This is a genomic window from Lentilactobacillus hilgardii, from assembly GCF_009832765.1.
GTDB classification, from domain to species: Bacteria; Bacillota; Bacilli; order Lactobacillales; family Lactobacillaceae; genus Lentilactobacillus; species Lentilactobacillus hilgardii.
In genome coordinates, this window is record NZ_CP047121.1 from 1,326,445 (window position 1) to 1,384,115 (window position 57,671).

The 57,671-nt window shown below is 40.1% G+C and carries 47 protein-coding genes and 1 pseudogene (2 of these 48 only partly in view); 24 read left to right on the forward strand and 24 right to left on the reverse strand.

Annotation, left to right across the window (positions count from 1 at the left end):
* Window positions 1–780: the 3' end of a beta-glucosidase gene (locus GQR93_RS06180; RefSeq protein ID WP_187117451.1), read on the forward strand. 1,611 nt of this gene lie to the left of the window's left edge; the window shows 780 of its 2,391 coding nt (coding positions 1,612–2,391); the start codon falls outside the window, past its left edge; its stop codon occupies window positions 778–780.
* 126 nt (window positions 781–906) lie between these two features.
* Here GQR93_RS06180 and GQR93_RS06185 read toward each other — a convergent pair whose 3' ends face one another.
* A complete protein-coding gene (locus GQR93_RS06185) occupies window positions 907–1,335 on the reverse strand; it encodes a GNAT family N-acetyltransferase (RefSeq protein WP_003553399.1) in 429 nt (142 codons plus the stop codon).
* Window positions 1,336–1,560: 225 nt separating this feature from the next.
* On the opposite strand from GQR93_RS06185, the gene GQR93_RS06190 reads away from it, so the two are divergent.
* Window positions 1,561–2,955: a L,D-transpeptidase family protein gene (locus GQR93_RS06190; RefSeq protein WP_003553402.1), complete on the forward strand. Its 1,395-nt coding sequence runs from the start codon at window positions 1,561–1,563 to the stop codon at window positions 2,953–2,955.
* 146 nt (window positions 2,956–3,101) lie between these two features.
* Here GQR93_RS06190 and GQR93_RS06195 read toward each other — a convergent pair whose 3' ends face one another.
* The 3 genes from GQR93_RS06195 to GQR93_RS06205 all read right to left on the reverse strand — a co-directional run bounded on the left by GQR93_RS06195 (window position 3,102) and on the right by GQR93_RS06205 (window position 7,086).
* Window positions 3,102–3,425, reverse strand: coding sequence for a DUF4870 domain-containing protein (locus tag GQR93_RS06195; protein ID WP_003553404.1), 324 nt, complete (start codon window positions 3,423–3,425; stop codon window positions 3,102–3,104).
* 36 nt (window positions 3,426–3,461) lie between these two features.
* Window positions 3,462–3,935, reverse strand: a complete 474-nt coding sequence (locus GQR93_RS06200) for a hypothetical protein (protein WP_003553406.1) — start codon at window positions 3,933–3,935, stop codon at window positions 3,462–3,464.
* Window positions 3,936–4,131: 196 nt separating this feature from the next.
* Window positions 4,132–7,086, reverse strand: a complete 2,955-nt coding sequence (locus GQR93_RS06205) for an MMPL family transporter (protein ID WP_003553408.1) — start codon at window positions 7,084–7,086, stop codon at window positions 4,132–4,134.
* Between the two features lie 179 nt (window positions 7,087–7,265).
* Here GQR93_RS06205 and GQR93_RS06210 point away from each other — a divergent pair, with 179 nt between their 5' ends.
* A complete protein-coding gene (locus tag GQR93_RS06210) occupies window positions 7,266–7,829 on the forward strand; it encodes a TetR/AcrR family transcriptional regulator (protein ID WP_003553412.1) in 564 nt (187 codons plus the stop codon).
* Between the two features lie 229 nt (window positions 7,830–8,058).
* Window positions 8,059–8,361 carry a DUF2316 family protein gene (locus tag GQR93_RS06215; RefSeq protein ID WP_003553414.1) on the forward strand — a complete coding sequence of 101 codons (303 nt, stop codon included), beginning with the start codon at window positions 8,059–8,061 and terminating at the stop codon, window positions 8,359–8,361.
* 129 nt (window positions 8,362–8,490) lie between these two features.
* Here GQR93_RS06215 and GQR93_RS06220 read toward each other — a convergent pair whose 3' ends face one another.
* The gene (locus GQR93_RS06220) at window positions 8,491–9,117 is read right to left on the reverse strand and encodes a DUF3862 domain-containing protein (protein WP_223800727.1); all 627 of its coding nucleotides are present in this window, start codon (window positions 9,115–9,117) and stop codon (window positions 8,491–8,493) included.
* Between the two features lie 448 nt (window positions 9,118–9,565).
* On the opposite strand from GQR93_RS06220, the gene GQR93_RS06225 reads away from it, so the two are divergent.
* The 5 genes from GQR93_RS06225 to GQR93_RS06245 all read left to right on the forward strand — a co-directional run bounded on the left by GQR93_RS06225 (window position 9,566) and on the right by GQR93_RS06245 (window position 15,862).
* On the forward strand, window positions 9,566–10,990 hold the full coding sequence (locus GQR93_RS06225; RefSeq protein WP_003553419.1) for an aspartate ammonia-lyase: 1,425 nt from the start codon (window positions 9,566–9,568) through the stop codon (window positions 10,988–10,990).
* A 194-nt stretch (window positions 10,991–11,184) separates the two neighbouring features.
* Window positions 11,185–13,965, forward strand: a complete 2,781-nt coding sequence (locus GQR93_RS06230) for a cation-translocating P-type ATPase (RefSeq protein ID WP_003553421.1) — start codon at window positions 11,185–11,187, stop codon at window positions 13,963–13,965.
* A gap of 173 nt (window positions 13,966–14,138) precedes the next feature.
* A complete protein-coding gene (locus tag GQR93_RS06235; RefSeq protein WP_003553423.1) occupies window positions 14,139–14,591 on the forward strand; it encodes a MarR family winged helix-turn-helix transcriptional regulator in 453 nt (150 codons plus the stop codon).
* Between the two features lie 23 nt (window positions 14,592–14,614).
* Entirely contained in the window at window positions 14,615–15,130 is a 516-nt protein-coding gene (locus GQR93_RS06240) for a GNAT family N-acetyltransferase (protein WP_035444725.1), read from the forward strand.
* A gap of 15 nt (window positions 15,131–15,145) precedes the next feature.
* Window positions 15,146–15,862, forward strand: coding sequence for a B3/B4 domain-containing protein (locus GQR93_RS06245; RefSeq protein WP_035444726.1), 717 nt, complete (start codon window positions 15,146–15,148; stop codon window positions 15,860–15,862).
* A 291-nt stretch (window positions 15,863–16,153) separates the two neighbouring features.
* Here the strand turns inward: GQR93_RS06245 and GQR93_RS06250 are convergent, their stop codons facing one another.
* Together GQR93_RS06250 and GQR93_RS06255 are read right to left on the reverse strand one after the other, a co-directional pair.
* Entirely contained in the window at window positions 16,154–16,735 is a 582-nt protein-coding gene (locus GQR93_RS06250) for a zinc ribbon domain-containing protein (RefSeq protein WP_003553430.1), read from the reverse strand.
* 194 nt (window positions 16,736–16,929) lie between these two features.
* Entirely contained in the window at window positions 16,930–17,559 is a 630-nt protein-coding gene (locus tag GQR93_RS06255) for a DapH/DapD/GlmU-related protein (RefSeq protein WP_003553432.1), read from the reverse strand.
* Between the two features lie 83 nt (window positions 17,560–17,642).
* Here GQR93_RS06255 and GQR93_RS06260 point away from each other — a divergent pair, with 83 nt between their 5' ends.
* The 4 genes from GQR93_RS06260 (at window position 17,643) to GQR93_RS06275 (ending at window position 22,733) form a co-directional block, all read left to right on the forward strand.
* On the forward strand, window positions 17,643–18,830 hold the full coding sequence (locus GQR93_RS06260; protein WP_003553434.1) for an NAD(P)-dependent oxidoreductase: 1,188 nt from the start codon (window positions 17,643–17,645) through the stop codon (window positions 18,828–18,830).
* A 405-nt stretch (window positions 18,831–19,235) separates the two neighbouring features.
* Window positions 19,236–20,357: an NAD(P)-dependent alcohol dehydrogenase gene (locus GQR93_RS06265; RefSeq protein WP_003553436.1), complete on the forward strand. Its 1,122-nt coding sequence runs from the start codon at window positions 19,236–19,238 to the stop codon at window positions 20,355–20,357.
* 107 nt (window positions 20,358–20,464) lie between these two features.
* The gene (gene aldA, locus GQR93_RS06270) at window positions 20,465–21,940 is read left to right on the forward strand and encodes an aldehyde dehydrogenase (RefSeq protein WP_035444728.1); all 1,476 of its coding nucleotides are present in this window, start codon (window positions 20,465–20,467) and stop codon (window positions 21,938–21,940) included.
* A 157-nt stretch (window positions 21,941–22,097) separates the two neighbouring features.
* Complete coding sequence (locus GQR93_RS06275) at window positions 22,098–22,733, forward strand: HAD family hydrolase (protein ID WP_225442052.1); 636 nt, start codon at window positions 22,098–22,100, stop codon at window positions 22,731–22,733.
* 48 nt (window positions 22,734–22,781) lie between these two features.
* Here GQR93_RS06275 and GQR93_RS06280 read toward each other — a convergent pair whose 3' ends face one another.
* The 5 genes from GQR93_RS06280 to GQR93_RS06300 all read right to left on the reverse strand — a co-directional run bounded on the left by GQR93_RS06280 (window position 22,782) and on the right by GQR93_RS06300 (window position 27,224).
* Window positions 22,782–23,120 (reverse strand): hypothetical protein, encoded by a 339-nt coding sequence (locus GQR93_RS06280; RefSeq protein WP_003553441.1) that lies wholly within the window; start codon window positions 23,118–23,120, stop codon window positions 22,782–22,784.
* A 147-nt stretch (window positions 23,121–23,267) separates the two neighbouring features.
* Complete coding sequence (locus GQR93_RS06285) at window positions 23,268–23,774, reverse strand: GNAT family N-acetyltransferase (protein ID WP_003553443.1); 507 nt, start codon at window positions 23,772–23,774, stop codon at window positions 23,268–23,270.
* A gap of 25 nt (window positions 23,775–23,799) precedes the next feature.
* A complete protein-coding gene (locus GQR93_RS06290) occupies window positions 23,800–24,942 on the reverse strand; it encodes an NADH-dependent flavin oxidoreductase (protein ID WP_003553444.1) in 1,143 nt (380 codons plus the stop codon).
* A gap of 246 nt (window positions 24,943–25,188) precedes the next feature.
* The gene (gene nadC / locus GQR93_RS06295; RefSeq protein ID WP_003553446.1) at window positions 25,189–26,043 is read right to left on the reverse strand and encodes a carboxylating nicotinate-nucleotide diphosphorylase; all 855 of its coding nucleotides are present in this window, start codon (window positions 26,041–26,043) and stop codon (window positions 25,189–25,191) included.
* Window positions 26,040–27,224 (reverse strand): MFS transporter, encoded by a 1,185-nt coding sequence (locus tag GQR93_RS06300; RefSeq protein ID WP_003553447.1) that lies wholly within the window; start codon window positions 27,222–27,224, stop codon window positions 26,040–26,042. The genes nadC and GQR93_RS06300 overlap by 4 nt, the downstream gene beginning before the upstream one ends.
* A gap of 258 nt (window positions 27,225–27,482) precedes the next feature.
* On the opposite strand from GQR93_RS06300, the gene GQR93_RS06305 reads away from it, so the two are divergent.
* The gene (locus tag GQR93_RS06305) at window positions 27,483–29,843 is read left to right on the forward strand and encodes a UvrD-helicase domain-containing protein (RefSeq protein WP_003553448.1); all 2,361 of its coding nucleotides are present in this window, start codon (window positions 27,483–27,485) and stop codon (window positions 29,841–29,843) included.
* A 93-nt stretch (window positions 29,844–29,936) separates the two neighbouring features.
* Here GQR93_RS06305 and GQR93_RS06310 read toward each other — a convergent pair whose 3' ends face one another.
* The 6 genes and pseudogenes from GQR93_RS06310 to GQR93_RS06335 all read right to left on the reverse strand — a co-directional run bounded on the left by GQR93_RS06310 (window position 29,937) and on the right by GQR93_RS06335 (window position 36,116).
* Complete coding sequence (locus tag GQR93_RS06310; RefSeq protein ID WP_159298725.1) at window positions 29,937–31,376, reverse strand: C69 family dipeptidase; 1,440 nt, start codon at window positions 31,374–31,376, stop codon at window positions 29,937–29,939.
* A gap of 181 nt (window positions 31,377–31,557) precedes the next feature.
* Entirely contained in the window at window positions 31,558–32,016 is a 459-nt protein-coding gene (locus GQR93_RS06315) for a hypothetical protein (RefSeq protein ID WP_225442053.1), read from the reverse strand.
* Between the two features lie 159 nt (window positions 32,017–32,175).
* Window positions 32,176–33,114: pseudogene (locus GQR93_RS06320) on the reverse strand (IS3 family transposase); the annotation flags it as partial.
* A 17-nt stretch (window positions 33,115–33,131) separates the two neighbouring features.
* Window positions 33,132–33,827, reverse strand: coding sequence for a helix-turn-helix domain-containing protein (locus tag GQR93_RS06325; protein WP_050757972.1), 696 nt, complete (start codon window positions 33,825–33,827; stop codon window positions 33,132–33,134).
* A gap of 93 nt (window positions 33,828–33,920) precedes the next feature.
* Complete coding sequence (gene ppcA / locus GQR93_RS06330; protein ID WP_035444731.1) at window positions 33,921–35,429, reverse strand: phosphoenolpyruvate carboxylase; 1,509 nt, start codon at window positions 35,427–35,429, stop codon at window positions 33,921–33,923.
* Between the two features lie 252 nt (window positions 35,430–35,681).
* The gene (locus tag GQR93_RS06335; RefSeq protein WP_375711563.1) at window positions 35,682–36,116 is read right to left on the reverse strand and encodes an OsmC family protein; all 435 of its coding nucleotides are present in this window, start codon (window positions 36,114–36,116) and stop codon (window positions 35,682–35,684) included.
* A gap of 195 nt (window positions 36,117–36,311) precedes the next feature.
* On the opposite strand from GQR93_RS06335, the gene GQR93_RS06340 reads away from it, so the two are divergent.
* Together GQR93_RS06340 and GQR93_RS15435 are read left to right on the forward strand one after the other, a co-directional pair.
* Window positions 36,312–38,168, forward strand: a complete 1,857-nt coding sequence (locus GQR93_RS06340; RefSeq protein WP_187117452.1) for a cation:proton antiporter family protein — start codon at window positions 36,312–36,314, stop codon at window positions 38,166–38,168.
* Window positions 38,169–38,240: 72 nt separating this feature from the next.
* On the forward strand, window positions 38,241–41,864 hold the full coding sequence (locus tag GQR93_RS15435; protein WP_225430275.1) for a S8 family serine peptidase: 3,624 nt from the start codon (window positions 38,241–38,243) through the stop codon (window positions 41,862–41,864).
* Between the two features lie 152 nt (window positions 41,865–42,016).
* Here GQR93_RS15435 and GQR93_RS06350 read toward each other — a convergent pair whose 3' ends face one another.
* A complete protein-coding gene (locus GQR93_RS06350) occupies window positions 42,017–42,934 on the reverse strand; it encodes an NADP-dependent oxidoreductase (RefSeq protein ID WP_003553476.1) in 918 nt (305 codons plus the stop codon).
* 220 nt (window positions 42,935–43,154) lie between these two features.
* Between GQR93_RS06350 and GQR93_RS06355 the strand changes: the two genes are divergently transcribed.
* The gene (locus GQR93_RS06355) at window positions 43,155–44,360 is read left to right on the forward strand and encodes a PTS transporter subunit EIIC (protein WP_003553480.1); all 1,206 of its coding nucleotides are present in this window, start codon (window positions 43,155–43,157) and stop codon (window positions 44,358–44,360) included.
* An 80-nt stretch (window positions 44,361–44,440) separates the two neighbouring features.
* Here the strand turns inward: GQR93_RS06355 and GQR93_RS06360 are convergent, their stop codons facing one another.
* The gene (locus GQR93_RS06360) at window positions 44,441–46,189 is read right to left on the reverse strand and encodes a thiamine pyrophosphate-dependent enzyme (RefSeq protein ID WP_003553481.1); all 1,749 of its coding nucleotides are present in this window, start codon (window positions 46,187–46,189) and stop codon (window positions 44,441–44,443) included.
* A 567-nt stretch (window positions 46,190–46,756) separates the two neighbouring features.
* Between GQR93_RS06360 and GQR93_RS06365 the strand changes: the two genes are divergently transcribed.
* Both GQR93_RS06365 and GQR93_RS06370 read left to right on the forward strand, forming a co-directional pair.
* Window positions 46,757–47,527 (forward strand): DUF4931 domain-containing protein, encoded by a 771-nt coding sequence (locus GQR93_RS06365; RefSeq protein WP_003553483.1) that lies wholly within the window; start codon window positions 46,757–46,759, stop codon window positions 47,525–47,527.
* 99 nt (window positions 47,528–47,626) lie between these two features.
* Complete coding sequence (locus GQR93_RS06370) at window positions 47,627–48,349, forward strand: SDR family NAD(P)-dependent oxidoreductase (RefSeq protein WP_159298726.1); 723 nt, start codon at window positions 47,627–47,629, stop codon at window positions 48,347–48,349.
* Window positions 48,350–48,434: 85 nt separating this feature from the next.
* On the opposite strand, the gene GQR93_RS06375 is transcribed toward GQR93_RS06370, so the two are convergent.
* Window positions 48,435–49,475 (reverse strand): baeRF6 domain-containing protein, encoded by a 1,041-nt coding sequence (locus tag GQR93_RS06375; protein ID WP_003553488.1) that lies wholly within the window; start codon window positions 49,473–49,475, stop codon window positions 48,435–48,437.
* 320 nt (window positions 49,476–49,795) lie between these two features.
* Between GQR93_RS06375 and GQR93_RS06380 the strand changes: the two genes are divergently transcribed.
* On the forward strand, window positions 49,796–51,193 hold the full coding sequence (locus GQR93_RS06380) for an FAD-binding oxidoreductase (protein WP_003553490.1): 1,398 nt from the start codon (window positions 49,796–49,798) through the stop codon (window positions 51,191–51,193).
* 76 nt (window positions 51,194–51,269) lie between these two features.
* On the opposite strand, the gene GQR93_RS06385 is transcribed toward GQR93_RS06380, so the two are convergent.
* The 3 genes from GQR93_RS06385 to GQR93_RS15580 all read right to left on the reverse strand — a co-directional run bounded on the left by GQR93_RS06385 (window position 51,270) and on the right by GQR93_RS15580 (window position 54,617).
* Window positions 51,270–51,560 (reverse strand): putative quinol monooxygenase, encoded by a 291-nt coding sequence (locus GQR93_RS06385; RefSeq protein ID WP_003553491.1) that lies wholly within the window; start codon window positions 51,558–51,560, stop codon window positions 51,270–51,272.
* A 200-nt stretch (window positions 51,561–51,760) separates the two neighbouring features.
* A complete protein-coding gene (locus tag GQR93_RS06390; RefSeq protein WP_003553492.1) occupies window positions 51,761–54,172 on the reverse strand; it encodes a phosphoketolase family protein in 2,412 nt (803 codons plus the stop codon).
* Between the two features lie 313 nt (window positions 54,173–54,485).
* Window positions 54,486–54,617: a hypothetical protein gene (locus GQR93_RS15580; protein WP_003553493.1), complete on the reverse strand. Its 132-nt coding sequence runs from the start codon at window positions 54,615–54,617 to the stop codon at window positions 54,486–54,488.
* Between the two features lie 230 nt (window positions 54,618–54,847).
* Here GQR93_RS15580 and GQR93_RS06395 point away from each other — a divergent pair, with 230 nt between their 5' ends.
* From GQR93_RS06395 to spxB, 4 genes are all read left to right on the forward strand, one after another.
* Window positions 54,848–56,116: a hypothetical protein gene (locus tag GQR93_RS06395; RefSeq protein WP_003553494.1), complete on the forward strand. Its 1,269-nt coding sequence runs from the start codon at window positions 54,848–54,850 to the stop codon at window positions 56,114–56,116.
* Between the two features lie 83 nt (window positions 56,117–56,199).
* The gene (locus GQR93_RS06400; protein WP_003553495.1) at window positions 56,200–56,943 is read left to right on the forward strand and encodes a tyrosine-protein phosphatase; all 744 of its coding nucleotides are present in this window, start codon (window positions 56,200–56,202) and stop codon (window positions 56,941–56,943) included.
* A gap of 66 nt (window positions 56,944–57,009) precedes the next feature.
* Complete coding sequence (locus GQR93_RS06405; protein ID WP_003553496.1) at window positions 57,010–57,411, forward strand: pyridoxamine 5'-phosphate oxidase family protein; 402 nt, start codon at window positions 57,010–57,012, stop codon at window positions 57,409–57,411.
* A 145-nt stretch (window positions 57,412–57,556) separates the two neighbouring features.
* On the forward strand, window positions 57,557–57,671 hold the start of the coding sequence (gene spxB / locus GQR93_RS06410) for a pyruvate oxidase (protein ID WP_187117453.1). It continues 1,643 nt past the right edge of the window; 115 of the gene's 1,758 nt are visible here — the first part of the coding sequence; the start codon lies at window positions 57,557–57,559; the stop codon falls past the right edge of the window.

The following is a 57,671-nucleotide window of genomic DNA, read 5'->3' on the forward strand; positions in this document are numbered from 1 at the left end:
CCGGTTGCTTTCCCGTTTGGCTATGGGTTGAGCTATACAACGTTTAAAATTAGCCGGATTGAAATAGATACCGATATGATTCGAGAGAGTCAATCAATCCACGTGAAAGCGGATATCACAAACACGGGCAATGTCGATGGTGCTGAGGTTATCCAGGTTTATGTAGGAAATGAGAAAGATCGGCCTTTAAAACCGCTAAAAGAATTAAAGGGATTTAAAAAGGTCGTGATAAGAGCCGGTCAGACCAAATCAGTGACAGTTGAATTGCCGGCACAGGCCTTTTCTGAGTGGTGTGATGCCTCCCAAAAATGGCAATTACCTTTGGGGCACAAGTTTATTATAATTGGTGATAGTTCGAATAATGTCGTATTTTCAACGAGAATTCAATCAAAAGGGATTTCTTTTCCTGATAAGAAAAATTTACCGATTTGGTATTCAAAACCACAGGATAAACCAACGCTTGCGGATTTTTCTAAAATGAGTGGACTGGAAATTAAAAAGCAAGTGGTTCCAAAGCCTGGTCAATATACAAAGTTAAATACACCCAGGGAATTATCAATGCATTCTTTTATTATTCGAAAAATGATTAAGAGAATGAAAGAAGCTCGGCTAAAAGGTATTTCCGATCCAAACAGCGCAGCAGTTAAATTTGAGGAAACGATCATAATGGATTCACCATTAATTAGGTTGGCTCAACAATCAGAAGGAAAGCTGTCATTGAAAACGGTCGATAAGTTGGTTGAAATTGCGAACCGCAGATATATTAAGGCGCTTTTGTAATTAAAAAGATTAGTTGCTGGCAGTTTCCTGCTTTTTAAGATCATTGCAAAAAATGAAACGATAAAACAATAAACAGCTTAATGTCATCTGTTTGCGTAGAGAAGCAAATGACATTAGGCTGCTGTTTTATAGATCTTTTTTTACAATGACACAGGGCACACCATCTTCGAAAAATGGCTTAGAGGCAACTGAATAACCCATTTTTTCATAAAAACCTTCGGCGGTGACTTCACTATGGATTAACGATTTTGTTAAACCAAGTTGTTTGGCATATTTTTCCATTGCGGTCAGAACCCTTTTGCCCAAACCCTTTCCGCGATATGCTTTTAGAGTTGCAACCCGACCGATCTTTAAAGTGTTTTCGTCGGTTTGTTCGAAACGACAAGTTGAAACGGGGGTCTTTTCATCAAACAAAACGGCATAAACTTCTTGATCAGTATCTTTATCATCAAATTCGTCTCTTAAATCAATTCCTCGTTCGATGACAAAAACGGATAGGCGAACATAGGTAGCTGCTGCGCGAATAGGCTTAGAACTTTCTACAATCAATCGCATCAAATTTCTCCTGTTCTGTAATTTGTTATTAATCTTTTTGTAACAAATTTGTCGAAATATAAAAAATGTGGTTAAATCATGATATGATAGATTAATGTAATTACGAAATTAGAAAAGCTTGAAGATTTTATTAAGGATATAAAATCGTAAAGCTTATAAGTAGATTGTACGTTCTAATCCTCGTAAAATGAAGTAAAATATCTGCCAAGGGGGCTGGCTAGATCCATGTCACGAAAAGAAAAGTTCAGCCAACAAAAGAAAATAAAACGCAATCGCAAGCTAAGACGGTTTTCAGCGGTTGTTGTTTTGCTGTTGGCTGGTGGATTCATTGGGTCGCACGTTTATTTTCAGAATCATTTTAAATGGACAAAAATTAATGATGTTAACGTGTCGGGCTTGACTGTTGCACAAGCAACAAAAAAATTGAATAAATCAAGAATCGATGAAAGTGGCAATTATTTAGTTGTAAAGGATTCACGTATTAAATTGAATTCAGACGACGTTAAGCAATTATTCAAGCACCGTAGTTCTATGAGTATGTTGACTTCAAAGCAGATGAATGCGCAAGCTGAAGTCTCTAATAAGGCGTATCATTATCGAATAAAGACACTGTTACCTAAATTTGAAAATCGAGTTGATCAAATGAATATGACCAGAAAACCAACGATTGATTCGACTATTAACCTTTCTAATGGGAAGGTGACTGTTAAAAAGGGCACTCAAGGTACTGAACTTGATAAGGCATCAATGGTTAAGGACTTTAAGAAGCAAGCTAAAGATAATTTGTTGATCTCCGTCAAGATGAAGAAGCAGGTTGCTGCTGCTCCTAATAGTGCGACAATCAAGAATCGACAGCAAGCACTACAAAAACGGCTTGATAACAAAGTTACCTTAAAAACATATAATAAGTCGTTTACGTTTGCTGCTAAGAAATGGTTGACTAACGGTGAAGTTACTGCAAACGGCCATTATAAATTTGACACAAGCAAGGTCACACATTGGGTTGCCAAATTTGCTAATAAAGTTGATACACTTGGAAAATCACTAACTATTTCAAAATCGGGTAAAAAAATTACAATTCCAAGTGGTGGTACCTATGGCTGGAAAGTTAATCGGCAGTCTTTATCAAATGCTATTGCAAAAAATCTAACCCAAAAGAATCCCCAAAATGTTAATTTAAAAAATTATGTTTCTGGAACCGGCTACGGTATCAACGGAGTTGGCAAGACATATGTTGCAGTGGATCTAACGAATCTGCAGGAATATATTTATAAGAATGGTCATTTGAAAGCAAAAATTCCGGTGATGTCTGGTACTTTGACGGGTGGTAATGCAACGCCAACCGGGACTTACTTTATTATGTACAAGCAGCGCCATGCCACACTTCGTGGTAAAAATAGTGATGGTTCCAAATATGCGTCACCAGTTGGTTATTGGGAGCCGGTGACACTTTCTGGGGTTGGGCTGCACGATTCGCCTTGGCAACCCGCATCAGTGTATGGGAATCCTAGTGCTCGAGCCCAATATCATTCTCATGGATGTTTAAATAATCCACCATCTCAGATGCCAAAAGTATGGAAGTATACGCATACGAACGAACCTGTTGTGATTTATAAGTAACATGTGGATAAATGCTAAAAAACGATTAGTATATGATGACGAAAATAAAAATATTTGATTGACCAAAATAAAGAGGCTGTTTCATAAAAGCAAAAATGCTTTTTATGAAGCAGCCTCTTTTAAATATAATGGTTGGCATGTCGTCTTTAGTCAGCAATTAAAATTTTAATGCCCAAGTATAAATTATAAATGAACATGGCCACGTCCACTAAAACAACTAAGACAAGTAGAATAATAAGCATGATCCCGGTTATCTGTGAATTCTTTGTGGTTAGCCCTGTAATACCAACAATCATCATGGTAAGGATTGTGAGGACCAAAGGGATTAGGTGGAGTAGAAAGGCATTTCTGGCGGTCTCATGCATGTCTTGATGATCAGTTGTGACCAACCATACAATAAACGGGAAAATAAAGGGTGCGAAGATAATCGATAAATAGGATAACGCGTTAACTATTTTGTTTTGAGACATGGTAATTTCCTCCGGGAATAATCAGTCGTCTAGTTTCTATTTGGCATATGATTTGTAAATTGGCGCTCTAAACAAGTCGACATAGCCGCCAGAACCGTGATAATCTCTTAAAACTTTAACTTTCTGTTTATTAATAGTTCGGTAAGTCGTTTTCCACCCACCGTCACTTTGATAGGCTTTATCTGCTAGGGCATTAAACGTATATTTTTCAGAACTGACAATTTTTGCAACCGCCAATTTTTTATAACCTTTCCAATTACTCCGGAATAGGCCGTGGGTTTTTCCTTTATATGTCTGGGTTACCGAGAACTTATTAATATGGGTGACACACATATGACCATTCACGTATGAGTACCAGTTTCCACGCAAAGTTTGTGGCGTGGAGTTATAAATTTTTTCAGTTTTAAAATAGGAAGCACTTACGGAAAATGAATGTGCTAGTTCTCCAAAAGTTCCTAATGTTAATCCGATAATGGGTAATGCAATTAATTTAAAAAGAGTTTTTGTCATTTTGGTTAGTATATCCTTTCATATGATAAGCTCAGCTTAATAGCAAAATTGATAACAGTTAAACAACTATATAAGCAATATATCGTTTTTTGAAGGTTGTTGTCAAATTGTTAACATTTGTAATGAAAAAAGAGCTGTCGGTTATAAAACCGGACAACTCTTTTTATGAAGACGGTATGGTCAAAATTGACCTTAATTATGATTCTGAATGTTTACTTCGACGGGTAGGGTGATTTTTTTCGTCTTCTTCCAATTTCTTTTGGTACATCTTATCAGTCACATAGGGATAAGTCCATTTAATCATTGCGGACATAATGATTGGTAACGCGATGACCAAGATGATTAACCCCACAATAACAGCAGTAGCAACTTGAATCAATGTTAAGACATTTGATGGAATTAAAGCTGCAAACGTACCGCCCAAAATAATGGCAGCTGAGATAACAACGGTTCCAATAATTGTAGCCGAATGTAGAATTCGGCGACGAACATCTGGAATAGCACTCGCGTCATCTCTATAGCGCATCATTAAGAAGATACTGTAATCAACACCCAACGCGATTAACATAATAAAGCTAAAAAATGGTGTGTTCCAGGTTAACATATCTCTTGCCATCAGGTAGCCGGAAATCCAACGAGTAATCTGTAAGGATCCAAAGTAAGTGACAATTAATGTGCCAATGATTGTCAGTGCTTGAACCAGCGAACGTGTCACGATCATTAGAGCTAATCCAATTCCGATTAACATAATCGCAACTGTACGTAGGAAGTCACCATTGGCTGTTTTTTGAAGATCAGCTGTTTGTGAACTCTGACCACCGATTGCAACAGTCGCATTTTTAAGATCGGTGTTCTTCAGCCTGGCTTTTACGTCGGATGAAATCGTCCGAATACGTTTAGCAGACTGGGTCGTACTTGGATCAGAAGTCAGAACAATTGTCATATTAGTGATTTTACGATTCTTCGACATAAAAGTATCAAGAGATGGTGTAAATGAAGAACTTTTTACCGTATCGGCTGGCATGTAGAAGGTATTGCCAAGATAGGATTTCTGCATTTGTTTTAAATAGTTGTTAACAGTATTGGTACCATTATCAATTTGTCCAAGAGCGTTATTAGCTGAAGTTAAGCCCTGTTGCAATTTTTGAGTCTGGGCCTCGAGCTGCTTCATCTTGGTATTCAACTCTTGAACGCCACTATTGACCTGTGCGCTTCCACTGGCAACACTTCTTGCTCCGGAAGTAAGTGTGGTACTCTTCTGCTGGAGCTGAGAACTACCCTGATTCAATCGATTTAAGCCACTTGCAAAAGGTGTTGATTGCGAACGCAATCTACCGAGGCCTGAAGTAACTGAGCTTGATCCAGCTGCTAATCGACCGGCACTTTGGCGAACAGATGGAATTCGGCTGGTTCGTCTTTGTAATTGACGAATGCCTGAAGTGACTTGTTGACTTCCAGCTTGTAGTTGACCAACACCGGAGGTAAGGGAGGAAGCACCTCGGCTAAGCTGCTGAGAACCGCTGGAAAGTTGTCCAACACCAGCGGTATAGGTTGAAACGCCCTGACTTAGTTGTTGGGCGCCGGCTTGCAGGCTTTTTGCACCATTGGCAAGCTTTTGAACTTGGGCGGCATTTTGGGAAGCGTTCGAACTGGCGAGTTGTTTGTTAGCACTCGTTAACCCCTTTTGGACTTTCTTCAAACCATAATTTGCCTGATTTAAGCCATTTACTAACTTTCCTAATTGGCTTTTAAGATAAAGCTGTTGAATTTTGTCACCACTTGGTCTTGTAACTGAAGCAACTGTCTTAACGCCTGGCTCGGAATTTAAATACCCGGTCAAATCATCAAGCTCAGCCAGGTCCTTTTGATTGTCAAGAGACTTTTTACTTTCGATATATAACGTTGATGGTCCGGACATACCAGCAGGATAGTGAGCTTGGATGACTTCATAACCAGCCTTTGATTGGACAGTATCAGGAAGCTCATCGGCATTGTTAAAATTGAGTTGTTGTGTTCCAAAGAACAATAATGGAATAGCCGCGATAACTAATATTCCGACCATCACAAAGGTATGAGAAAGTGTGATTTTAGATAAAAGATTCCAAAGAAAGCTTCGATCGTGGGCTGAAAGGTCTTTGCTTGGCCAGAACAGTTTTTCACCCAACGTCGACATAAAGAACATATTGAAAGTCAGAAGAACGGCCAGTAAAATGGCGACCCCGACAGCAACAGCCACGCCTGAACGATAAAATTCAAATTTAGCAAGCGCCAAGGCGGTGAATCCAATTAGGACGGAAGATCCGCTGTACAAAATGGTTCGACCGGCATGTTTGCGGGCGGTTCTCGCGGCAGCTGTTGCATCCAAACCGTTTTTTATTTCTTCCTTAAAACGATCATAAAGCAGAATATTATAATCTGTTCCAATTCCGAAAAGGACAACGACAAGGAAGACTTGCGTAAAGTTGGAAATCGGGAAATTATATTTATCTGCCAAGTTCATGACCACGTTTAGGGACATTAAGTATGAAAGACCGACCGTTAGTAATGAAATAATCGGGATAAATAAAGACCTGAAAACAATGATAAGAACAATAAAGATAAAAATTGCAGCAATTATTTCGGTTTTTTGCAATCCTTTTTCGGTAACAGTTGAAAAGTCTTCATTTAAAATATCATTCCCTGTTACATAGGTCCGTAACCCCGGTGTTTTAATTTTGGTTAAAAGCTTATCCGTTTGAGAACGCACCTTGTACTTACTAGGTAAAGTGACCATAACCATTTGAGTTGTTTTATCGTCGGATGTTAGCTGTTTCTTAGCAGCAGAGTTATCCCCGGGACTGGTAACGCTGTTGGTATGTAAACTGGCATCACTTTTTACAGCATTAGCTGCATCGGTAATTTGTTGTGACTGTTCAGAAGTAATCTTACCGTTCTTATTATTGAAAACCAATATAAGGCTTCGAACAGATTTTCCGCCAGCAGCCTTCTTTTGAATTTTGTTGGCAACTTCGCTTTCAACGTTTGATGGTAAAGAAATTGCCCCTTTATCACGAACTAGTTGCGAGATATTCGGCAGGGTAAAGATAGCAATTAGAGCTAGTCCAAGCCAAATAATCAACGCCAAGACATGTTTTTCACGAAATCTTTGCATTATTTTTCTCCCCTTCTCCTAATAATTAATTATAAGCGACCGTTTAAATTTAGACACTTGTATAAGCTATTTGAAAATGATAAACTCAGCATGAAAATGTTGCAAGTCACAATCGGCAACATTTGTTTAGATTTAGACAAAAATCAAAAAGTGCAAAAAATGAATGAAGCGAGGCCATTATGAAATACGATCTATCCAAAAAGCCCACAAGAGGGGCACAGCGAACACTTGATGCTTTTTTTAATACAATGCTGTCTCTATTGTCTCAAAAGACTTTTGATAACATTAGTGTTAATGAAATATGCAACGTCAGTAATTTTCCCAGGGCAACATTTTATAATTACTTTGACGATAAATATGATTTAGTGGATTATTGTTGGCATGTTTTGGCGGCTGAGATTCAAGTTGACAAAGTCACGAAAGTACAGTCTGATAAAGCTTTGATGGTTTATTTTGATCGGTTATACGATATATTCGAAAAAAATCAAAACGTACTCAATCATATTTTAAAAAATAATGATTTTTCAGGAACGCTGGTGACCAGCTTTGTGAACTATCTTAAAAATATGATGCAGCAAATTTTCTATGAATCATTAAACTATTCAAAGCCTGAAATACCAACTCAGTTGATGGCAGATCATTGTAGTGAAACGGTGCTGCTTATTTTGGAATGGATCTTTTTAAAACAAAAGTCAACGACAAAACAACAAGCGCACAAATATTTAGAAACGCTATTGGATTAGACTTTCTGTCAAATGATCAAGGGATGACATTGTGGTTGTTGTCGCCACCGGCTTCTTGCATACCTGTTATTATAAACGTTACGCAGAGCCATCTCAATGACTATCATGAATCAAAACGGGGATTGGGTTTTCAATGTATTTGTTAACGGATACATAATGTGCTAGTATCTTACCTAACGTGAATCAACTCACGAGTATTTTTGATATATCTAATAGTTAAGGAAGTGACATGATGTCCCTGACGGCAGATGAAGCTGCTGCAACAATCGAAGAGTTCCAGCAGAATTTTGAACTGGCCGGTGTTTCTTTAGACACGGCAGCCAAAGATTTACATACCAGCCCGCTGCATTTAAAGCAGGTCATGAATTTAAATGTTACCAGAATCGAAGAGCCATGGATTTTGAGAAATTATTTGGTTAAAATTATTTTAAATCATGAAAGGGAACCCGTTCCCTTTTCAAAGTTAACCGGTAATCCAAAGCGTTACAGATTTTTGAATCATCAATATATTGAAGAAGGAAAGCTTGCGTAGTAGAGAAGAAGCTTAAGTGAACTTCTTTAATAGTTGGAAATGAGGTATCAACTTAAAACGAGATATTTTTGATCAGTCTTTTTGACTGAGCTGAAAATATCTCGTTTTTTTAATACTTTCAATGATTGATTATTTAACAACGGTTTGCATTTTTGATGTCAATTTATCACCTGCAAACATTAAGCTTAACGCTCGTCCATTCTTACCAGTGGCGTATGTAACATTTCTGGCGGACACATTACCATGACCGGTTAATGATTCTGCGTCGGGGACACCTAATGTTTTGACAACCTGGGTATATGTTTCCCCCTTTTGAACGTTATTAAGGCGATTTTTGGAAATATAACGGCGATTCTTAATGCTTGCCTCAATATAGCCCTTACCGATTGCGTGACCATTTAGAAATTCAACGGTAAGCGCCGAAGCCTTAAAACTTGTTTTTAAATTTGTCCAAGAATATTGAATGGCGGCCTTTTTTCCGGAGTTGTTAACTGTAACTCGACTTTTAGAATTTGGTTTTCCAAATGATGTTAAAATGACATTTTTTGAAGTACCATTCTTTGGCGAGGTAACATTACCGGTTTCAATTCTATTGTAATCTGCTCGACCGATTGCCGATCCGTTACTTGAAACTCTGAAAGATTGGGCTGTTTTTTGACTCTCGGATTTATTAGGAGTCTTTTCACTGGAATGACCGCATGCAGCAAGTGACATAGTTGTTAAAAGAATCATTGATATTGCTATTATTTTTTTCAATTAAATATCCCCCGATTAATCTATTTTTAAAGTCGGTACCTAGAGATAAGCATACCAAAAATATTGATTATAGTTACGGAACTTCAGGAAATTTTAGTAATTGGATCAGGGGATGTTTTAATTTTTGGTGGGATACATCATAAAGCTGAATGGCGACGTAAAGTCTGAAGAAAAAAAGGGGCCTGGGTTGCAGAATAATCGTTAATGCAATCTGTAAACAGTAGTACATTAAATAAGCAACTATTTTTTTGTTATAAAAGATGACATATATTTAATAAATTAGAAAATACCAGACAAAAAAACGATATTTGTTTCATCACAATGTTATTTATTGGTATGTATAATAACGTGCTGATTTTTAAGAAGGATATTGACAAAAATTGAAATAGGTATATATTTGTATTCGTAAATCAATGTTATATGATATTACATGAAATGAGGACTGATTATGAGATTAGAAAAAGATTGTATTGGTGAAATGTTTGTACCTGATGATGCATTGTATGGCATTCATTCGTTAAGAGCAAAACAAAACTTTCCCATCACAAGAGAACACGTTAATTCACTTATTATTGAAAGTTATCTTCAAATTAAAAAAGCTGCAGCACTTGCTAATCAACAAGCCGGCACATTGAATAAAGAAAAAGCGACATTTATTATTTCGGCATGTAATCAGCTGCTACTTTCAAAGGATTTTCGAGCGATGATTGTTCCTGCCATTCAAGGCGGTGCAGGGACCTCGACTAATATGAACATAAACGAAGTTGTCGCAAATTTAGCCATGAAGATTAGTGGAGAGGGAAGCCAAGACCCCGTTTCAATTCATCCCAATGATGATGTGAATCAATCACAGTCAACCAATGATACTTATCCAACTGCCGGGAAGATGGCAATGTTAAAGGCTTTGGACCCATTAGAAGATATGTTAAAAGACCTAACACATGCACTTGAACAAAAAGCGGAAGCCTATCGAAATGCGATTAAGGTTGGCCGCACACAACTTCAAGATGCAGTACCGACAACTTTTGGTCGAAGTTTTCAAGCGTATTCCTCAATGTTTAAACGGGATTTGCAGAAAATGAAATCGTTTGAAGCATCTCTTGAACAGGTCAATCTCGGTGGTACTGCTATTGGTACGGGGCTTAACGCAAGCGTGTCCTATCGCCAAGCAGTTACTCCGATTTTAAGCCAAGTTTCGCACTTATCATTGACTCAATCGGATGATTTGGTTGACGCCACTCAGAATAGCGATGTTTTTGCAGGATTTTCAGCTATTCTGAAAGGACTGGCGATCAACCTATCAAAATTTTGTAATGATCTCCGCCTGCTGGCAAGCGGTCCTCAAGCTGGATTAGCTGAGCTTTCATTACCAAAGGTTCAGGCAGGATCGTCAATTATGCCTGGGAAAGTTAACCCGGTCATTCCTGAGGTTGTTAATCAGGTTGCTTTTGAAATTATTGGTAAAGACTTGACGGTGACAATGGCAGCCGAAAGTGGTCAACTAGAATTGAACGCGTTTGAGCCGATGATATTTAGAGAACTATTAATCAGTGAAGACCATTTAACAAAGGCCATTCAAACATTAATTGAGAATTGTGTGACCGGTATCAAGGTAAATTTGACACATTGTCAACAGGAGGTTGATCATTCATCGATTACTGCAACAATCCTTTCACCATATTTGGGTTATGAGCAAACGACGGCTCTGATTAAAAAATCTGAAGTGACTCATACGTCAGTTAAACAAGTAGTTAAAATGGCCCACCTACTACCTGATTCATTAATTGACAGCCTATTCTCTCCTGAAGTATTAACCAATGCCAAACCAATTGAACCTAGCGAATCGGGCTCTTTTGTGAACAGTAATCGATAATTGATAAATATCAATCAATATAACTTTCGGCGAAGAATGAAAAGCTGCCGGAAGTTTTTTTGCGAATAAATGGTGAGTTAACGAATTTTTAAATATGCCTAAGGCCTTTATTTCTGCACACAATTATAAAAAAGCTCTATACTTAACTTGTTTATCATTTCAGCAAGTTAAATAACTTATTACGGGGGTGAATTATGGCAAATAATGAATCTACTAAAGTGGACGACGTGGCAAAGAAAAGTCTTGAGGGTTTAATGACTGATTACCAAACCACTTCTCAGGGATTAGCGCAAGAAGAGGCTGATAATCGACTCAAAAAGTATGGGGAAAATACGATCCAAGCTGCAAAAAAGCGTTCAGAGATATTGATTTTTGTTGAAAACTTTACGTCAATGATGGCGATTCTTCTTTGGGCTTCGGGCATTATTGCAATGTTTGCCGGAATGCTAGAGCTGGGTGTTGCTATTTGGACTGTTAACGTTATTAATGGCTGTTTTTCATATTGGCAACAACATGCCGCTCAAAAAGCAACTGATTCTTTAAAAAAGATGTTGCCTTCTTACGTTAAAGTTACTCGAAATGGAAGCGTCAAACAGATTCGGGAAGAAGAGTTGGTCCCTGGAGACCTGTTCGCGCTTCAAGCTGGTGATTCTATTCCGGCAGATGCCAGGATATTTAATTGCTCAAACCTGCAGGTAGATGAATCCTCACTAACTGGGGAATCGGTTCCTGTGGATAAGGGAGACCAGTATCAGCACGGTGATGGTGAATTTGCCCAAAATAACATTGTTTTTGCCGGAACAACTGTGACGAGCGGCACTGCCAGTGGCATTGTTTTTGCGACAGGGATGACGACTGAGTTTGGGAGAATTGCCCAACTAACTCAAAATCAGAAAAAGGTGATGTATCCACTTCAACGGGAATTAAATCAGTTAACCAGGCAACTGACACTAATCGCCGTTTTAATTGGTGTTGCTTTCTTTCTATTGGCAATCTTTTTTGTTCATTCTCCAATAGCCTCTTCGTTTATTTTTGCATTGGGCATGATTGTGGCTTTCATTCCGGAAGGGCTTTTACCAACGGTTACACTTTCTCTTGCTCAAGGCACACAGAGAATGGCAAAGCGCCATGCATTATTGAAGAACCTGAATAGTGTTGAGACACTTGGTGAAACAACGGTTATCTGTTCAGATAAAACAGGGACACTCACTCAAAACCAAATGACTGTTAATCATATCTGGTTGATATCCAAGCAATACGAGGTGAGTGGAACCGGTTATTTTACAAATGGAACTGTGACATCAGCGGGGCAATCGGTCGATATTGGGGAAGAAGCTGATTTAAAAATTCTTCTTCAAATTGCAACGCTTGATAATGATACGGAAGTAACGGAAGGGAAAAAAGACGAAAAATCAAAGATTTTAGGAACACCAACGGAAGCGGCACTAGTGATTTTGTCCAGGAAGGCCGGTATTAATAGTCGTCATGAGAATCAGAAATTTCCTCGCATAAAGGAATTGCCTTTCGATTCAAAGCGAAAATTAATGTCGACGATTTCAAAAACCCAAACAGGAAAGCCAATAATCTATACCAAGGGAGCTCTAAGCAGTGAGCTTCAAATATGTGATCGCATTCTAGATGCTGGACAAATTAGAACAATCACGGATGCTGATCGACAAAAAGTACTTGACGTTAATGAAAAATATTCTAGAGAAGGATTACGGTCACTTGCTTTTTCTTTCCGGGAGGTGGCTGGTCAGGATCCGCTTGTGGGGCAGAAAATTGATGACTATACCATTAAAACAGCCGAAACACATATGGTTTTCGTTGGTTTGGTAACGATGTCCGACCCACCGCGACCGGAAATCTTTGATGCAGTTAAAAAGTGTCATCGTGCCAGCATTCGAATCATTATGGTCACTGGTGACAGTCCTATCACAGCGAAAAGCATTGCGACAAAGATCGGTATTACAACAGACAAAGCTCAAGTTATTACCGGTAATGAATTGGATCAGTTATCGGATGATGACCTTCAAAAGGCAGTTAAAGGTGAGGTTATATTTGCCAGGGTGGCGCCAGAACATAAATTCAGGATTGTCTCAATGTGTCAAAAAAATGGCGAAGTTGTCGCTTCAACGGGTGACGGTGTCAACGATGCTCCAGCTTTAAAACGGGCTGACATCGGAATTGCAATGGGCGTGACAGGAACAGATGTCGCAAAAGATGCAGCGGATATGATTTTAACGGATGACAACTTTGCTTCAATTGTGAGTGCAATTGAAGAGGGCCGAACGGTCTACAGTAATCTGCAAAAATTTCTATTATATATTCTCAATAGTAATGTTCCCGAAGCGGCACCTTCGGTTGTGTTTTTGCTAACGAGAGGATTGGTGCCTTTACCATTAACCGTTATGCAGATTTTAACGGTTGATTTGGGCACTGACCTTTTACCTGCATTGGGCCTGGGAATTGAAAAAAGCGAACCGGGGATTATGGATCTTCCACCCCGCCCACAGGACAGTCATTTACTTAATAGATCAATCGTCATAAAGGCGTTTGGATTATACGGGTTGGTTGCTTCAATTATTTCTACCTGTGCCTACTTCTTTGTCAATGGCGTTCATGGATGGCCATCGGTTTCTCTCATGTCTTCCGGAACAGGATATGCCGAGGCAACCACGATGACATTGGGAGCCATTATTTTCTGCCAAATTGCAGCAGCAATGAACTGCAGGACACAGATTTCGTCTGTTTTTTCCGTTGGCCTTTTTAGTAACCGGCGGATATGGCTGGGAATTATTGTTGAAATTGTGTTGCTTGCAGTGTTGATGTATACACCATTTTTGCAGGCAGTATTTAACACGGGGCCGTTGGATCGTGTAGAATGGTTCTTCTTGTTCTGTATTCCAATTCCATTATTTTTACTCGAGGAGTTACGAAAATGGATTGTTCGAAAGGTTGATAGTCGTCATTGATACTGAAAAAAATTCGGCCATTAAATTTTGGGCTTGAAAATGGTGAGTATTGAAAAAGAGTCTGGGTCTAAATTGCCTAAGCTCTTTTTATTTTCTTTATTTTTGTTGCATATGCAACAAAAATAGAGTAATATAAATTTGTCAAAAAAATGATATAGGAAGAGGGATGTATTTTGGTTGATATTTTAAGGTCGATCGGTGTGATTGCAAGAGCGCTGGATTCGATTGCAAATGTTGAGTTCAAGCAATTTGATCTGTCTAAAGGGCAATATCTGTATCTGGTTCGAATCTACGAACATCCCGGGATAATTCAAGAGCGTTTGGCAGAAATGATTAAGGTTGACCGAACGACCGCTGCACGGGCAATTCAAAAGCTTGAAAAAAACGGTTTTATCAGAAAACAGTCAGATAACGTCAACAAGAAAATTCGCCGGTTGTTTGTTTCACCAAAGGGAAAAGAGATTGCACCGATGATTCAGAAAGAAAACCAATATTCTAATCAAGTAGCGGTGCAGGGGCTGTCTGAACTAGAGAATAAGCAATTGGCTGAGCTACTTAAAAAAGTAAGCTATAATGTTAATGCTGATTGGGATAAAGTCAAAAAGGGCCAACAGAGAATTTATTAGTATGGCTAAAGGGGGGAAGTTAATTGGCAGTATTATTAAGAGAGTGTACGTTGGAAGATGTTCAAGCTCTTCAAAAAATTAGTTGTGAAACGTTTACGGATACGTTCGGAGATGTCAATACCCAAGAAAATTTAGAGAAGTACTTAGCCAATGCATATAGCATTCGGCAATTAAAGAGCGAATTGTCTGATCCTGAATCGGCTTTTTTCTTTATTTATCAAGAGGATCAGTTAGCGGGTTATCTTAAAGTAAATTTTGGCGATAATCAAACCGAAGAATATGGAACAGATAAACTCGAAATTCAACGAATTTATATTCGAAAAGCATTTAAACATTTAGGTCTCGGGACGCATCTAATGCACAAAGCTTTTGAAGTTGCCAATCAGCTGCATAAACATCATATTTGGTTGGGCGTTTGGGAAAATAATGTAACAGCCCAAAAATTTTACCGGAAGTTAGGATTTAACCAAATTGGTGACCATGTTTTTACGCTTGGTGACAATCGTCAACGAGACATTATTATGTCGATCGATATCTAATTGGAGGATCAAAAAATGAAAAAATTAATTGTTGATGACCAATTTTGGCGTTTATTTCCAGAAGCTCAAATAGATACTCTAACGCTTCGTGGAATCGATAATCATGACAAGGCAAGGGATCACGCTTATTTTCAGCAGCTTTTGGATGAAGCAGCAAGGGAATCTGAACAATTTATGACAGAAGGCATTTTTCGGAAGAACCCGGTTGTTGACCAATGGCGGCAGGCCTATCGACAATTCAAGACGAAAAAAGGGGCCCGCTCATCAATTGAAGCGCTCTTAAAGCGGGTTGACCAAGGCAGAAGTTTCTCACCAATTTTTCCGTTAGTGGACATCTATAATAGTATTTCGCTTAGATATGGTGTTCCGGCGGGAGGAGAAGATTTGAACGCCATTCAGGGAAACCTTCACTTAGGGGAAGCAAAGGGCGGCGAAGACTTTTTCCCACATGGTGCGGAAGAAAATTCACCGGCCTTACCAGGTGAGGTTATTTATTATGACGATCAAGGGGCGGTCTGCCGTTGCTTTAACTGGCGTGAAGCTCAGAGAACGGAACTTACCGAGTCGACGACTGATTCCGTATTGGTCATTGAATCAATCAATGCTGAGCAGGCAAAACGTGCAGATGAGGCAATTGAAGCGTTACATCAACTTTGTAAAGAGAGGTTTAAAGTGCCTGGTCACATCCAGAAAGTAACACGTGACAATCGGGAAATACAATTAATAAAATAAAAACAATCTAAGATTAGATCCAGAGTGGGACAAAAAAGGTTAACTTCCAGAATGCAATTGGATTATCCTGAGATTCGGGGCTTGAATAGTGGGATGCGATTGCACGGCAGGAAGTTACCTTTTTCTACACGTCTTTGCTCGGTCATAATCGTGATGAAATTAAAAAGGGGCTGGACAAAATGACTTTTGTCTCGGCCCCTATAATTGTTATAGTTATCATGATTGAACTAAATACCTGAAAGAAAACAGATGATTATATTGGTAACGCTATATAGATAGCTCGGAATCAGCTTATTTATACTTATTTGCGATATTATAGGTGACTTTTCCCTGATCTACTTTCAATAAAGTCTGCTTTTTACCGTCCCTGGCAGTCACTTTAAACTTTGAGTAAAGTTGATTGGAATAAACGTGTTTAAATGAATTTGAACGGCGCTGTACACGTGTAACAAACGTATTCCAAGTTGTGGGTTTACCCGCTTTTAAATCTTTGACGGCCTTACCAGAGTTTGAGACTTTAATAGAAACGCCCTTATTTTTATCAACTTTAATTTTTGGTTTCTTACCAAACGGGGTTTTATCCTGTGTGTTAAATAAGTATTGATTTAACTCACGTCCGACCGTTTTATGCCCTGGACCATCTTGTAAACGGCATGAAGTGGCAAAGACAATAATAATCAAAAAAGCGCCGATTAACATTGCGATCCGACCAAGTGGCGTATCGTTCCACTGAACGATTCTTTCAACTCGTGAGTTACCGAGCTCGCTTTCACTCAGCCAAGGCTGTTTGGCGCCACAATATGGGCAAAAGTTTGCGTAAGCGGGAATTGTTTTCCCACACATGACGCAAACTTTAGTTTTCTCCTGCGACATTCTAACTTCCTCCAATATGTACCTAAATACCTTCAATCATTCATTATAGCAAATCTGGCTTAATACGACTATAATGCATCCCTAAAACTCGGCCCAACAATTATTATACATCCGGTTATTCTTAAATGTGTCTTTTCAACAAAAAAGACTGCAACCTGTAATATTCAGGAAGAAGCCCATTTTTTGGATAAAATTTAACTTTTAGGTAAATGTTTGTCAATAAATTCCTTGACGGGAAGCCGAAAATCGAGGTAGTATTTTTCAATGTCTTCACGTGACCAATTCCACCAGGCGATTTTTTCCATATCAGTCTTTACTTCGTCTGGAAAACGGTCCTTAATTGGTTTTGCAGGGACACCACCCACAATTGTGTACGGTTCGACATCTTTAGTGACAACAGCGCCTGAACCAATGACGGCACCATCACCAATGGTCAAGCCGGCTTGGACAATTGCACCATGACCGATCCAAACGTCATTGCCAATGGTCGTTCTGACGTGGGATCTTTTTTCCAGAAAGTCTTTGTCCGGGTTGTCGAATCCGTATGCGCCGCCATTATATAATGAAATGTGTTGGGCAGGTCGATCATAGGGATGGTTAGTTGGTCCGATTCGAATCATTGCAGCCATACTGATAAATTTTTTTAAATCGCTATTTTGAATAAAACAGTATTGACCTGTATACGTATAATCACCTATTGTACTATTGTCGATGAGATTACTTGCACCGATTTCAACCCATTGACCGAAAGTTGTGTTTTTTGTTTGGCTATTTTTTCCAATCGTTGGCTTATCCTGTGATAATCTGACAAAATCAATATGCATAAAGCTCAACTTCTTTCTCTCAAAATTTACTACTGGTATATTATAATATTCTTCAACAAAAAGGAAGCTAAAAGGAGCTTAAAATGATGTATCAAGTTAAAAAAATCGATCCCTTCAATGTCACTGACTTTGCCGGCGATGTTTTTCAAACATCCGATACAGAAACACCCGATGCAGTACTTGTGAGAAGCTCTCAAGTTGATGATTCTTTAATTACGAAGCGTTTATTGCTGGTCGCACGTTCAGGAACCGGTACCAACACCATCAATATTGACGCCTGTACCGAAAACGGCACTGCAGTTTTTAATACTCCTGGGGTGAACGCCAATGCAGTTAAGGAATTGATCATTCAAAATTTATTTCGTTGTGTGCGTCCTTTAAACGAGGCGATCTCAATGGTTGATCAACTTCATGTGGGAAATGAAGAAAGTCTTCAAGAAGCTGCTGAGTCGCAAAGAAAAGACTACATTGGTCAGGAGCTTTACGGTAAAACACTTGGCATTCTTGGGCTTGGAACTATTGGTCAGCGATTGGCGGATGCCTGTTATCATATGGGAATGCAAATTATTGGTTATAATCGCAGTTTCAAAAATTTACGCCATGTTCAACAACTGGAAACAATTGAAGAAGTGATGGCACTTTCGGATTTTGTCGTTTTACTATTGCCATTGACACCGCAAACAGAGCACTTGATAACGGATGAACAGTTTAAACTGATGAAGAAATCGGCCTTTTTGTTGAACTTTGGTCGTGGCGAGCTTGTTGATAATCCGGCAGTGGTTGATGCCTTAGATCATGACGAATTTGCCGGCTATGTGAGCGATTTTCCCAAGGCAGAACTTCAACATCATTCAAAAATCACATTATTACCACATTTGGGCGGCAATACAACCGAGGCTTTAACGCACAGTGCTAATTTAATTTTACAAAATTTATTGGACTTCCTTGAAAATGGGACTGTTCGCTCATCAGTTAATTTCCCACGTGTTGACTTACCGTTTATCAGCCCGCATCGATTAACCTTCTTTTTTAAAACACAGGAAAACGTGATGGCTAAAATTTCGTCATTACTAAATAAACGCGCATTGCCGGTTATGGAAATGATGAATAATAACCAAAATGGGTTTGGCTACACGATTGTGAATACGGATTTTTCAGATTTTTCAGACGAACAGGTTACAAATTTAGTCGCAGAGTTTGCATCAATGAAGGGCATGCTTCGGGTCCGCAAACTAGACCATTCAAATATAGAAAATTGGCAAACGGATTAGATTAATCCAATTGCTAATTTGAGGCTGAGCGTGTTGAAAAGGCATCTCGGCTTTTTGTATACTTTTTTCATGAATCCTCGATTTTTGCCGGATTATTGTTTCACGATCCAGAAATTTGTTTAAGATTGTGAAATGGTTACGGAGAGTAAAAGTTTGTAAATATCAATCTCTGGTTTACGGGGGAAATGATGAAAATAACCTTGCAAAAATACGCTAGGTGCGGTACAAATAGAGATGTAAGCGGTTGTTATAAAAACATTGAATGGAAGATTCAAAGATGACCAAGTAGTCAGAACAAGTGCAAAGATAATCATTTAAGTAACGACTTTGTGAATAAGCTTCCATTTTTTATTTGTTAATGATTGCTCATTTAATAACAAATTTAACGATTATGGAGATGTGATTATGCGAATTAAAGCAGCGGTTGTAAACAAGAAGGACGGCAAGTTCGAAATGAAGGACGATGTCGAATTAGCTGACATGCAGGCTGATGACCTTCAAGTTCATATGGTTGCCTCGGGTATCTGTCATTCAGACGAGGCTTTGCGTAAAGGAACGGCTGAAATTGGTTACCCAATTGTTCTTGGACATGAAGGGTCAGGAATCGTTGAAAAGGTTGGTCCGGAAGTTAAGGACTTTAAACCCGGTGACCATGTTGTTTTGTCGTTCTATGGCTGTGGAAATTGTATTAATTGCTTAAAGGGTATTCCAACTCAATGCTTGAATTATGCTGCAAATAATTTGTCAGGTGTTCGTCCTGACGGAAGTGCTCATTTTACTGAAAATGGCCATGACGTTGCCGACATGTTTGATCAATCATCATTCACGACAACAACGGTCGTTCGTGAACGTAACGCCGTTAAAGTTTCAAAAGATTTGGATTTGCGTCAACTGGGACCTTTGGGGTGCGGATATGTCACAGGCAGTGGGACTGTTTTCAATACGCTGAAACCGGAACCAGGTTCAACAATTGCTGTATTCGGTACTGGTGCTGTTGGCTTGGCAGCAATGATGGCCGGCCGTATCTCAGGATGCACAAAAGTGATTGCCATTGACATTGTGCCTTCACGCCTTAAGTTGGCAAAAGAACTTGGCGCAACCGATGCTATTAATAGTAAAGATGAAGATGCTGTTGAAGCCATCAAGAAATTAACGGATGGTCATGGTGTCGATTATGCCGTTGACACAACGGGTGTTAAGAAGGTCATGGAAGATTCCATTCAAGCATTGGCTCAAGGTGGTACAACAGCAACTATCGCGGTTACTGATCAACACATTGATTTGGATACTTGGAACGACCTTTGCACAAGTGATCGTAAGATTGTCGGTGTTAACATGGGCGATTCAATTCCTCAAGTTGATATTCCACGTTTGATTCGTTTCTACAAGTTGGGCATGTTTGATTTTGATAAGACTGAGAAATTCTACAAGTTCGATGACATTAATCAAGCCAACGCTGATTCTGTCAGTGGCAAGACAATTAAGCCTGTCTTGGTAATCGACAATGATTACAAACCGGGGGACTAGTTTTAGTTAGTCATGCTTAATGATTGTTGACATTGAATATTGAAAAAGCATTCTTTCCTGCCATCAAGTCTTTTCGACAGGATAAATTGGAAAGGAAGCACAATATTATGGCACAAAATGCTGTAGCATTAAAACATTATCAAATGTATATTAACGGAGAATTTAAAGATTCAGAGTCAGGTAATATGTTGACGGTACTGAATCCTTCAACGGGAGAAGCAATTTCTACTGTTCCAAGTGCAACCCGTGAAGAAACAAAAGAAGCAATTGATGCGGCTTATGAAGCTGAAAAATCATGGAAGAAGGTTCCGGCTGCTACTCGTGGCCAATATCTTCATGATGTTGTGACAGAAGTTCGTAAGCAAAAGGATCACTTAATTGAAATGCTTCAAGAGGAGCAGGGAAAGATTAAGTCCTTGGCAACAACTGAAATCTTGTTCTCGGCTGATTACTTTGATTATATGGCTAGTGCTGCTCGGACATACGAAGGCGAAATCCTTCAATCCGACAACAAAAATGAAAACATTATGATTGCTAAGCAACCAATTGGTGTCGCTGCCGGGATCTTACCATGGAACTTCCCATTCTTCTTGATTGCCCGTAAAATGGGTCCGGCTTTGGTAACAGGTAATACCATTGTTATGAAGCCAAGTTCGGATACACCTAACTTGGCACTTGAATTTGCTAAGATCTGTGACAAAGTTGGTATTCCAAAGGGTGTTGTCAACATTGTTTCAGGACCGGGTTCGGTCGTTGGTGATGAGTTAACTCGAAACAAGAAGATCGGTATTATCAGTTTGACCGGTTCTGTTGAATCAGGCAAGCGCATTATGGAAGGTGCTGCCACTCATATGGCCAAGGTATCACTTGAATTAGGTGGTAAAGCACCAGCCATTGTTTGCAAGGATGCCGATATTGATCTCGCCGTACAATCAATTATTGACTCTCGAGTCGATAACAATGGTCAACTTTGCAACAACTGTGAACGGGTTTACGTTCAAGAAGATGTTGCGGACGAATTTATCAAGAAGTTGTCCAAAAAGATGTCTGAGATTACGGTTGGCAACCCAATGAAAGATGAGAAGATCGGTATGGGACCATTGATTAATCAAGCAGCTTTGGATAAGGTTGCCGGAATGGTTGATCGTGCTGTTAAAGCCGGTGGCAAGATCACGGCCGGTGGTCACAAGCTGAATATTGAAAATGGATTCTATTACGAACCAACTGTCATTACCAACGTTAAACAGGATTCCGAAATTGTTCAAGACGAAATCTTTGGACCGGTTCTTCCTGTATTAACCTTTAAGACATTGGATGATGCCATTAAAATGGCTAATGACAGTGACTTTGGATTGACTTCATCAATCTTTACTGAGAATTTGGATAACGCAATGCGTGCCGCAAATGAACTTGAAGACGGTGAAACCTATATCAACCGCTTCAATTTTGAAGCTATGAATGGTTCTCACTCCGGCTGGAAAGAATCCGGTATTGGTGGAGACGATGGTCGCCATGGTATTGAAGAATACTTGAATACCCACGTCATCTACCTGCAGGGTCATCCTGAAAAGGCTAATGGTTAATTTAGAAACAGATAGTTAATCTGCTATCTCAATAAAAAGAAGTTGAAAACACTGTTGTGTGTTTTCAACTTCTTTTGTATCCGAAGAAAATGGTCAAAGGACTGATCACCAATGGACATTTTGCTATACTAATTGTAAAGGCTTTGGAGGGATTTTGATGTATAAGATGATTGCGTTTGACTTAGATGGCACAGTAGCCGAAACTTTTCCCGTGATTTTTGATTCATTTCGCAAAATCGTTTATAAATATACGCACAAGCGAATTGATGATCAAACCATTTTAGCGACTTTTGGAGCAAATGAGATTGGGATGTTAAACCAATTGATCCCCAATGCGCCAGACAGAATTTTAAATGATTTTTATCAGCAATACAATGCCAGCCACGCTACATTAACCGAACCGTTTTCCGGCATAAATTCTTTAATTGACATGCTGGCAGCTCACCACGTGCAAACGCCAATGGTAACCGGGAAAGGATCTGTTAGCTGCCGGATCAGTCTAGAAACTTTAGGGCTTCAAAACCGGTTTTCACCAATTCTGATCGGATCCTCAACGGGACCGAATAAGAGTGAAAATTTTCAGAGATTACTATCTCAATATCAATTAGCATCGGATCAAATGGCCTATGTTGCGGATACGGTTGGCGATATTGAAAGCTGTAGAGCCGTTGGAATTGACTGTTATTCAGCAGCTTGGTCGAAGTATGCAGATGTTGATAAGCCTCAAGAGGCAAACGCCACTATTTTTCGATCAGTTAACAGCTTAAATGACTTTTTGAAAAAAATGATATAAGTCAGTTAAAACGTAGAATGATTTCTGTTTGACAGCTTTCAACCTTGATTAATTGTTTTGATTAAACGTATCTCCCAACAATTGAATGACCATACTTGGATGGTCTCCGGGGGTGGCTCTGTAAACGGCGTAATCGCCTGGTTTTAAATGGTTATTTTGCAGCGTTGCCGAACCTGCAACACTAAAACCCGCAATTTCATAATAAGCATGGCCATCTACCGGTTCATCTGTTAGAGTGACATCCACGGAGTCAAGAGGCGCAACATCCAACGACGCGCGTCGTAATGCTAGATATTGGTAGCTGACAGCATCGACCGTTAAAGTTATTTCATTATCGTTGCAGGGCATATTAAAGGTTTCTTTCAATTTAAGTAACTTCCTTTTCAAGTAGGCAAATAAGTACGATCTATCTATTATTGTAACCGTCCTATTGGTTTAAAAGTACACTAACGCTTAATTGGTGTTAACGATAGTGCTAATAAAAAGCACCCAATTGACCACCACAAGGTCCGTTGGGTACTTATCAGTCAATAATTAATGAACAATCTCTTTAAACATTAGTTTTCCGGCTATATCTCGACCACTTACGGTCATTAAAAGGGGCAGATCGCCTATGATTTTAAAGCCGTATTTTTTATATAAATCAATTGCATGAAGGTTGCCAGAAATAACATCCAGGTAAATACCGTGCAGTTTCCAATCATTAGCTGCCCAGTCGATGACCTGTTCCATTAGTGTACTGCCAATGCCCTGATTCCAAAAATCCTGATCTACTGAAACGGCGAGATCCCCGCGATTGATGTAGCGTGGTAAGTTCCTTCTGGAAAGCTGAGCGAGGCCAACAATCTCCTCATTTTCAAACGCAGCGAAGAACACTGTTGCATTCGCATCGTGCATTTGATCAGAAATTTTAATTTCATCTAAATATTTATGAATATCTTTTTGACTGTAACTAAGGTTATTAGTCTGACCACTAACCTTCATTAAGTGACGGTAAATTAAATCAGCATCTTTAGGTTCTGCCATTTGAATTTTGGCCATCAAAAATTCTCCTTGTCTATATTTATTATCTTTTTAATTGGTGTTTGTCAGTTGAGAGAGGGAAGCCTCTTCTAAAAGCAGTCATTAAAAAATTCAGCAATGGTGGTGTGACTTTTAACTCGTTCAAATCCCGTAAGGAGAAGGTATAGCGAATTGCCTGTTCATCTTCAGCCTCAACTTTTTGAACCCACTGAGGTTCTCGAATTAATTCACGACCCATTGCGGCAAAGGAAACACCTGAATCGATTAATTTTTCCACTTGAGCAGGTGTTGCCAAATGTCCAACAACAATGAGGGGTAAATCGTCAGCTAAAACAACTTTAATTTTCTCAAATACCGGCTGCTGGTCACTTCTGTCCACAATTGAGCTTCCCCAAGCATCTGCTAACGAAAGGTGCAGGTAATCAATCGGCTTTTTGTTTAGTTTTGAAACGAGTGCGATTGTATCTGAAATCTTGATCCCGGGTTCTTCGATTTCTTCTGGAGAAATTCGGTAACCGAGAATAAAAGGCGAGTCTGCAAATTGCTTAATGGTGTCGGCACAGGCATCAACAACTGCCAACGGAAACTTCATGCGGTTTTGTAAGGAACCGCCCCATTGGTCTGCCCGTCGGTTGGAGTGGGGACTAAAAAATTGTTGAAGAAGATAAGTGTTGGCACCATGCAGTTCAACACCGTCGAAGCCGGCTTCTATTGCGAGTTTAGTCGCTTTTGCAAAATCCTCAATGGTTTGAGTGATTTCTTTCTCGGACAATGCCCGTGGGGTTTCAGCGCCATGTCGAAGTGCGGAAACAGCACTTGCAGAAACGGGTTGTTGGCCGCGGAGTACTTTTGAGTTAGTCATCCGACCGGCGCTAAAGATCTGTAAAATAGCTTTAGTGCCATTCATCTTAATAGCATTTGCCAGTCGGGACAAGCCCGGAAGCATACTTTTATCAGCAACACTTAGTTCGCCCTCAAAGCCCTTTCCCAAGTCATTAACGTTGGCACAACCGGTAATCAACATGCCAACACCACCGGTGCGCAATCGGTAATAATTAATTTCGTCGCTGGTAATTGACCCGTCTTCAAAACTGGACTGTTCTGTCATTGGTGACATGACAACCCGGTTTTTTATTTTAACACCATTTCGAAGTGTATCAGGTTTTAAGAACTTGTATTTAGTCATTAAACGACCCCCATTGTAGTAATCAACAAGCACAATACAATTTTAGCATAAAAGTCAAATTAAGATGGATTTGAAAAACGCATTATTTCGGCTTTTAGTCGTAATAATGCGTTTAATAAAGTCTAATCTTAACAAAAAGATAAACAGTGTGAATGATTGCTTGGGTGCATATAAAATAGTGATAAATTATCGCTTAGACAATACATTTGTTTATGACAAGATCTTACCCGGTAGTAAGGGTAGTGGCTATGACACGTGAACACTTTTCTTGACGGTTCCTTCGACTAAAAAACTGATATCGAGTGGAGAAACGGCATTTGTTAAGTTTCCAATTGAGATAAAGTCAGCGCCGCATCCGCTAAATGACGCGATTGTGTCTTCGGAAATCCCTCCAGAAGCTTCGACATGGATGTTGTCAGGAACAAGTTTTTTCCATTTCTTGATAGTGGAAGGGTCCTGATTATCGAACATGATGACATCTGCACCGATTGAAATAGCATCTTGAAGTTCCTGTTTGGTTTCAACTTCGATTTCAATAGGGGTTAACGGACCAGCGTTTTTTTTGGCCATTAATAAGGCTTCCTTAACGCCACCGGCTAATGCAATATGATTGTCCTTTAACATGATGGCATTCGTCAGATCAAAGCGATGGTTAAATCCACCGCCAACGGTAACAGCATATTTATCAAATAGCCGTAAACCGGGAGTCGTTTTTCGGGTATCGGTAATTTTTATTCTTGGATCATTTAGTTCCGTGATAACCTGTGCCGTTTTGGTAGCAATACCACTCATTCGCTGCATTAAATTTAAAATCACCCGTTCTCCGGTTAAAAGGGTTGCGGCGGCCCCAACGACTTTACCGATTTTTTGACCGGATGAAATGTGTTGACCATCAGAAACAAGTGACGTGTAATGAGCTTCTCCAATTAAATTATAGGCCAGTTGGGGAAGCTGTTGGCCGCAAACAATACCGGATTGTTTTGCAATGAAGTAACCGGTTAGGACTTTATCGGTTGGCAGGTAACTGACGCTTAAATCACCGAAACCGATATCTTCTTTAAGAAAGCCAGCTAGTTTTTCGTTAACTAATAATGGGTTCATTGAATTTTCTCCTCATGATTGGGTGAAGTGGGCAGTGCAAGGACGGCAACGGAACCGATAATCAGTGAAATCATAAAAATAATAAAAATCACGTGGATATTAATTTGACGATCCATCAAAACACCAATTAAAAGTGGTCCAAAGATTGCGCCGATTCGACCAATTCCTTGTGCCATGCCGGTCATGGTTCCGCGAATGTCATTTCGATAAAGCTCTGGGGTTAACGCAATGATGGCACCGTATGCGCCGAGGTTGAAGAATGACAGCACACACCCTGAAATGACAATCATGACTGCGGTAGTAGATTGACCAAACATGATGGCACCAACCGCCGTTCCGAGCATGTATAAAGCAAAGACGTACTTAACCTGTAGTCTTTTGGCCAACCAAGCAGCGCAAAAATAACCCGGAAGCTGTGCAACAACGATAATAGTTGTGTAACCAAAACTGTTGACAATACCGTAGCCTTTATCGACCATAATGCTTGGCAGCCACATAAACATACCGTAATAACTGAACATAACCATAAACCAGGCAAGCCATAACATTAATGTCCATGGTCGAAAGGTTTGTTTAAGCGAAACCAGCCAATTTTGTGACGAACTTGTTTCAGGCTGACTTTCATGAATGTGTTTTCGAAGAATAATAGCAAAGAATCCTGTAATGGCAGTCACAATTAAAAGACCGCGCCAACCAAGGACAGGGGTTAGCAGGAATGATAAGAAAGAGGCTATCAACCAGCCAATTGCCCAGAAACTATCTGCTAAAATAAGCATTTGAGACCGCTTACCGCCTTTATAGATATCAGCAATATAAGTTGCAGCAACCGGAAGCTCACCGCCAAGGCCCATACCGACAATGAATCTAATTGTCAGAAAAGTGTAAAAACCAGGTGATCCGGCTAACACAAGGTTACCGATGGAAAAAGTCAGTAGGGTTGCAATCAAGGTGTTTTTTCGGCCGATTCTATCGGCTAAATGTCCAAAATAGAAGCCACCACAAACCATTCCGACTGTACTGATTGAGCTAATTAAACCGGTTTGGGAATTCGTGAGTGCCCATTGTTTGTGTACAATCGACATAATAAATGACAACAAACCAACGTCCATGGCATCAAACATCCAAGCAGTGCCGATAATTAAAAAGACGAGGGAGGTTGTCCGTTGCTTTACATTATCCATAATAAAGAAAAACTCCTTTCAAGGTGATAAAAGTATTTAATACTTTTAAAGCGTTAAAATAAAAGTAAAATTTACTTTAAATAAGAGAATACGCCATTGGCTGGAAATTATCAAGGGATTCTTGGCATAAAATTAAAAAGAAATGTGAGTTAATTTGAAAATATCAAAGGCGATGACGTATTCCCTTGACAAGAACTGGTCGTTCAGATGAAAATGGAAAGCAGTAGTCTTTTGATATGACAAGAAAGTAGGAACAATATGCAACAATCAGCAGTAAATTTAAGTCGCGATCAAGCAATCAACCTGCTGGAAAGTGCAACCGGGATGACCTTTTCGACAGAACAACTTGCAATTCTGCGGCAGCCTTATCAGCAGCCGACACTTATTAATGCGTGTGCGGGTTCTGGTAAAACGACCATCTTTATGTTATCCGCACTAGTCGCAATTATGACAGGGAAGATCTCTCCGGAAAATGTATTGGGCATCACGTTTTCTAAAAAAGCCCAAACAGATATGGAAAACCGTTATCGACAATACCTGATGCAATTGAAAGCGGTGGGAATAGACCTAGCAGCTGAGGGTATGCCATACTTTAGTACTTTTCACGCACTTTTTTACAGATTGCTGCGAACGACACCGGAATTTCGTGAAACCAAGGTTCTCACAAGCTACCGTCAATTTTCATTGCCGTTAACCAGACTGATTAAGCATACGCACAGTCAGGTGAATTCTCCGTCTGAAATATTGGATAATATGTTTGAACTTGCTGAATTTATCATTAATAGGGGCATTTCTCATAATGCGTTTGCAGATTTGTCTGATCCCAAGCAATTAAAGGCGCAATTGGGTGAGGTTGGAGAAGATGAATATGATTTAGATTTCTATACTGATTATCTTGCAGTTATGACACAGTATATGATTCTGAAACGTCAAAATAGTTTTGTTGATTTTAATGATATGAAGATTTTGCTGCGACAATTATTGGATCAACCTGATCACGTAAGGTCGTTCCATCAAATTATGAGTCGATTTAAGTTGGTCGTGATGGATGAGTTTCAAGATATAGACAACCTTCAATGGGATATCATGACCCGACTTCTTTCGCAAGAAGCGTTATCGCGATTAATTGTGATTGGTGATGATGATCAAAGCATCTATTCATTTCGAGGCAGCAATCCAAAGTTTATTTTAAAATTCCATGGTATTTTACCAGGTGCAAAAACATACCGTCTTTCAACTAATTATCGAACAGGAGGTCAAATCCTATCCGAGGCCAAACCTTTAATTAAGCATAACTATGTGCGGTTGGCAAAAGAATTGAAAGCTTTCAACGAAAAAAAGGGACAGGTACACGTTTATCCTCTGAAGACTGCGGGATTTGATCCGAACAGCGATATGTTTACCAAATTAGTTTCCCAAATTCGTGATCCGGAGATTGATAACCACCAAATTGCGGTGTTGGTTCGATATAATTCTGATAGAACATTGGTCGCCGACTGGTTGGCCAATCAACAGATATATGTCAACATTAATAACCGTGGTGCTATCTTTCAACATACGCTGATTTATCGGATTTTGGTTAACCTTATGCAGGCGTTTTGGCAAAACCGGTTCCAACCATTTCATGAACAAGCCACACGGATCGGATTCACGACCTATCGGAGGCATGTAACAGAAATTGATAAGGCTGCCGGCGGAATTGATTCATTGTCTGATTATCTTGAAATCGCAACAAAATATAATTTGCAGCATCAACGAACGGAGAATCAAAAACGGTTTGCCAAAATAGATACACGTGTTCGAATGGCATTTAAGATTATTAAAGAGCAGCGTCAGGATGTTGAAAAAGCCAACTCTGAAACGAGTATTGGGGATGTCTTTATGCAGATTTGGAATACCGTATTGGAATTAACGGCAACTTATTTTGATTATATGACTAAAAATGACTTTGTTTCAAAAGATACATTCAAGGATATGACCACTTACCTTCACACTGAAATAAAACAGATAACCGATCCCGATGTTTGGTTTGACCAGGAAGATCAAAAGCGTCAATTATTGGAAGCCAACAATCAAAAAGGGGTGTCATTGGAAAACGATGTGCAGTTTTTAAGCCTTCATCAAGCTAAGGGACTGGAGTTTAAGTATGTTTATTTATATGGACTCTCCGACAAACAATTACCGGTTGGTACAACCATTATCAACGATTGGTTTCATCCGGATATCAGTTTCGAGGACTTTATTGATCGCTGGAACGATTTGGTGACACGTCAACGTGTGAAAGAATTGACAGGTATTTTAGAAGCAGCTTTTATCGATATAACAGAAGAAGTTCGTAAAAATAAACATATTGATTTAAACCATATCGAAATTGAAAAGTGTCATGATTTGGATTTGGATTTACTTCATAATTGGTACACGGCAATTCGTCACTATTCACAGTTTATTGAAGAAGAACGGCGGTTGATTTACGTTGGTATGACGCGTGCAAAAACAGTTCTAAATGTCAGTGTCGGATTAAATGCGAGTCCGTTGCTGCGACAGGTTCCCATTGTATCCAAAGTGATGCAGGCTGAAAAAGAAAAGAAGTGCAAGGCCAAGTCCGACGATCATAAATAAGCAGAAACATAGACATAAAAAGCAGCTCGGGATAATCCCAGGCTGTTTTTTGTGTCCGTCAATATAGATGATCAGTTGTTTTTAGGTCAAAAATTAAAGTTCTCCGCCTTTTTCAAAAGTTGGCACCATTTTTTCAGCCCTTAGCAAAACCAGTTGATGGAGAAGATCTTTTAGATTATTTGTGATAACGGCTGCAATTTTATCATTCATTTTAGTATGCCATTCGGGCAAATCGTTTTTGGAAACATTTTCAAAAGCTTGATCCGCTTTGGCAACGGCTTTTCGGCCATTTGCAAACCCGAATTTACGGCTTTCAGAAACAGCGGTCATGGCGTCCCAATCGTGCTCGGCAAAGAATGGATCAGCCAACATAGCAATTAATTTATTTAACCAGTAGAAACTTTCGGTTGTTGTTCTCTCCGGTGTGTTTTTGAAGTTCTCGGGTGTATCAAGGCAGTTGGCAAAGAAGGGAACGGGTGAATTGAAAATATTCACACCTTCAGCCAGCCAGTGAATTGCAGCATGGTCGGCAGGAAAATCGGGGCGAATCTGTAGAATATGCATTTCCTGATTTCGATTCATGCCAATTGGCCGGTAACGAGAACGTGTTTCCGATGTTCCTGTTTTGCCGTAAGGGTCAAACTCAGTTTCTTGATAATGACTGCTCAAAATAAAGGCGACATCTTCAATTGAAACCAAGTGTGACGGAACACGACTAAAAGGCATCGTTCGACTTTCCGGATCCTGAACGATCTCTGGGTTGAGATGTTTCTGACCGTACCAAACCCGGGGCGTATTGTAATAGTGGTCGCTTTGAACATCTTCACCAAAGATATCTCTGAAGTTAAATCCTTTAGAGGCTTTATTCAGATGATATTTTTCGGCAAATTTCTTTAAATCATCTGAAAACATAAAATGTTGCGGATCGTTAAAATCAATTTCTTGGATGCCGGTTTGGTTGGGTGCGATGACATAGGTATCATCAGGAATTCGTTCAGCAGCCCAGTGATGACCACCAACTGTTTCAAAATACCAAACCTCATCCTGATCCGAAAAAGCAATACCATTGCTTTCACAAGTACCATATTTTGTTACCAAATCACCAAGTCGACGGACACCTTCTCGCGCATTGTGAATATAAGGTAATACTACCGTCAGCATTGCTTCTTCGCCAATGCCATCATCAACTAAAGGATCGAGTCCCAGCATGGTTGTATTTGTGAATTCGGTCTCGGTAGAACTCATCGCGACGTTATCAGTGTTGATACCCGATTCACCCCACAGACCGTCACTAACATCTGCACAAGGCGTTTCAGTATAACGAAGCGGCTTGTCCGGCAATTTTAACCGAAAATTGTTAAAAGTTGATATGTAATCTTTAGGCTGATCTTCCGGCTTTACGACAATAAACCGCTTTGCGTTGATACCGCTGCCGGCATCTTCATTTCTTGCAATCATCGTTGATCCGTCAACGGTGGCATTCTTGCCAACTAAAACAGCGGTACAACTTAAAATATTTCTTGTTGTCTTCAATTAAATCAATCCCTTCAAAAATTTTGTTCCTTTCTAGCATAACCCCAATAGACCATTTTCGGGAATAAAATTGATCTGATGAACAACAAATTAGGGTGAGTTACTTTTTAGCAAGTCGATAAAAAACGATCCAAGATAATTTTAGAAGCAAATTAATCTTAGACCGCGTATAGGCTGGAAATTAAGAAAAAACGGAAGTCGTGGTTGTTTTTGGAAAAATCAAAGCTTGCCCATAAACCCAATATTTTTGAACCTTCTGTTTAGCGGAAGTTGAATGAGTCTTGACCTTTCCTCTCAGTACGTTGGCTTTAGAAATTCGATACCAATTATATTGAGTTCCTTGGAAGGCATATAAATCAATATGAACGGCACTATTAACAATACCATAGCTGCTCATTCTTGCCTTTTTCCAAGAAATTGTTTTGATGTTTTTATAAGAACTGGTTGGGACGTGATTGTAAAGCTTAAACGACTTGTAATTTGAACCGATTGTCGCAAATTGATCTGTTTTGTGATAAGTAAGGGATCCAGGCATACTTTCGGTTGTTGCTGCTTTAGCAGAAGTCGAGATCTCAACGGTTGCCGTGAACATCAGGCCAGCTGCAATTATCGGTAACACTAAGTTGGATTTGAACATCATCAAACACTCCATTCATTAAAAATAAAGACTCCAAGTCATTAAATTCTATTTTAATTATATCGCTGAATACAAAAAAAGACACCCCGATCAGGATGTGATAGGGTCCCTGTCAAGTGCACCGATGAAAAACAAAAATCTCAGAAGTTCTATTTAGACGTTTTATGCGGCTTGATTCCGAAGTTCCTTCGGAGTCAGGCCGTTATTTTTTACAGTTCTTCGTTTTGTCGCAAAGTAAGTCAAACCTGCTTGGATGTATTCTGCTAACTCTTCTAAGGTTTCAAAATGCTCTGGACATTGGTCCAGCCACTCGGTCTTAAACTGCGCCCAAAATGATTCCATCACCGCATTATCGCTTGGTGTCCCAGGTCTGGACATACTTTGTCCGGTTGATTTGTCGCGTAGGTAATTTCTAAATTCCTTTGAGGTATAGGCGGAGCCTCGGTCTGAATGAACTAAGGGCTTGGCATCTGGAAAGCTTGCATAAGCCTGGTTAAATGCTTCCTTGGCAGCTACTGTCGTTTGCGTCTTACTCAACGAACTGCCTAAGATTTCATGGCTATATAGGTCAATAACACCACACAGCCAAATACTCATTTCATCGTGCTTGCCATAGGTCACAAAAGTTGAATCAGTTGCCCATACTTCATTGATACCCTTGCGTTCAAAATCACCGTCTAAGGTGTTTTCCGCAATATAATCCGCTTGAGTTTTATGATAGCCAGGTCGTTTCTTACGAATAACTGATATCATACCTGATTGACGCATCAATCTATAGATTCGCTTGTGATTTACCTTAGGCAGTCCTTGGCATTCCAACCATACATTGATAGCCGCTGTCATACTTTTGGTACCACGGGTCCGGTTACTTTGCTCAAATTCAACTTTAATTTGCGATAAAATCAATTCATTGAGTTTTGCAGGATCTGGATTTGTGGCACGACCGCCACTACACCAGTAAAAGTAGGCACGTCTGCTGACACCGGCTGCTTGAATGATTCGGTTGAGTGAAATTTGTTTAGGGTTCTTAATCTCTTCAAATGCCAGCTTTGACTCTGTCACCAATTCGTCACTAAGTTCTTGAATGGCCTGATAAATATCTTCCTGTCTGGCTTTTGCTAATGGCGATCTCTCCTTTCGATTTCTCGTACTTTTTTTGCCAAAGCTTCCCGAATCTCATCATCTTCAAGCTTTGCTTTAAGCAGCCTATTTTCGATTTTGAGACGTTGAACTTCTGTTAATTCTTTTTCAGGAACCTTGCGTCCTCGTCTGTCTTTTAGACCGTCAGGGCCATTCTCTCGATATTTTTTCAGCCAACTATAGACTTGTTGGTAGGAGGCCTTAAATTTACGGACTGCGCCTAGATAGTCTGAATTGTGTTTCAATAACCATTCAACGATGTTAATTTTTTCTTCGAACTTAAAGGATCTTGCTTTTTGGGAGTTCTTTCCAGTCATTAGGGCACCTCTCTGGCCTGTTGCTTTGAGTTTGTTTCCCTCATTATACTGGAAAATCCAATCGGACAAGGTCTGTGAGCTCTTTATGCCATACTTTAAGGCACAAGCCCTGACACTGATATCATGTTCAAAGTAATACGTAACGACTTCAATCTTAAACTCTGCAGAGTAATGTTTGTTCTTATGACTGGACCGTAAGGCTTCTTCACCGCCTGCTAAATAAGTCTTTCGCCAAAAACCAACTGTTCCTTTATATAAATCAAGTTCTTGAGAAACTGATAGAATAGTCCGCCCTTTTTCAATCTCAGCTATTGCCCACAACATTGTCTCCAGATCATATTTCCTTTTCCTAGGCATTAAAAATCCCTCCAGATCACACCTGAGAATTTTTTGTTTTTCTCTGGTGCTCTCTAGAGGGATAGTATCCATGTCTTGATAGATGAATTTGATTTAACCCAAGAATTTTCTCAATGTTGCTTGGCGTTGAATGAGGGCAGTCTTAGTAGTATCGTCGGAAATCTTAACCAAATCGGAAGCAAGTTGTGCATGTTTTTCTTCCTCTTCGGTTTCTGGACCCGCAACAATATCGAAAAGTTTTTCAATTCCCTCAATATCGTCATCGACAGCCTTCCAAGCAGGATTCTTTCGTTGAAGTTCGGTTAAAGCTTCCTTACTGAAGTAATGGGAGACATGTTCATAATCAGCTTTAATATTATGGTAATATTTTCTCAAGACGGTTAGTTCCTTATCACTTAGCTTGGTAAGGACTCGACCAACACCGATAAATTCAGGAGGAACCCCAATTGAGTACAAAGCACCCGTAAACGTAATTGCACGTGGCATCTTGTAACCATCAACGTCACGTGAATAACCGATGATACCAACGTGTTGGTGACGATCACGACGCTTTGGAAAGGCATCGAAGACCGGCTGCAAATCATTGATAAGCGGATCCAAAGTGACGTGGTATTCTTTGGCGGCTTTTTCAGCGATTTCCAAAAGCGTCTTTTCATCGTCTTCGGGAATAATTTGGAACTTACTTTGTTGTAAACCTTCACGTAATTTCATGATGGCTGGTTCAACAACATCTAGTGGATAATCGTAACGGAATGCTGACTGAATTGTGGCCGTCTTCAAACCAGGGAATTCTTCAAGGTAACGGTCCAACATAAGTGGTGATAGACCACCACGGAAGACGGTACTTCCCATCCCGGCAATTGGATAAATCGGCATGCCGCTTTTATCTTCAAACTTAGCTAAATGACTCAGAGCTAATTTATTTCCGATAATACTGTTTAGGAAACCGTTGGAAAGAGCAGAATCTGAACCGGCTAAGAAGACCCGCATGTATTCGATATCGCGGCCAAAATGCTTTTTGTACATTTCAATGAACTTCTCTAAGATTTCGGGCGCGTCTAATTGTGATTGGAAACCTTCAAACAGGGGAATCATTTGCAGCGTGTCTGAATTTTCATGACCAGTATTGAATTCCTTTGACTTGTAGTGAGCAAGGCTGGAGAACTTATCTTCCATTTCAATCAGTTGATCTGCTGATTGTGTCATAGGCAAAATAGCTTCGAATAATGGTCGTTCATCAAAGCCCAGGTCTTTAGCAAAATCTTCTGCTGAAAGAATGGTCGTCATGGCTTGCATAAGACTGTAGCCCTTTTCTTCCCAAATATTTGGGAAACGGAAAGTTAGGAACTTATCACGACCAAGTTGGTGCTTTTTAAAGTAATCATAATGTTCGGAATACAAACGGTCAATAACCGACGCATCGGCATGTTTGCCTTCCCAGTCCCACATATATTCATCAGCATCCAGAGTTGAGAAGTTTTCGTAAGCTTCGTCAATTTCTCGGTAAGCTGAGATAAATGGGTTATCATGATTTTTGAAAAACGGAACTCCTGCGTTATCTGGATGTTGAGTACCCATGATGTTTGGGATTTTTCTATCCATAAAGAAATGCCTCCTGTTTTCTTTTAATGTCATTAAATGAGATTATACAGTAAAATGACATAATTGAAAAATTAATTTAAAATCAAGCAACTTTGTACATAAACACCAATAAAAGTCGAATATTTACGAATAAAATCGGTCGATTAATTCCTTAATTTAAATAAATATTACCGCAAATTGATCTGAGTTACTACCCCAGATCAAAAAATAACCCGATTAAAATTAAAACTTTTTTAATTTAAGGGTCTAGACTCATTTTGATTGGCTGAATTCTTTGACCGTTTCTACGGTGTAGTTTTTACTTCCTGCCAACAATTGTGACACACAACAGCGCCTTTCGGCTTCTGCTGTCATTGATTTAGCTGTCTCAAAGTCCACACTTGCCACTTTAATTTGGGCATTGACTAAAAATTCATAGTGGGCACGGGCACCGATAAAGGCAACCTGGACACGGACTTCGGATATGTGAGGCAACTGTCTTTCCCGTTCAATTGCTTCAAGGGTCGCTTCTAAGCAGGTACTTAGCGATAAACTCAGTAACTGTTCGGGGTTCGTGCCGGGATGATTATTTAAAGGACTGCTGGTTTTAACATTTAAGCCATCAGGCACATAAGCGTGTCCCTCCAAACCTTCTGAATTAATGCCTTCTGTTCTATATAATGCTTGATGCCATCGTGGATCCATAATAATGAAAGCCTCCAATTGTTTTTTCTTTATTATAAGCTATAAGCGCTTTCATGTAACTTGGAAATGTTGCTTCTCAAAGTTGAAATCTATTTCAAGTGACGGTTTATGATTGAAATTTCAACCGGTTTCCATTAAAGTGTTAGCTGTTTTAACGTTTCTGATAAAGATCAAGTAGCATTGGAAGGAGTTGATAGTTTGAATCAATTGTCTTTGGTTATTATTTTACTGGCTGCGTTACTGATTCCATTGGCAATGGCAAGGTTTAAAATAACTTTTTTGCCGACTGCTGTTGTTGAAATTATTGTAGGGGTCATTCTTGGTCCGTCGCTTTTAAACCTGATTCAGATAAATTCAACGCTGGATTTGTTACAAAATGTTGGTGTTATCGTTCTTTTGTTTTTGAGTGGGATGGAGATTGATTTTAGTCTTTTTAAACGCCGGTCTACGCGGTTATCTCCTCTTGAAGAAAAAGGGAAAAAGCAGGCACCCAAATATTCAGTATTGACGATTGCATTTTTAGGTTATCTATCGATTATTGCAATGTCGATTGTAATGGGTGTGGGGTTGAAATTGTCGGGGTTATTCCAAGATGTTTTCCTGTCTTCGATTCTATTTATGACAATTTCACTTGGGATCGTTATTGCAAGCTTGAAGGAAAAGGAATTATTAAGCCGTCCATTTGGCCAAACCATTTTGCTGATAGCGGCATTGGGCGAAGTTGTGCCGATGGTTGGTCTTACATTTTATGCTTCGGCGTACAGTCCCAATTCAAAGTCATTATGGCTGATTTTGTTGATCTTGGTCGCTGCGGCTTTACTTTTTTTGCGTTTCAAACCATTCTTTAAATTGTTTGATAAAATCAATAAATCCACCACTCAATTAGATGTCCGCTTGGCATTCTTTATGATTGTTACGTTGGTGACCGTTGCGGAATCTGTGGGTGCTGAAGGCATTCTTGGTGCCTTCTTGGCAGGGATCGTTATTAAGCTGCTCGAACCGCATGAAGAAACCAAAGTTCGATTAGATTCCATCGGATACGGTTTCTTTATTCCCATTTTCTTCATGATGAGTGGGGTGAATTTAAATTTACGACAACTGATCTCTCATTCGCAAACATTGTTGATGATTCCGGCTATTTTTGGCGCTTATATCATATCCAAGGCCTTGGTCTATTTTGCTCTGAAAATGCGCTTTAAGACCAGTAATGCAGTTGCGGGGACCGCAATGTCGGCGACAACAATTACGGTAGTGCTTGCCGTACTACAAGTTGCCCGGCACCTGCATCAAATAAACAGCCAACAGTCCGGTGCTTTTCTGTTGGCGGCCATTCTAACCTGCGTGATTGGACCTTTAATGTTTAATAAGGGTTATTCTGCGGAAACAGAGGATTTAAAGAAAACCACTGTCCATTTTATCGGAACCAATTTAACGACGGTCCCGGTTGCCCAACAGTTGGCAAAGGGCTGGTATGATGTGACGATGTATACGAATAATCAGCATAACTACCGGGCATTCAACAGTGAAGTCTCAATTAAATTATTGGATAACATGGAGACGGGTTTTATGGTCAATCAGGGGGTTTTTGATGCCGATATTGTTGTTATGGGACAATTGAATTCTAAGAAAAACTATGAATTGGCAAGGGCAGCTAAAAAATATGGCGTTAAACGGGTGATCGTTCGTTTTGAAGATCGAAATATTTTAAACGACAAGCAAAGTGAGCTGGAGAGTCTTGGAGTGGAGGTCTATAATACGCCGGATGTTAATATTAGTATGCTCCGTTCACTGATTGAAGCGCCTTCGACGATGCGATTAATGACGTCTACCGAAGCCAGTGTTTACGAAGTGGCACTTAGGAACTCCCGATATGCAGATATTCAAGTGAGAAATATTCCCTTCATTGATAAGATTACGATCACCCAGATTTACCGTGATAAGCGGTTCATTCGGCCAACCGGCGGCACATCGTTAAAATTAAATGATCGCATTATCTTTACCAGCAGTAAACAACAGGCCCCGGAGGTTCGCCGTGAATTGGGAAAACTAAACTAATCATATGCAAGTTGGCACTTCTTTAACTATACTTAATTTGTAGAACCATTATTCTGACTGGGGGAGTTGCCATTGAATGATTTAGTGAAGCGTTTATGTATTAAAAAAGGGTTCATTGGTGTGTTTGTTAGTGCAGGCATATTGCTGACGCTTGGGCTTTTAATTGGATTTTCAAGCCCGGTTGGGGCCGGTCGGGTATCGATTGACTTGCCTGTTTACGCAAAGGGGCGAAACGAGAATCAAGCTGCAATTGATAAGGGCAATGTGCCAAAGCTTTGGCAGTCGGGAAATCGAGGTCAGGGAATGGTCGTTGCTGTAATCGATACCGGGATTCAACCTCATAAAGATTTTCGCTTGACGAGCCCCGGAACTGCCAAGATTTCGAAAGCCGATGCGCAACGGATGATTGCTCAAAAGGGATATGGGAGATATGTCAATTCAAAGATTCCGTTTGCCTATAATTACGCATCAAATAGTAATCAGGCAACTGAACCGGATGATGTTTCGGGGTTTCATGGGCAACACGTTGCCGGCATTATTGCCGCAAACGGGCGTTATACCAAGAAGCAGCATGAATATGTCGTGGGCGTTGCACCAGAAGCGCAACTATTGGATTTGAGAGTGTCCGACATGATTGACGACGAAAACAAAAATGATGTTGCCCGGGCCATTCACGATGCAGTAGATCTTGGCGCAAATGTGATCAGTATTTCACTGGGCATCAGCTTACCCAATCAGTCGTTTACCGATGAGGAGCAGGCCGCGGTTCAGTATGCCATTAATCATGGTGTGTTTGTTTCACTTGCAGGTGGCAACTATGGTAACTCAGCCAGTATTTTTACAAGTAACCCGTTGACAAACACAAACGGGATCAATACGGCTTATCAAGAAGCCAATAGTGGCACTTTGGCTGATCCGGCAGTTTCTGCCAATTCAATGACCGTTGCCGCGGAAAATTCATTGAAGGGTTCTCAGAATGAAATGGCATCTTTTTCTTCATGGGGGCCAACTCCTGACTATACATTAAAGCCGGATATTTCTGTCCCGGGCATGGGTATTACTTCCACTTGGCAAAATAACACGTACGCCATGCTGGAAGGGACATCAATGGCAACACCGTTTGTATCTGGTGCAGCAGCGCTTGTCATTCAAAAATTAAAGCAATCCCAGCCTGATTTATCCGGCAGCCAGCTGGTTTCACAAACAAAAAATATGTTGATGAACAGTGCAACACCAATGAAAGATGTTAATTATCCCGGAAATATTGTCTCACCCAGAAGACAGGGTGCGGGGCAAATTAATGTGACGGCTGCTGCCAATCTCAAAGCAACGGTTCAGGATCCGGCAACCGGTATTGGCTCGGTTTCGTTAGGCCAAATCGGTGGGAGCCATTCTTTTAAAGTTGAGCTGTCAAATCACGGCTCCGTTCCGATTAATTATGCTGTTGACAATGACGGTGGCCCTATGACACAGATTCGAGATCAAAAAAAGGATGGTCAGGTACACGATATTTCATTGACTGGTGCATCGCTAACTTCCGATCAATCCAATATTGTGATCGATCCGGGACAGAGAAAAACCCTCACTTTATCTTTGTCTATTTCACCAACGGTTAAGCCAAATCAAGTGGTGGAAGGGTACCTGCATTTCAAAGCGGATCAACCCGGGCAGTCGTTGTCAATGCCATATTTGGCTTACTATGGTGATACGACCAAGGAACAGGTGATTGATTCGCCTGCATTTATGCCTAATAGTGCTTTTCATGGCGGTTATTTGATGGATGAGAACAACACACCTCTTGGAATCAGTGATCGGGTATCTTTAAGTGCTTATGTTAACAATCATGATAATAAGACAAATTGGCGAAAAGTGGCCAGTTATATCCATCCTGCTCGGGTGGCATTTTCACCAAATGGCGATCATCATCAAGACAGCGTCACCCCATTTGTGTTTGCCAAGCAAAGCCTTGCCAATGTGAAGGCACAGATTGTCAATGATCAAGGGAATGTCATTCGAGTTATTGATCAGGAAACCGATACAGACAAATCGATTGCCAATGATTCCGGTAACTTGGATCTCAGTACGTCGTTCAGTATGCGGCAGAATCCAAAAGCATTGCAGTGGAATGGCCGTTATATTGACCAGTCGACCGGGAAATCCATTGTGGTACCGAATGGCCGCTATCATTATCAATTGGTTACGACCAACTATAACGATGGCGCAGACCAGCAACAATTGGCTTCTTATCCGGTTGAAGTGGATACGCGGGCTCCTCAGGCAACGGCAGTGACCTATAATCGAAAAACAGGTCGATTAACAGGACAGTTTAACGATCATGGTGCAGGCTTTACCGGTATTTCCCGTGGCATTCTGTCAACAAATGGTCATCAATTCGGCATTAAACTGACGAAAAAAGCGGCGTTGGCCGGTCAGTTTAGTGATCGGTTAACATCAATTGTAAAACAGATGCTCATGAAGCATCAGGCTAATTTGACGTTGACGGATATTGCGGGGAACAGTACAAAAGTGGCCGTTCATCGAAAACTTTCGGGGTTAGTCACAAAAAAAGCCAATGTGTCATTTGATCGGGCTCCACAACTTAAATGGTTTAAGTATGGAACCGGTAAAAACGCCTCGTCGAGTTATTTGGAAATTTCAAATAAGAAGGTCTTTACTTTATACGCAAGAGTACCAAAGGGTGTGCCGGCATTGAATGCTTATGCCAAGGATACAGGGACAAACAAAGTCGTAAAGGGACGCCTTAATCCTAAAACGGGTGTCGTCGCTTTTACATGTCACTTTAGTCAAACCGGTTACGAAACGATACAGGGATGGAGCCAAGTTCCACAGAAAAAATTTGGCGCTTATTTAAAATCGCCCTCAACACTGATTGTGGTTTCCCAATTACCCAAAGCGCCACTCATAGCCAAACTGAAAAAGACGACTCCTAAGCTCATTTCAAATGCCCAGGCACAGAAAAAAACCAAATCGATTTTTGGATCACCAATACCAAATGGCCATAAGACGTCACAACTCACCTATCGGAGAGCGCCAAGCAAAGGGATTAAATTTTTCCAGCTGCATGATAATGCCAGCACATTTTTAAATGCGGCTAACAGTGCAACTATTTATGATTTACAAACCCATCAGTTAACAATTAACGGACAGATTTCATCTCCTAACAAGCAACGATTAGTGATCCTGGCAACGCCAGACGAAACCGATCCGGCTAACAGAGTTCGAATTTCAAAGAATGGCACATTTAAGTTCAAAGTCCCATTCAATCCGACCGAGCAACGTGGCGTTGGCTACAATTTATATACCAAAACGATACTAAGAAACGGGCAAAGTAAGGTTCAAAAGCAACGCGGTATTTTGGAAATTTATTTGGATGTAGTGAAGCCGAGTCTGGCCGTCAGCGAAAACGTGGAAAACAATCGGATAAGGCTTACGGGAACGGTTAATGATAATGTTTCCGGTGTTAAACTTGACGTTAACGGTAATAATCTCTTTTCCCAACAAAAAGATGCCGGTTTTAATAGGCATGATCAAAATCAGCCTTTAAATCCGTATCCGGACTACCAGATTAACCAATCCTATGATTTAACCCCCGGTAGAAATACCTTTACAGTCAAGGCAATTGATCAGGTTGGCAATGTGACAACAAAAAGATTTGTCGCTAATGGTCATGGTTGATAGTAATCGTCTTGCAGCGCGTTCTTTAACCAAATAATGAACATCCTAACAAAAAAGAGGTCAGACTAAATCGTCTTGACCTCTTTAATATTCCAGCGATGATCCGGTATTAATCTATAACAACATTTCTGTCGCTATGCGTTTAATAAAAATCAGTCTTTTGAGACGACAACTCTGCCATCGTGTTTAGATTCAAGGATCTGATGTCCCTTAATGACACCATCAATTGTAAATGGCAGTTGATAGCCGATTTTAATCGACAGCTTATTTTCAGACATTAATTTCAGTAGCGCAGCCAAAGCCGTCGTGTCAGAAATCTCTTGGGTCGGATGGATGTGTTTAAAAGAGACATCTTTATTGGTAGCTGGTTCAGCATCCCCAACAGTGGCAATGATGCCGCCGTTTTTAACAATGTGAACATCACTATCATTTCCATTGCCGTTTAAAGCCGCATCAAGCACAACATCGGCAGCATCAGCCAAAACTTCAGCTGGATCTTGTTGATCATAGGCAACGTATTGCGAAACGCCAAGTGATTTGACATAGTCTGCGTTACGACTGGCGCCGACACCAATCACTTTTGCACCAAGGTCCAGAGCAACTTGAGCGGCAATTGAGCCGACGCCTCCCGAAGCACCTTTAACAATAACGGTCTGCCCCTTTTTAACGTCTGCAAAAAGATGAAGTCCCTTATAGGCAGCAAGCCCCGGTGTCACAATACCGGCGGCTTGGGTAAAAGAGACATTGTCCGGTAATTTAACCGTGTTTGTATCTTCGCCAATTGCATATTCAGCATATGAATGGTGACCGTGGGCGACAACTCTATCACCAATTTTGAACCCGCTAACGTCACTGCCGACCTGATCGATAATACCGGCTACGTCTCTGCCGGGGATGATTCGGTGATCAGTTGCCTTGAACTCTCCGGCACGTTGCGCCCGTTCAAAATTATTTAAATTAAAAGCCTGTGTCTTGATTAACAATTGATTTCCCGAAATTTCCGGAATCGGGACTTGATATTCTTTAAAAACCTCAGGGCCGCCATTTTGTTCGTATCCAAATGCTTTCATTAAAATCGCTCCTTTATTAATCAATTATTGCTATTCATAGTGTAATGCATGTCAGACCAAAAGCAATTAATATGTCGCTTGATTGTGACTGAAACAGTAGGGAAGAAACCGGTTACGTTTGATTTTAAAGCAAATTTGATTGGGGAAAAAGCTTGCATCCTCTTAAAAAGTCTGTAAACTATGTCGAAGTGACTTTTTTATCATAAAAGGAGGATATGATTTGCTGCAATCAGTTATTTTAAAAAAGACAAAAAATGGTTTTTTAAACTTTATTAATTTATTGGCAGATATTTTTGTACCGATTATTCCGGCAATAGTTGCTGCGGGACTTCTAATGGCTCTTCACAATGTTTTATCTGCACCACATTTATTTATGAATGATTCGCTTATTACTGCGTATCCAAATTTAAAAGGGTTTGCGGCGTTTATTAACGTTCTTGCCAACGCACCGTTTGCGTTTTTACCCGTTCTCATCGGCTTTTCAGCAACCAAAAGATTTGGTGGAAACCCGTATCTTGGCGGCGCAATGGGCATGATGATGGTTTCTCCAGCTTTAGTGAATGGTTATAACGTTAGCACAGCTCTGGCCAGCCATCAGCTACCTTACTGGCATTTTCTGGGCTTGCCGGTTGCCCAAGCCGGCTATCAGGGATCTGTTATTCCGATGTTAGCTGTTGCCTGGTTGTTATCTGTTATTGAAAAACAGTGTCATAAGCGGCTACCGGAAGCATTGGATTATACGTTTACACCATTAATCACAATTTTGGTAACCGGCATTTTGACTTTTGTCATTGTTGGACCGGTTATGCGGGATGTGAGCGATGGTTTAACATCTGGATTGCTTTGGCTTTACCAAACATCAGGGGCTGTTGGAACCGGGATACTTGGTTTATTCTACGCACCACTTGTTATCACAGGACTTCATCAAAGTTTCCCGGCGATTGAGACACAGCTGATTGCCAATGTTAAACAAACGGGGGGCAGTTTTATTTTCCCGATTGCATCGGTTTCAAATATTGCACAAGGTGCTTCTGCTCTTGCAGTTTTATTCCTAACAAAGGATAAGAAGCAACGGGGATTGGCATCTTCTGCAAGTATGTCGGCACTCCTGGGAATTACCGAGCCTGCAATGTTCGGGATTAACTTAAAGTTGAAATTTCCATTTGTTGCATCAATGATCGGTTCTGGTGTAGCCTCTGTCTATCTTGGATTAACACACGTCTTAGCGGTTTCACTGGGATCTAACAGCGTTCTTGGCTTTATCAGCATCGCCACGACTGCAATTCCATCATTTCTTGTCAGTTGTGTGATCAGCTTTTGTGTGAGTTTTTCAGTCACTTATCTTTATGGTCGGCGACAAGAGGTGACCGAAATGCTTCAACCAGATGGCGATGAAAAACCTAATGAGGCGATGGCAGCTAATTAAAATTGTTCATAAATGAGTAAAAACGACTGGGGAATGTGCCATAATAGGCACCCAGTCGTTTTTTATTTAACTAATGATCTTTATTTTGATTCATTTTTGAGTAATTCTGAGAACGGTGGTTGGTCAAAAAGGTTTGACTGCTTGTTGTAGGCATCAATCGTTGCCTTGTCGAATTTTTCTGGGTCGATTGGCATAAAACTGGTATCAACCGGATCCTGATTTTTAACTTTGGCATCAATTAAAATTGGTTTTGTATTACCGGCAGCCTGAAGTTCTTGAACCTTTTTGAAAGCCTCTGCTAAGGACTGTCGATCGGTTACTTTCAAACCGATTGCGCCCATGCTGTCCGCAAAACCGGCCCAATCGGCACCGATAAAGTGAATCCCATAGGGTTCCTGGTTGGCAGTAATCTTTTCATGTTGAATAAAACCAAAGGCTTTGTTTTCCAAAACAACATTAACAATAGGTAGGTTGTACTGAACTTGAGTTAATAGATCCTGCATGGTCATGGAAAAGCCACCATCACCTGCGATACTGAAAACCTGGCGATCGGGATAACTAAGTTTGCCGGCGATTCCTGCCGGAAGAGCGTATCCCATTGTGCCAAACCAAGCGGACATGCTTAGTTTTTGATCGTGGTTAAACGGTAATTGGCGGATTGACCACATCAGATTATTACCAACATCAAGGCCAAAGACGGCATCGTCATCACTGTTTTCTTTGATCGCCCGAATAACCGCTTCCGGAGAAAGGCCGTTACTGTCATCATCTGCGACCTTATCCAGCCAAGCATTCCAATTTTGTTTATCTTTTTGAGCGGCTTTTAGAAATGGTGTTGGGGCAACTGCTTCGCCCATGGTATTGAGCTTTGCAAAGAATGGCTTGGCATCTGCCAGAACAGCCAGGTCAACGTCACGTTGTTTACCTAAGTCTTCAACGTTGTTATTGATTTGAACAAACTTAATACCCTGTGGTAAGAAACGGCTAAATGGATAGTTGGTTCCTGCCAGAATAATTAAATCTGCTGCCTGAGTGACTTCGAAGCCCGGCTTTGTACCAAGTCGGCCGCGGGCCCCCATATAGTTTGGATGATCGGTTGGCATAATGCCGGTTGCAGGAGCCGTTGTCAAAACCGGGACGCTGAATTTTTCAGAAAAATCAATCATTTCCTGGCGGGCATCTTTCATACCCAGACCGGCCCAAAGAACAGGGCGTTTTGCTTGTTTTAACAAATTATAGACGTCCTCAACAGCACTCTGATCAGTTATCTTAGTGGTTGTGGAAGTAAGCGTTTTGGCCGTTTTGAACGGTTCAAAATCAATTTCTTCTCCCGAAAGGTTATCCGGAATAATAACAATGGCAGGCCCCTTTGTCTGATAGGCATAGCGAATGGCCTCATCCATAACGTATGGAATCTGTTCGGGGTTGGTCACTTGTTTGTGAAAATCAGTCAGGTCTACGAACATCGGATCCTGATCCATTTCCTGGAAGAAATAGGTATTCATAATCGGTGTTGCCGATTGACCGATAATCGCAACAACCGGTGCGTGATCCATTTTTGCATCGTACAAGCCATTAAATAAGTGTGTCGCGCCGGGACCGGCTGATCCAAAACTAATTCCCACTTTCCCGGTTAATTTCGCGTCAGCTGTTGCAGCCAGAGAACCGACTTCCTCATGGCGAACCTGAATATAGTTAATGTGGTCACGTTCTTGATATAAGCCGTCTACGGTATTATTAATTGAATCTGCGGTAATCCCATAAATATGATCAATGTTCCAACTTACTAACACTTTGGCCAAAGCTTGACCGGCTTTCATTTTTACCATGATATTGTCACTCCTAAAGGTTATCTTTAATTGCTTACTTTTTATAAGTACAAGTAAAAATATAACGCATCTGAGAAACGAGTGCAACCATTTTATTCACAAACCTTGATTATTATCTTAAAGGTTAGTGTTATTGTTGGGAGGAAACCATTGCACTGATTGTGAAAAAAATGGATCTTTAAGAAATACTGATCGATGCAAAAACGTCCATCCTGACAAAGGCCAGTCTGGACGCGTCTAATATCTTATCCCCAATAGTTGGGTTATATCAAACCCAACGACCAAAGTATAACATGCTGGAGTGAATAATTCACCCGAGAAACCATTTATGGGGTGGCTCTATTAAATTGGTTATTAATAACTTACTTGTAGATCCACTTCATTCATAACTAAAGAATCGTCACCATTCCCTGCGTTCATCATTTCTCATCATTCAGATTCTACGCTGATGGATGCTATTCTCACAATTTGTCGGTTTTTTAATGACAGTGCACTGCATTGCTGGACGAATACTAAAGACAGAATTACAATAAACAAAAGATTATTTAAGAAAAGGTAGGCCATAAAGTGAATCAACCGTTAAAATTTGACTATAATGCAGCAAAAGGCAAGCCGGAAAATATTCGTCATCCGAAGGGCTACTGCCCATTTTGTGATGTTGCCCATTTAACTAATATTTTAGCTCAGGAACAGGACCGGATTTGGTTGGTTAATAAATTTCGAACTTTGGAAGATACATTTCAAACGGTTGTCATTGAGTCCAGTGATCATGAAGGCGGACCCTCTATCTATTCTATTGAACAGAATCGCCAAGTATTTGAATTTGCATTTAAATGTTGGCAAAAGATGATTGATTCCAATCAATACACAAGTGTGATTATGTATAAAAATTTTGGGCCATTATCGGGTGGTAGTCTGAGACATCCACATTTTCAAATTGTTGGTTTGAATGACTATGACGTTTATCAAAATATCAGTGTGGAAAATTTCACTGGTGTTTTTGTCTCAAATCAGCCACAACGGGAGATCACACTTTCGACACATCCGATCATTGGGTTTGTAGAGATCAATATTGCAATCAACGGTGTTGAAAATATTGATGCTTTGGCCGATGCAGCTCACGTTATGATCGATTACCTGTTAAATGATTATATGGGTGGCCGTCTATCCTCATACAATCTGTTTTTTTATAAAATTAATGAACGGTTTTATTGTAAAATTGTGCCCAGGTTTGCAACATCCCCATACTTTGTTGGGTATAAAATTTCGCAGGTTCAAAACATGCAACGGTTAAAGGAAATTGCCGATGAAATTCAAAACAAATTAATGAAGGTTTAGACAATTACAGGTATTTTGGATTGCTGACTTGCTTTTTTTATTGACAGGGTTACAATGATTTTTTAATCGAAATGCTTATCTTAAATTGGAGGTAACTTTATGGTAAATAAGGCGTTTGTAACCGGAGCTAATCGGGGAATTGGATTTGAAATTGCAAAACAGCTTGCAGAGCATGGGTATTTTGTGATTGTCGGTGCCCGTCGGCTTGAATCAGGGCAGCAAGCAGTTAACAAATTAGTTGAAGCCGGCATTTCGGCCCTTCAATTGGATACGATTCAAATAGACTTAACCGAGTCACAATCAATTGCTGAAGCAGCGGGCAAAATTAGTCGTCAACATCCGGATTTGAACTTATTGGTTAACAATGCCGGTATTGCAGGAGATATGGCAAAGCCTGCTCTAGAAACAACGGTCGCTGATTATCAGCAGACACTAAACGTTAATTTATTTGGCACACTTCAGGTGATTCAGAAGTTAGTGCCGATTTTGAAAAATAATCATGGTCGAATTGCAAATCTAACCGGTCCGTTTTCAGCCACACTTTGGTATAATCCGGCAGCGTACCGTGTTTCGAAGATTGCACTGAATGGTTTGATTCAAACACTGGCGGTTGATTTTATTAACCAGAAACTGCCACTATCAATTTTTGGCATTTTCCCCGGTGGTGTGTCAACCGATATCAATGGTCATCGACAGGGACCGTTTATGAAAACCGTTGAAGAGGGCGGTCAGCTGGTAACTAATATTTTATTGGATGGGCAATCCCATAATGGCGATATTGTTGGGCCAAACGGACATGTGTTATCAACAGTTGATCAATAATTTTTAAATTCTATGTAAAAAAAGCCGAAGACGATAGCCTTCGACCTTTTTTAGTTTGCCTATTTGATGATTAATGTCGGCATTTTTAATGGCTCACTGCACTAACAAGAGGCATGTCGGGTTGTTCCTTTACAACAGAGACATTTGCGTCTTGTGCCAAAGCTTGTTTAATCATGACGTTAATTTTTGCGTATGATTCTGGATCATGACCGTTAATTTCATCTCTGGAAGCCACGAACAAGTGACGAACCTGGTCCGAGTTGAGCATGTTCTGAATCGTATTTAAATCCGTAAATAATTTATCTCTGAAGACTTTTGTGATCGCTTCATTAGAGTGGGTATTATTGTAATCTTCGATCTTCTTATTAACCAGTTCGGCAATTTTATCTGGTGCTAAGCTTTGAACCGATTGATCAATTGAGATATCGGCAAGCTTTAATGCCTTGTTCAACTTCTTGAAAAGATTGATATTTTGCGGTAATCCCATCAAAATAAAGTCGTGTTCTCTCAATGATGGGTCATCTTTCAATAAATCTTCCAGAACGTGATAGTATCTTTCCTGGTCAATTTGCTTTTCCTGACTGGTTTCGTTATGCCCATGATATTGAGTTTGACCGCCACGACCGCTAAAGTTCAGTTCGCCGCCACGAAGCTCTGTTCCCAACGCATCTTGAACGGTAAGTGGATAATTTTCAACAGCAAGTGGACTAACACGTTTATTTTGAAGTTGATATAACTTACTGTTATCACGATTTAATTCAAGTAATGTGTAATCAGCGTTTGGCGAAGCACTTAAGAGCAGTAGAAAATCAATGGAGTTGTCAGTGTGATAATCAGCCTCGTCGACACTGGTTCGAATGAGATAATAGACGTTCGAGCCGCTTCGGTCGGAAATCATCGTGATGCCATCGTAAGGCAGTTCTTGGCGAATTAGATCATTGACTTCATTGACGAAAGAATCGATGCTTGGACCGATTTCCTTTTGAATTTCCTTCAAGATATTCTTAACTCGAAGTTGTTCGTTTGCGTCATAAGCCAATTTATTTAGGTTCAAGTTCAGCGTAATCACCGGTGCATTCATGTCTGGTAACTTTGCTAGTTCTGAAACAGTTGTTTTAATTGCCATATTGACCAACTCCTTAAAGATTATGATAGTTATAACTTTTTAATTCTATAACTTCTACTTTCATTATAGCAAATTCACATGTTGGGTTGTGAGAAATTAGCTTGTGAAATCTGTGCTTATAAATAGTTAGTGACGAATAACGCTTATTTGATAAGCAATAGAGAAGGTTTTGAAATTAAACGTGTAAATATTTGACCAATTGATCAAGACACTTTAAAACTAAAAATGGGTTCGTAAAGTTGATGTATGGCATTAACCCACGACAATTAATTTTGGTACAAATGTTCATAAAAATTTATTTAATAAGGGAGTGCTAGTTGATGGCAGTTTTTACAGCTTACAATCATGATCAAATAATCGATTTTTTGAAGCAACAGGCACCACACGCTGAAATTCATATTGATGACGAAACGGCAGTCAAGCATACAGCAAACGGAAATGCCGAAAGTTCAATCAGTGGTCAAATTTTGGCCTATGTCGCCGTTGGAGATAAGGATGATATCCGGGGTGTTTTGAAGACCGCACAGAAGTTTCATTTGCCGGTTGTCCCACAGACCGCTGATACCAGTACCGTTATTGGTGCCGATGGTGTTAATGGCGGCATTATTTTGTCAGTTGCCAGGTTGAATCATATTAAGGAAATTGATAAAGATGACTCGCTTGCAGTCGTTGAACCTGGAGTGATCAACCAGGATTTGGATAAGGCAGCCCGGAAACAGGGGATGTTTTATGCACCTGATCCGGCGTCTAAACCGATGTCTGCTATCGGGGGCAATGTTTCAACCAATGCCGGCGGACTAAGCGGTGTCCGGTATGGTGCAACCAAAGATTCGGTCCTTGGGCTAAAAGTGATGCTGACGAATGGCCAAGAGATTAAGCTTGGCGGTCGGACATTCAAGCAGGCATATGGATATGATTTGACACAGTTATTGGTTGGTTCCGAAGGGACGTTGGGTATCATTACAGAAGTAACCGTCAAATTATTCCCGATTCCGATAGGTAAAACCATTACCGGAATGGCGTTCTTTGACGATATGGCAAAATTGGCAGAAGGCGTTAAAGCAATCAGAAATTCCGGTTTGTATCCTTCAATGCTTGAGGCGTTGGATGGTAAAACCGTCAAAGCATTGGATCAATATGAACACACGAGTTATTCACAAAGTGATACATCGTCACTACTGATTTTCAGCATTGATAGTGCCAGTGATCTAAAATTGCAAACTTCCAAGAAGATTCTTGACGAGCAGGGTGCTTGGAATGTTCAAATTACAGACGATCCAGAAAAGGCCAAATCCTTAATCAAGTTGCGTCAGGATATGCTGCCGGCGGTCTTTTCCAATGCTAAATATTACATTATGGAAGATATGGCGGTGCCATTATCCAAACTGGCAGAAATGGTTAAATATATCGCCCAGGTTGGTACTGAGTTGGATGTCGACATTTATACTGCCGGACACGCCGGTGATGGTAACCTGCATCCAAGTCTGCTATGGAATGATCAACCCACCCCACCTGAAAGAGTCATTGAAGCTACTCGTCGGCTATTTAGAAAAACACTGGCTTTAGGTGGCACGATTTCTGGTGAACATGCAGTTGGGATGTCAAAGAATCAATGGACTAATGAAGAATTGGGTGACTCAGTTGACGTGCTGCAACATCAAATTAAAAATTTATTTGATCCAATGGGTATTTTAAATCCGAAGAGAAAAATTAATTAAACAGGATCATTAACAAAGAAGCTGACTCAAGTGCTTTAATAGCACCCGGATCAGCTTCTTATTTTAGTTACGGTGATTATTTTTCCTGATAATCCATTCGAATGATGACGGGATCCTTGGTTAGATAAGCACCAACGCCTGAAAGAAAGGCTTGGAAATGGGAAGTGTCGTTATGAAAGGCAACTGCATCAGCATCCTTCCAATGTTCAATAATTTCATACTCATTGTCTGTCCCGACTTTTTTAAAATGATTATAACTGATATTACCAGCCTCTTCACGTGAGCCTTGAACCAGCTTATCGATAAATGCTTCGTATTCTTTTTGCTTACCCGGTTTAACCGTGAGTTCAACATTAATAACTTTCATGATTTTCCTCCAAGTGATTCCTGTATTTGATAAGTCTATTATAACAGTTTTCTCATTCTGCCAAATTTAAAATTTGATAGTGATATCCCAGGGCCGTTACAAATTCTAAAGCGTTGTGAGTGCCAACAAAAATAGTCAGCTGCTGTTTTATGAGAGCTGGCCATTTTATTCTAGGCAAGTATGATTAACCTATTTTTATTTTATTTAAGTGATTTCCATTCCCAATTTCTGATTTCAGGTAAATCAGCTCCGGTTTCACGAATGTAGTCATGATGTTGCTGTAATTTGTCATCCATGTGCGAAGTGAATTCGGAAGACTTATCACCGTAAACATCTTCCGCAACTTCCTTAGCCAAGTGGAATCGATCCAAGTGGTTCAATACACGCATATCAAATGGGGTGGTAATATCACCATCTTCACGATAACCATGAACGTGTAAATTGTGATTATGACGATTGAAGAATAGGCTTTCGATCAAATCTTCATAGCCATGGAATGCAAAGACAATCGGCTTATCTTTAGTAAAGTAATTGTCAAATTCTTCATCGCTAAGACCACGTGGGTCAAATTGCGGTGAATGCAGCTTAAGCAAGTCAACAACATTAATAAAGCGAATCTTCAAATCAGGGAATTGTTGATGCAAAATGTCAATTGCAGCCAAGCTTTCAAGGTTTGGTTCGGTTCCTGCAGCAGCCATCACAATATCTGGTTCTTCACCGGGCTTGGTGGTGCTTGCCCAATCAATGACTTTCAACCCTTGATCTACTAATTGTTCAGCTTCTTGGACTGAGTAAAATTGTGGACGTGGATGTTTGGAAGCAATTGTCACATTCAATGTTTGCTTCATATTCAATGCTTTGTGCATAACGGCAAGCAGTGAATTTGCATCGGCCGGCAAGAATTCACGAATATAGCGAGGCTTCTTTTCGGCTAAATGAGTTAAAATACCCGGATCCTGGTGCGAATAACCATTATGATCCTGCTGGAACGATGTTGATGACGAAATGATGTTCAATGATGGATATTTTTGACGCCAAGGTTGTTCATTAGCTTCGCGAATCCACTTGAAGTATTGCGTCAACATTGAATCAACAACTCTTAAGAAAGCTTCGTAACTCGTGAAGACACCGTGTCGACCGGTTAAGGTGTAGCCTTCCAACCAGCCTTCGTCTTGGTGTTCGGAAAGTTGAGAGTCAATGATACGGCCGTCTGCCTTCATCCACTGATCATATGGATTGTGAATTGGTTCCATCCATTGACGGTTGGTAACCGCAAAGGCTTCCTGCAATTGGTTTGAAGCAGTTTCATCAGGACCAAACAGACGAAAGTTCTTAGGGTTATTCTTGATAACATCACGGAAGAATTTGCCTAATTCAACCATGTCTTGACGTTCTTCACCGGCACCGCGCTTTGAATTGTCCAATGCATAATTACGCCAGTCGGGCAGGTCAAGCTGTTTTTGATCCTTACCACCATTAGTAATTGGATTGGCAGCCATTCGAGAATGACCAACGGGAACTGTGGCCTTAATTTCCGGTTTTAAAGCACCATTTTTATCGAACAGTTCTTCAGGCTTATATGACTTTAACCATTCTACCAAAGCGTCAGCGTGTTCCATATGTTCCGAATCAACGGGAATTGGAATCTGGTGGGCACGGAATGAGCCCTCAATTGGCTTGCCGTCCCACATCTTAGGACCAGTCCAACCCTTTGGTGCACGTAAAATGATCATTGGCCATACAGGACGCGTTGCATCATCTGCAGAACTTTCACGAGCCTGATTTTGAATAGCATGGATCTTTTCGATAGATGAATCCATGGCTTTAGCCATAACCGGATTTAACTTGCCGGCATCGTCACCTTCAACAAAAGTCGGTTCCCAGCCCATACCTTCAAAGTACTTGGTTAATTCTTCATCTGATTTACGAGAGAGGATAGTTGGGTTGGCAATCTTGAACCCATTTAAGTTTAAAATGGGTAAGACGGCACCATCATTAACCGGGTTAATGAAGACATTTGAGAACCAGGAAGTTGCAAGGGGGCCGGTTTCAGCTTCACCATCACCAATTTCAACGGCAGCAATGACATTTGGATTATCAAAAATGGCACCGACACCATGTGACAGTGAATAACCTAATTCACCGCCTTCATGAATGGAGCCTGGCGTCTTAGCGTCCGCGTGAGAGGCAACACCACCTGGAAATGAGAAGCGTTTGAACAAACGTTGCAATCCCTTTTCATCTTGGGTAATATTTGGATAAATATCTGTATAACTGCCATCAAGATAGGAATTGGAGACCATGACCTGGCCGCCGTGACCTGACCCTTCAATATAGAACATGTCCAGACCGTACTTCTTGATAACACGGTTTAAATGTGTGTAAATAAAGTTTTGACCGGCAATTGTACCCCAGTGGCCAATCGGGTGAAACTTAACATCCGCTTTTGTCAGTGGGCGTTTTAATAAAGGATTGTCCTTTAAGTACAATTGACCAACAGAGATGTAATTGGCAGCTCTCCAATACTTGGTCATTAAATTAAAGTAGTCTTTTGAGGAATAATCGGTTTCTCTTTCTTTTAAAGCTTGGTTACTATCTGTAGAATTTGCCATATATCTCAAATACCTCCTAATATCATACTCAAATTTCCACTTCGCCTACAGGTTAGTGCCAAATAGTTGAATGGTCAATTATTTTACAACCTTTTTACAGCTGGTTTCGATAAAAGCTTGATCACTTTCAGTGTCATATAAAAGACAGGTGCACAAAAAAATCCAAAGGTCCAAGAGATGAAACGACCTTTGGAATTAATGCAAATAAAGGAAAACAAACAGGATTATTAACTGTATTCTAGTTGTGAACGCCAATAAACAACCACAATACGATTAATAATAAGGAGGATAATCAGAGAAGACGGTTAGACTGCTATTCACCAAGATACATATAAAGCATTGCTAAGAAACCATATGCCTTAACGGTATTTTGTTTTTCTACAAGGTCTTTTTCTTTAACCAGTTCTCTATAAAGATCCAGATTCTGGTCAGATTGGTTTTGCATATGCTCACCTTCTCCTGAGTTTATTTTACACCAAAATGAGGTTTAGCAAAAGTTAAATTTAGGGATACCCAAAAAATAAGTTGAATAATTATTTTTGATCTAAAAAGCAACAAAATGGCAGTTATCTATTTTATATAAAAGCTTCTTTAAACGAGTTGCCTATTTAATAAAATATCGGTAATATGGGAATGATCATTAAATGAGTTTGGTATGTAGGGGTTGATGTGATTGTGGTAAAAAGAGAAACTGATAGGGACGTTATTGCGGAGCTTGCAGATAATAACTTAATAACGGGCACGACTGCAGGTGATTATCTGGTCCGTAAACAACGTGGTGGATTGCAGGGCAAAAAAGATACGGCACTACACGCTTGGGAAAAATTTGCTCACAAGGGTAGTCGTGTCAATTTAGCATTGGTCAATCAATTAACATTAATATTTAAAAATGGTGAAAAGTTGGTTTTTGATTCAAAAGATGTTTCATTTTTAATTCTTGAAAAAGATTTGGACAATCCGACCTTACTTACTGGCTTTGTGTTGGTCCTTAATCGAGAATTAAGCGTTCAGGCCAACCACTATTTTGTTGGTGGCCGGGATGCCTTTGAACATTTAAAAAAAGTTCAGGATGTTATCGACATTGAACTGACGGATTCTCAAAATAACACAAGTAGACACATTGTCCACTGGTCACCAATATCGGATCCGTTGGTAGAGAATGTCAACCAACGGTTTGTTGACATTGATGATGCATTGTTCCTGTATACTGTGTCAAAGCAACGTTATTCAATGGTAGATGCCGTAAAAGCAGCTCTTTATACCGAAAACTTCAACGCCATTATCAAAGAATTTCGTTCAAAGAGGCCTGAAAGCTCGTTGACGGACAGTCGTCACGAGTTTACCGTGCAACTCGAAGAAATGCTTCAGGCAGTCTCAACAGATCAGTCTCAAGTCCAGCGTAGATTAGAAGATGAACTCTTAGTTGGTAAGGTTCACACGGATAGTGATCAAACTTTTTTTGATCATTGGGAACCGGTTTTATATCATCTTAAGTCCAAGGAAAAATTTCTTGGGATTGATCTACTATCTTATGATGTGTTGATGATGATGAATGTGGTGATTCCAGAGGGCGACTTTTGGAAGGGCTTCACGTGGCTTCTTTGGGAAATTTCCAGGTATGGTATTAAAACCGAAGAACGCCAAAAAGCCATTGACAATGCGAAGCAAAAATTGCAGGAACAGACAGATCAAATCAGTGAGTTCACTAAATCGACACAGCGAATGAGGGACTTTATTAGTTGGTACGTTAATAACCATCTGTCCGATCCAACATTACCGGACTTTGTGGAAAAATATTGGCCGCTGACAAAGGGACGAAAAGAAAAGTTTTGGAATAATGGTGGCCATGCTTTCGTAATGGAGCAAAATCCCAAATTATTAAATGAATTTATGGCAAATTTTGGAGCCGATTATTATCAATTTAAAGATGTAGACACTGATTAATCATTTTAAACGATAGTTATGGTAGAGTTGGACCATTGGCACCATGAGAGTGTGGTCATAATTAAAATGAATGGGTGAAAAAAATGGCAGTAGAATTAACAAATTTCAGAACACTTGGTGGTTATCCGGCTGCAGATGGCCGAATAAAAGATGGTTTGTTGTATCGGGGTGGTCAGATTGCCGACTTGGATCAGAATCAGATTTTATATTTAAAAGACAAACTGGCAATTTCCCGGGTAGTTGATTTTCGAAGCCAAGCCGAGAGAAAACAATATCCCGATAGTGTGTGGGGTGGAGTTGATTATGACGCGATCGATGTTTTGGTTGATGCAAAGAAAAGCGGTGTCAGCATTGAAGGCATGATTAATAATGCGGGCGACATCAGTCAAGTGATGTTAGCAACGTATGCCCAACTGGTTACCAGTCCTTCTGCTCAAAAGGGTTATCATCAATTTATGACCGCATTGGTAGACGACCCAAAGCCGACGTTCTTTCATTGCTTTGCCGGTAAAGATCGAACCGGTGTGGCGGCCGCTTTAATTCTAAAAACGGCTGGCGTCAGTGATAACGACATCTTTGAAGATTATTTAAAAACCAACGAATCACGTAAGAAAGCAAATAAACAAATTATCCATCAATTGGCAGATAAATTAACAACCGGCCAGCAAAAGGCATTAAGTCAGGCATTGGTAGTTGATCGGCGTTATTTACAACATTTTTTTGTGACGATCAATCAGCAATATGGTCATTTTGAAAATTATTTAAAAGAGGGGTTGGGTCTGGAGAAAGGGTTTATTTCTGAATTTCGGCATCAATATGTCGTGTAAGGTTAAATGATTGCTTGTCGATTGAACAAGCACTAAAATGACCTTACTAAATAAATAGGGGATGTTATGATGGCAAAGTTAAACCAGGCAATGAAAGATTTAATTGCTGGTGAATTATCTTATATTGCGACAGTTGATGCAGATGGCAATCCGGATGTCGGTCCTAAAATTTCCATGCGTGTGTTGGATGACGAACACCTTATTTATAACGAAATGACGGGTGGTCAGACACAAGCCAATATTAACGACAATGGTAAAGTTATTATTGCGACTGCCAATGCTAAAGCGCTAAAGGGATTTCGGTTTGGCGGGACTGCAAAACTTTATACAGACGGTCCTTATTATGAACAAGCCGAAAAATGGGCTGAAGGAAAGTTTCCAGTACCAAAAGGTGCCGGTGTGATTAATATTGAAAAAATTTGGACACTTGATCCGGGCCCTAAAGCTGGAAAGATATTTGAAGAATAAAATACGAGATTAAAATGAACCTGGAAAGATCATCAGGTTCATTTTTTGGGTTACGATTAATAAGTGCATTTAATTGTTTTTCAAATTTGACACCGCTATCATAAGAATGAATAGAAAATTGATGGTTATACAGGAGGTCTTAATAATGGCAGAAACAATTAATTCAGGCATAGCAGCATTACGAACGCTTGAGAGTTGGCATGTTGATCATATTTATGGTATTCCGGGTGGAACTGTTAATAATTTGATGTATGCACTGG

What these genes read in the sequence shown, in the direction of transcription:
- GQR93_RS06185 (WP_003553399.1), bottom strand. Translation starts at nt 1,335, where the DNA reads ATGCGATTGATTGTAGAAAGTTCTAAGCCTATTCGCGCAGCAGCTACC.
- GQR93_RS06190 (WP_003553402.1), top strand. Translation starts at nt 1,561, where the DNA reads ATGTCACGAAAAGAAAAGTTCAGCCAACAAAAGAAAATAAAACGCAAT.
- GQR93_RS06195 (WP_003553404.1), bottom strand. Translation starts at nt 3,425, where the DNA reads ATGTCTCAAAACAAAATAGTTAACGCGTTATCCTATTTATCGATTATC.
- GQR93_RS06200 (WP_003553406.1), bottom strand. Translation starts at nt 3,935, where the DNA reads ATGACAAAAACTCTTTTTAAATTAATTGCATTACCCATTATCGGATTA.
- GQR93_RS06205 (WP_003553408.1), bottom strand. Translation starts at nt 7,086, where the DNA reads ATGCAAAGATTTCGTGAAAAACATGTCTTGGCGTTGATTATTTGGCTT.
- GQR93_RS06210 (WP_003553412.1), top strand. Translation starts at nt 7,266, where the DNA reads ATGAAATACGATCTATCCAAAAAGCCCACAAGAGGGGCACAGCGAACA.
- GQR93_RS06215 (WP_003553414.1), top strand. Translation starts at nt 8,059, where the DNA reads ATGATGTCCCTGACGGCAGATGAAGCTGCTGCAACAATCGAAGAGTTC.
- GQR93_RS06225 (WP_003553419.1), top strand. Translation starts at nt 9,566, where the DNA reads ATGAGATTAGAAAAAGATTGTATTGGTGAAATGTTTGTACCTGATGAT.
- GQR93_RS06230 (WP_003553421.1), top strand. Translation starts at nt 11,185, where the DNA reads ATGGCAAATAATGAATCTACTAAAGTGGACGACGTGGCAAAGAAAAGT.
- GQR93_RS06245 (WP_035444726.1), top strand. Translation starts at nt 15,146, where the DNA reads ATGAAAAAATTAATTGTTGATGACCAATTTTGGCGTTTATTTCCAGAA.
- GQR93_RS06250 (WP_003553430.1), bottom strand. Translation starts at nt 16,735, where the DNA reads ATGTCGCAGGAGAAAACTAAAGTTTGCGTCATGTGTGGGAAAACAATT.
- GQR93_RS06255 (WP_003553432.1), bottom strand. Translation starts at nt 17,559, where the DNA reads ATGCATATTGATTTTGTCAGATTATCACAGGATAAGCCAACGATTGGA.
- GQR93_RS06260 (WP_003553434.1), top strand. Translation starts at nt 17,643, where the DNA reads ATGATGTATCAAGTTAAAAAAATCGATCCCTTCAATGTCACTGACTTT.
- GQR93_RS06265 (WP_003553436.1), top strand. Translation starts at nt 19,236, where the DNA reads ATGCGAATTAAAGCAGCGGTTGTAAACAAGAAGGACGGCAAGTTCGAA.
- aldA (WP_035444728.1), top strand. Translation starts at nt 20,465, where the DNA reads ATGGCACAAAATGCTGTAGCATTAAAACATTATCAAATGTATATTAAC.
- GQR93_RS06275 (WP_225442052.1), top strand. Translation starts at nt 22,098, where the DNA reads ATGTATAAGATGATTGCGTTTGACTTAGATGGCACAGTAGCCGAAACT.
- GQR93_RS06285 (WP_003553443.1), bottom strand. Translation starts at nt 23,774, where the DNA reads ATGGCCAAAATTCAAATGGCAGAACCTAAAGATGCTGATTTAATTTAC.
- GQR93_RS06290 (WP_003553444.1), bottom strand. Translation starts at nt 24,942, where the DNA reads ATGACTAAATACAAGTTCTTAAAACCTGATACACTTCGAAATGGTGTT.
- nadC (WP_003553446.1), bottom strand. Translation starts at nt 26,043, where the DNA reads ATGAACCCATTATTAGTTAACGAAAAACTAGCTGGCTTTCTTAAAGAA.
- GQR93_RS06300 (WP_003553447.1), bottom strand. Translation starts at nt 27,224, where the DNA reads ATGGATAATGTAAAGCAACGGACAACCTCCCTCGTCTTTTTAATTATC.
- GQR93_RS06305 (WP_003553448.1), top strand. Translation starts at nt 27,483, where the DNA reads ATGCAACAATCAGCAGTAAATTTAAGTCGCGATCAAGCAATCAACCTG.
- GQR93_RS06315 (WP_225442053.1), bottom strand. Translation starts at nt 32,016, where the DNA reads ATGATGTTCAAATCCAACTTAGTGTTACCGATAATTGCAGCTGGCCTG.
- GQR93_RS06325 (WP_050757972.1), bottom strand. Translation starts at nt 33,827, where the DNA reads ATGCCTAGGAAAAGGAAATATGATCTGGAGACAATGTTGTGGGCAATA.
- ppcA (WP_035444731.1), bottom strand. Translation starts at nt 35,429, where the DNA reads ATGGATAGAAAAATCCCAAACATCATGGGTACTCAACATCCAGATAAC.
- GQR93_RS06350 (WP_003553476.1), bottom strand. Translation starts at nt 42,934, where the DNA reads ATGAAAGCATTTGGATACGAACAAAATGGCGGCCCTGAGGTTTTTAAA.
- GQR93_RS06360 (WP_003553481.1), bottom strand. Translation starts at nt 46,189, where the DNA reads ATGGTAAAAATGAAAGCCGGTCAAGCTTTGGCCAAAGTGTTAGTAAGT.
- GQR93_RS06370 (WP_159298726.1), top strand. Translation starts at nt 47,627, where the DNA reads ATGGTAAATAAGGCGTTTGTAACCGGAGCTAATCGGGGAATTGGATTT.
- GQR93_RS06375 (WP_003553488.1), bottom strand. Translation starts at nt 49,475, where the DNA reads ATGGCAATTAAAACAACTGTTTCAGAACTAGCAAAGTTACCAGACATG.
- GQR93_RS06380 (WP_003553490.1), top strand. Translation starts at nt 49,796, where the DNA reads ATGGCAGTTTTTACAGCTTACAATCATGATCAAATAATCGATTTTTTG.
- GQR93_RS06385 (WP_003553491.1), bottom strand. Translation starts at nt 51,560, where the DNA reads ATGAAAGTTATTAATGTTGAACTCACGGTTAAACCGGGTAAGCAAAAA.
- GQR93_RS06390 (WP_003553492.1), bottom strand. Translation starts at nt 54,172, where the DNA reads ATGGCAAATTCTACAGATAGTAACCAAGCTTTAAAAGAAAGAGAAACC.
- GQR93_RS15580 (WP_003553493.1), bottom strand. Translation starts at nt 54,617, where the DNA reads ATGCAAAACCAATCTGACCAGAATCTGGATCTTTATAGAGAACTGGTT.
- GQR93_RS06400 (WP_003553495.1), top strand. Translation starts at nt 56,200, where the DNA reads ATGGCAGTAGAATTAACAAATTTCAGAACACTTGGTGGTTATCCGGCT.
- GQR93_RS06405 (WP_003553496.1), top strand. Translation starts at nt 57,010, where the DNA reads ATGATGGCAAAGTTAAACCAGGCAATGAAAGATTTAATTGCTGGTGAA.